We start from the raw sequence: 41,294 nt of genomic DNA, 5'->3' as shown, positions 1-41,294 counted from the left end.
ACCGCAAACACGAAAGCAATAACGAAAAACGCTATCCAAATGTAGTTTAACACCATAATTGGTTGCAAAGTTAAGGCAAATAGATTAAGTTTTTTTTTATGAGCAGTTAAATAATGTTGTAGGGGTTAGGTTGTGAGGGTGGGGAGTTGGGAAGATGAAGGGTTAGCTTAGAGGGGGTATGGGGCGGCAAAGCCGCCCATAGGCAATGGTCCATCCGACTGGTCAGACCAGTCTGACTAGTCCGACCGGTCCGACAATAATGGCGGCCATGTGGCCACCTCATACCTTCTAAGCTAACCCTTCATCTTCCCAACTCCTCACCCTTACACCGCGGCTCTGCCGCCCTCCTCTCCTCAACTCCCCACCCCCACAACTTCAAAGCGGCCCTTTCATCGGGTGAAAGGGCCGCTTTGACAACACCAAAGAGCCGCTTTGGGCGGCTCAAAAGGCAGCTTTGAAAATGCAAGATTGGAGAGACGCGACTATGAATAGTTTGTTATAATTTATTACTCTTCATTTAAAGGGAGTAAATTCTACATCTAACAAGAGTAAAATCTACATTTAATAAGACTAAACTCTACATCTAACAAGACTAAACTCTACATCTAACAAGACTAAACTCTTCCCTTAAAAGGAGTAAACTTTCATCCCTCCAACCTCACAACTTCTTTACTTAAAAATTCAGTTTCACGGCAGCTCCGGCGACGATCCACGCACGGGGCTGGGGAACATTGCCCACATCCACATACTTGCGGGCGGTAAGGTTGTTGCCCTCAAGGTAGACATTCCAGCGGTCGGCAGCCCAATTGAGCTTGGCGTCGAGCAGACCGTAGGTGCCGTAGCGATGGCTTTGGCCCTCCAAATCGGTGTAACTGCCCATGCGATGTTGCAGGCGGTAATTGACGTTCAGCTCCAAACGGCGCCACAACTGAAGCCGGGCATGGGCCACAAACTTATTCTTCAGATACTCCAAAGCGTAAAGGCTCTGTATGCCGGAAGGCTCATTGTGGTCCTGATCGATGAAACAATAGCTCACCCCAAGCTCCTTAACGAGGCGCTGCGAGGGCACGAGGCGCAACATGTCGAGCTTCAGGCGGGTTTCAAAACCCAAAGCCCTGATATGGCCGAAGTTGACCGACTTCCATACCAAAGCGCCCGTGTCGTCCTTCTCCCCGTCGCTTATCCAGTCGATAAGGTTCGTATGATAGTTGTGGAAAACGGACGCCGAGGCCGTCACCGCGTCCGAAGTATAGCGCACGCCGGCCTCCAAGGCTTGCAACTCCTCGGCCTTCAGGTTGGGATCGGCCATGTGACCGTCTTTCTTCAGGTACAGTTCGGTGACCGAAGGAATGCGCAGCGACGTGTTGTAACTGGCAAAAACTTTCAGTCCGTCGCCTATTCTGTAGCTGGCGTCAAGGCTCGGATAAACCTTCATCGGCCGCTCACCCCAACTGTTTTTCACGGCGATGATACCACCGGAGAGGGTCAGCCGGTTCAAGAGAACGTTGTGTTCGAGGACGAACTGCGTGTTCGTGCGGTTCAATCCCTTGGCATAAACCCGGTCGGTGCCGTGTATCGACCGTGCCTTATGGAGCTTTTCACCGAGATTAGTGCTCACAAGATCCTCGTTACGAAGCTCCGCCGCCACGGCGGTGCGGCCCAATGACCAGTCGACATAGGCGTTCAGGTTGACTCCCATCACGTCGGTGCGGTGGTAATTGAACGGAATCTTACCCGTCCGGGCGTCGTCGCCACGCAGCAACTCAAAGCGATCGTACTGATGGTGCCAGTACACCGATGGGCGGAAATGTACCCGTCCGCGGCGTGTCTCGGCCTGAATGGCGGTATAGGTCTTGAAAGTATGCTCGAATTGATTGTCAAACTTCGGGCTGTAAAAGGTGCTCGAGCCAAAGTCTTTCAGGCTCATGCCCGCATGCCACCTTACGAGTAAGTCCTCGTTAACGTAACTTCCCTGATAAAAAGTCTTCACGCGACGGTAATCGGTATTGAGCTTTCCCTTGGCGCTACGGGTGTAACCATCGCTCCGGGCATAGCCCGCGGAGAGTCGGTTGCGCCATGGCCCGCCGGCCACATTGGCTCCCACACCGGCGCTCAGGTAGCCATAGCTGCCGCCTTCCACGTGAGCCGTCAGGCCGGAATGGGCCTCCGATTTCGTAACAATGTTGATGGCGCCGAGCAACGACGACGTTCCATAGACCCGTCCGGCCGGTCCTTCCAACACTTCGATACGCTCTATCTCACTGATGTCTACGGGGAAATCGGCCGCGTTGTGGCCCGTTTGCGGGTCGCCGATATTGATTCCGTTGAGCAGAATCGTGACCTGTTCGTAGTTACCGCCCCTTACGCTCACGTCGGTCTGGGCCCCTATGGCCCCTCGTTGCCTGACGTCGACGCCCGCGGCGTACTTTAACAGATCGTTTACACTTTGTACCGGCGCCGCCTGAATGTCCTCGCGGCTCAGTACAGTTACCATTCTCGCTTGCTGGCTCTGCGTCAGCGGCGCCCTCGAGCCGGTGATGTTCACCTCCTCGAGCGTCTTTTGCCAGCGGTAGGTAGAGTCGGTTGTCACCTTGGTTACATCGGTGCTGACGCTGCCGGCCTTAGCGTAGGTCAGCGTGGCGACACTCAATGTGCCGATGAGAACCTCTCTTCCCAAGCATGCAAAGAGGGAGTAGCCATGGTTTGAGAAATGCTTAAACCGCAGCGTCCCGCGCTTGTTGAAAATTGATTTGTACATAAAAATTTAAATAAAGGCCAATGGGCCACTATTCATAATCGGCCGCAAAGGTAGTAAAATATTTTTAAACGCCCGGCCGAAGCAGGCCTTTCATCGCCCCAAAGGGCTGCTATGACCCGCCCGAAGCTGCCTTTTGAGGCGATGAAAGGGCAGCTTTGGTTTTTCCCTTAAAGTTTAATAAAAAAGCGACATTTGTTTTGCCACACGGGAATTAAAGCGTAACTTTGCAGCCGAAATAGTGTCGCAACCGTTTGATTGTGACGTAATTATAACTTCGGAAGGTCTTTAAGCCCAAATAATTATGGCTGGGAGGGCTGCTGTCCTTCCAGCTTTTATTGTATAAAAAATTTGAAGACATTTGAAGAATTGGGCGTCAGCGAGAGCATTCGCCGCGCCATCGAAGAACTTGGATTTGAGCAACCCATGCCCGTCCAAGAAGAAGTTATCCCTTATTTGCTTGGTAATAAAAACGACGTTATCGCACTGGCACAGACCGGTACGGGCAAAACGGCGGCTTACGGATTGCCCGTGTTGCAGAAGACCGCGGCCGACGACCGTACCACACAAGCCGTTATCCTTAGTCCTACACGTGAGCTTTGTCTGCAAATATGCGACGACCTCAACGCGTTTTCCAAATACATGGATGGCATTCACGTGACCGCCGTGTATGGAGGAACCGACATCGGCAGTCAGATTCGCACCCTGCGCCATGGCGTGCAGATTATCGTGGCCACGCCGGGACGCTTGGTTGACCTCATCAACCGAGGCGTGGCACAGCTTGACAACGTGAACAACATCGTGCTCGACGAGGCCGATGAAATGCTCAACATGGGATTCTCGGAGAGTATCAACGCCATTTTCGAGCAGTTGCCCGACGACCACAACACGCTTCTTTTCTCGGCCACAATGAGCAAAGAGGTGGAACGTATCGCCAAGAACTACCTCCACGACTACAAGGAAATTGTCGTTGGATCGCGCAACGAGGGCGCCGAGCACGTCAATCACATCTATTACATGGTGCACTCCAAGGACAAATATTTAGCCCTGAAGCGCATTGTGGATTTCTATCCCCATATCTTCGCCATCATCTTTTGCCGCACGAAGATAGAGACACAAGAGATAGCTGACAAGCTGATCAAGGACGGTTACAACGCCGAGGCGCTCCATGGAGACCTCAGCCAGCAGCAACGTGACCTGACGATGCAGAAGTTCCGCCAGCACACCGTGCAGTTCCTCGTGGCCACCGACGTGGCGGCAAGAGGATTGGACGTGGACGATTTGACCCACGTCATCAACTACGGACTGCCCGATGACATCGAAAGCTACACCCACCGGTCGGGTCGTACCGGCCGGGCAGGCAAGAAAGGCACCTCCATTTCTATCATCCACACCAAGGAGAAGTTCAAAGTGCGCCAGATAGAGAAGCAAATCGGCAAGGATTTTGTCGACGGTGAACTGCCCAAACCTGAAGAGATTTGCAAGAAACAGCTCTATAAAGTGATGGACGACATCATGAAAACCGACGTCGATGAGGAGCAGATAGCCCCTTACACGGTGGAAATCATGCGTCAGTTTGAGTATATCGACAAGGAAGATATTATCAAGAAGATGGTCACGGTGACCTTTGGTAAGTTCCTTAACTACTATAAGAACGCGCCCGTTATAGAGAAACCGGTGAGCGGTCGCAAAGCCGAGCGGGGCGAAGGACGCAAGGACAGCCGTAAGGATGGCCAGCGCCGCAAGCACAATACCGAGGCGGGTTACAAGCGTCTCTTTATCAATTTGGGTAAAACCGATGGCTTCTATCCCGGCGAAATCATGCAGTTCCTCAATAAGAACATGCACTCTCGTCAGGAAGTGGGTCACATAGACCTGCTTCAAAAGTTCGCTTACATCGAGGTACCCGAGCAAGATGCCACCAAAGTTATGAAGGCTTTGAACGGCGCGGAGTACAAAGGACGCGAGGTAAGATGTAACGACGCCGACGAGGGAGGCCGTGGTCGCTCTGCCGGCACGGGCCGCGGAGAAGGTCGCGGTGGTCGTCAGGCCGACCGCGGACGCAGCCGTGGCAACGATAACCGTGGCCGCCGAGAGACCCCGAGAGGCAATCGCCGCTCACGTGAGTTTGAAGAACAAACCGATTGGCGGGCCCTTATGAGTGGTCAGCCCCTGAAACTGAAAGGCGCCGAGCCCGACTTCAGCGAGGAAGGATGGGCACGCCGCAAACCTAAGAAGAAGTAAGAGCGGGCCCGATAGGCCCGGTTGTAAGGGTGAGAAGTTGAGAGGATGAAGGGGCAAAGCCCCCTTGTACTGCGGCAAAGCCGCAGATGGAAGGCGTCAGCCATCAAACTAGTCCGACCGGTCTGACTTGTCCGACTAGTCTGATTTCTACCAATTAGCTCCTCACTATCTACCAACAACAAACCAAAACATTAGCAAAATGAACATAGGTGTATTTTGTTCGGCCAACAATCAGATTGATTCGGCCTTCTTCGACGCCGCCGAAGCCCTTGGGCAATGGATGGCCCAACACCATCACACGCTCGTTTACGGCGGCTGCAACTTAGGCTTGATGGAAATCATAGGCCAAGCCGTACACGCCGGAGGCGGCACTACCATCGGCGTGGTGCCCCGCCTTGTGGAGCAGACAGGCCGTGTGAGCGACGCCGTGAGCGTAACAATCAGTTGCGAGGACCTCACCGACCGCAAGCAAATCATGATGGATCGCAGCGATGTTTTCGTGGCCTTGCCCGGTGGTATCGGCACGCTTGACGAGATATTCACCGTGGCTGCCATGCACACCATAGGCTATCATGCCAAGAAAGTCTATCTTTTGAATCTCAAAGGGTTCTACAATCCGTTGGCCGCCATGCTCGAAGAACTCGACAAGGATGGCATGATAAGAGGACATTGGCAAACCTATATAGAAACCGTCGACACGCTTGACGAACTCTTAAAGAAGCTGGCTTAGGCCGGCTTCTTTGCGTTTAAGGGGATGGGGCGGCAGGGCCGCCGGTGTAGGGTTGGGGAGTTGGGAGGATGAATGGTTTGCTTAAAGGGGGTAAAGGCGGCAGGGCCGCCGGTGGGCAATGGCCCATCAGACTTATCGGACTTGTCGGACCGGTCTGACTAGTCCGACAAAAACTACAAAGCATTTAGCCCTTTACTCCCAAATTCCTTCGACACATAGTTGTAAATATCCTTACAACACTCTGCTGAAAAGAGCTGTCCGGTGGCGATGCAGCCGTCCCATTGCTCCTCCGAAAGCCCACCGACAAGCTGCTGACGGGTAATTCCGTGCTTGATAAGGCCATAGATGAAGCCGGCGTTAAAGTTGTCGCCGGCGCCTATGGTGCTCACAACTTCGCCATCGCGGGCCACCTCGTAGGCTTTGCGAAAGCCATTCTCGGCCCTCACGACGATAGGATTGGGACCATCGGTGCAAATCATTTTCTTGCAGTAAAAGCTGATTTCGGCCGTATAAACACGGTCGGCCTCGCCCATTCGATAAAGAATGGCGAAGTCATCGCTGCTTCCCCGCACGACATCGGCGAACTCCAAGTTCTCAATAAGGTTGGGAGTAATCTTCAACAGCTCATCTTTGTGCGACGAACGATAGTTAACATCGTAGTAAAGAATGGCCCCTCGGTCACGCGCATACTCCAAAAAACCGGCCACCTGCGGCCTTACCACGGGATTGACAGCGAAGAACGACCCGAAAACAACGATGTCATCGGGATTTACCTCGGGATAAACGAACTCCAACTGATCGTGGGGATGGTCCTTGTAAAACAAGTAATCAGCGTTGTTATGCTCATCGAGGAACGCCAATGAAATGGGCGATTTGCTGTCGGGAAACACGTTTACATGGTCAGCGTTGACGCCATTGTCCTTCAAGAAGTCAATGACATAGCGGCCCACCCGGTCGTTGCCGGCCTCTGAAATGAATGTGGTATTGACGCCGGCGCGGCCCAATGAAACAATGGCATTGAAGGCCGAACCGCCCGGAACAGCGCTGACGGGCTGCCCATTTTTGAAGATGATGTCGAGAACAGTCTCGCCTATTCCGATTACTTTACGCATAGTTTAAGTCTGAAAGGATGATTACCCGGCGGCCAAAGAGCCGCCATCATGCGCAAAATTAGCGCAAATATTTCGATTACATGCAAGCCAAAAGCATATATTTCGGCCATGAAGCGAAAGAAATATTGGCAAAATGGATTAACTTTGCACGCACTATGGCATATCAAACGTTCACGCTCGACAACGGACTGCGTATCATTTACCGGCCCGATAGCTCACCCATCGTCTACTGCGGCTACCAAATCAACGCCGGCACACGTGACGAGGCACCCGGCGAGGAGGGGCTGGCCCACTTCTGCGAACACACTACTTTCAAGGGCACTGCCCGCCGACGGGCATGGCATGTGCTCAATAGCTTGGAGAGCGTGGGCGGCGATCTCAACGCCTTCACCACCAAAGAAGACACCGTTTACTACGCTGCCATCCTGAAAGAACACACTTCCCGGGCCATCGACGTGCTGACCGACATCGTCTTTCACTCGGTTTATCCGCAGCACGAGATAGATAAGGAGGTGGAAGTTATCTGTGATGAGATTGAAAGTTACAACGATAGTCCGGCCGAACTCATATTTGACGAGTTTGAGAACATGATATTCCACGGCCATCCTTTGGGCCACAACATCCTCGGAACGGCAACCAACGTACGGCGATTTACCACGGCCGACGCCCTGCGCTTCACCCATCGACACTATCGGCCGGCCAATTCCATCTTCTTCATCGAGGGCGATATAGATATAAATAAGGTGGTACGACAGCTTCAACGGGCCGATTGGCCTGCCTTTGACACAGTTTCTGACACCACGCCCGAGAGCGTTCCGCCCACCGATAGCGACCGTCCGACTTCCTCATCGCCCATCATCATTGACCGCAACACCCATCAGGCCCACGTCATGATGGGCACTCGGGCTTACGACATTCACGACGAACGCCGCATGAGCCTTTATCTTCTCAACAACATCTTGGGTGGACCGGGCATGAGCTCACGGCTCAATCTGGCCCTGCGCGAGCGCCACGGACTTGTCTACACCGTGGAAAGCACGATGGTAAGTTACAGCGATACGGGGCTATGGGCTATCTACTTCGGCTGCGACCCGCACGATGTCAACCGCTGCCTGCGCCTCATCCGACGCGAACTTGATAAGCTCATGCAATCGCCCTTGACCGTTTCGCAATTGGAAAAAGCCAAGAAACAACTCAAAGGACAGATAGGAGTGGCCTGCGACAACCGTGAGAACTTCGCCCTCGATTTCGGCAAAAGTTTTCTTCATTACGGCTGGGAGAAGGACATCACCAGCCTCTTTAAAAACATCGACGCCATCACTTCGGAAGGCATTCAGCAAGTGGCCAATGAACTGATGGGGCCTGACAAAATCACCACATTGATTTATCAATAGCCCCATTTTGGCTCACCCATGCCCCGCCTTGCTCACTCCAAATTATACGTATGCACGCTGGTGCCCTGCGCCGACGGCAGATAATTGATTCCCCACCAGCACATTTGCAGCAAAACAAAGTTGATGAGAAGTATCCACAAGGCCACCTTGGCGGTGGATTGGCGGTTTAGCCGGTAGTGGATATACACCAAATAGGCCAGCCAAGTGGCCGCTGCCCATGTTTCCTTTGGGTCCCATGCCCAATAAGTTCCCCACGCCTCTTTGGCCCACAGTGCGCCAAAGAGCATGCCGATGGTAAGGAACGCCCATCCCACATATACAAGGTTATCGCAAATATCAAGCTCTTCCTCGCCTTGTTTTTTCTTGAAGAAGAGCAGATAAACGGCCATTACGAAGGCCGCACCCAGCAAAGCATAGGCGAACATGTAGACGATTACGTGGGGCGCGAACCATGGACTTTGCAGCGCCGGCATGAGAGTTTTGTTGTGAATCTCGGGCTTAAAGAGGTTGATACAGATGAAAACAGCCGATAGAATGGTGGAAAAAGAGAGTATCCACTTGTATTTCCAGCGACTATAAACGATGATTCCCGCCAGCGGAAGGAAGAAACTGTACCACAAACGGGTCTCACCCATGGTGCGCAAGGGCGGCCGCTCGAGCGACATCCATAGCAAGACAATGAACGCGAAGAACACCATCAGTCCGCCACCGGTGGCCGCGAAGGCTGTGATTTTCTTGTTTTTCCACGCCGCCCATGCGCCGATAACCCATAGAAGCAGCGATATGATGGCAAAAAAGATAAAATAATTCCAATTCATAGGTTTAGTTTTGTTTGTGGGTGGCGGCCTGAATAAACATGAGGATGGCACCTATCAATATCATATAGATACCGAAATAAATGGCGGGAATCCACGGGTCGCGCACCAACTCAAAGATACTGAGGTTGCTCCACTTACCCATCTGCTCGTTATAACTCAACTGATAAATCTTCCAACCGGCTATCGTGAACGGCTTGTTTACCTCAATGGTGGCGTCAACGCTTTGCCCATCTTGCGTGAAAACGGTCACATCGGAGGCGAAACGCTCCGGTTCGCGGTTGGGCATGACCAATGTATGGCGTTCATCGAGCGCCAATCCCTGATAAGGAAATTGATAACTGCCACATGTAACCCATCCTTCAACCTTCTTACCGGCCTTCGTGGCCCGCACCAATAGGGCACACTGGGCGCCCTTACCGTCGAAAGGAATGTAGCCACCCTTGTTCAACGCCTGCCCCAAAGAGTCCATCCGCATGCGTCCTACCATCTCACTCGGCATGTTGCCCATCATCTTTGCCATCATTTCGGGCACGGCATTGTCGATGCGTTTCACGATGGCGATGTCCCAATCGAGCAGTTTTCCACCTTTAAAATCCTTGTCTATCAGCACGTGCGCCGGCTTCTTGACGGGTTGGGGAAGCCCTTTGTCATCAATCATCATGAGCTTCGGCGGGTATTCATCTATGGTAAAGCGGTTCAACTGGATAGCCAACGGCAGTTCCTTTACGTCTTGTCGCTCGTCGAGCACACGCCATTCGGGCTTTCCTTGCTCACAATACATCTTCGTACGCTGCATGTCGGCCGAGCCGAGGGTGGCCGTCGTGAGCACGAGAAACAACCCCGCATGGCTTATAAGCGACGGAACAGCCCGCTTATTTAAGTGAATCAGCTGGTGAAGCATGACCTCCCCCACGATGACAGTCATCCAAACATAGACCAAAATGAACGGCCAGAAGTTGAGCATTTTGGTCAATCCGAACACGTCGACAGCCGGTTTGCCTTCAGCCACCTGCTTTGTCAGGCCCATGATGACGGTCAATAGGGCCGCGGCTGCCAAGGCCGGAACGGCCGCCTGCACGCTTGTCATGAACCGAAAGGCATACACCCGCTTGCGCAAAGCGTAGGCCATGACAACGAATAGCACAAAAACAGCCAGCACAATGATATTGGCCGGCCACATAAATATCTTCCATTCAAGAGGCCCCACACTATATTGCAGCATGAGACCCACTATCGTGAGTCCCACGGCAATAGCTGTTCCCTCTTTATAATTCCAAGGTTTTGTCCACATGATTGGGTGAGGTTGATAGGTTGTAGAGGTGGGGAGGTGGGAGGATGAATGGTTTCTTACCTTATTATAATTATATTTTAAAGAAATGATATTCCATTTTCAGCGAAACGAAGAGCCATCTTCTATCAAATGATAATCAGTCTTCAACGAAATTAAAAATCGTCTTTTGCTAGATGATAATCACTCTTCAGCCAAATGATAACCTATCTTTAAAACAAACTATTCATCCTCTCAACTCCCCACCCCCACAACTCTTTACATAGGTTTTGTTATAAATCGTTTGTTCTTTCGGGCTTGTTCTATCCACTTAGGCACGACAGTATCAACGAATTGTTGCTTTTGTTGCTTCATCTTAACGGGGTCAAGACCGATATAGCGCTGTGCTTTCTCCTTGGTAGAAACGTCGGGTAAGGGGATAACCTTGGTCCATCCGTGGCCGGCCACTACACGAGTACACTCTAACTGCGCGTCTTTGGCGAACTCCATGGCGTCGGCCAAGAGCCTCATCACTTCTTGTGGAGCGTGGAAAGCGGCACCATGGCTGGCCAAAGCATAGTCCCAACGCCACTGGCTCTTGCGTATATCCATCAGTGCTTTCTGCATTTCGGCCTCGGTAGCACCGTGCTTCCACGCGAATTCCGCATAGAGGTGGGCCTTTCCCAATTCGGCTTCCATTCTCATGGCGAGGTCATATACCTTCTTCTGACGCTCATAAACGTTCTCTCGAAGGGTCTCCGCGTCCTGACGATGGCAGGTTTGGCAGGTGCGATCGATGTTGGCCAAGGGGCTCATAATGTGGTGATCGGTGAATTTAACGCCACCTTCCTGCTTGTAAGGCATGTGACAATCGGCGCACGAAAGGCCGCGCTGACCGTGAATACCCTGCTTAAACATCTCGTAACCCGGGTGTTGCGCCTTCAGAATCTTGGCGTGCGACAGCGGGTGAACATAGTCATAGAAGCCCAGACTGTCGTAATATTCCTCGGCAGCCTCGCAGGTAAGACCCTTGTCTTGTGGGAATTTCAGGTACTGATGGTTCTCTTTCTCAAAGTAATACTCGGTGTGACACTGGGCGCAAACCAGCGAACGCATCTCCTGATGGCCGGCTTTATTGACGTCCTTTCCTGCCCTTGCCCACGCCTCATACAAGGCCGGACGAGCCGGACGCAGGTCCATCGTGCGGGCGTCGTGGCAGTCTGAGCAGCCCACGGAGTTCATCACCTCCGCTCCCCAGTCACTCCATTTGGCGCCATAGTAGGCATTGAGGCCTTTCTCACGCATCAACCGGGGCACATCAGGGCCCTTACAAGTCCAACAAGTACCGGGCTGCATGTCGTCAGCACCATCGATTCCGGGATTTCCCGTGCGCAGAATCTTCTGCAAATCCTCGATACAATGACGATGACCTCGGGGCGTATTATACTCCCGGGAGAAAGCGTAGCCGGCCCAATTGATGACGATATACGGATTCATAGCCAGCACATCCTTATCGCTGGAGCCATTGTAGCGGCTCTGAAAAGTCGTGTCCTCCGTCATGGCCCACGTCTGATACTCACGCGGATAGTCCTGCGCGAACTTCTCGTTTTGCGAAACGATGGAGTCGGTAAACATCGTCCGCTTGTTGTTAAACACGCTTACGACCTCTGCCCGGCGCTCGAGCAGTGAGGAACAGAGCAGTCCCAGTACAAAAACAATGACCATGACACCTCCGAAGAGCAGCCATCCTTGCCATTTCTTTAATTGCTTTGCCATATTTTTAGATATTAAGTTTTAAAGGGAATAGGTAATCAATCAGAGATAAACATTAACTGTCGCCAAGCATTTTACGCAGCCATTGGGGCACCGGCGATGGCGGAATGGGCACCTGCGACTCGGCGTTGGGCGTGCTCGTCAGGGCGTTCATGCCGCCGTGGGGCACGTTGCGATGGCAATCCCAGCAAGCCATTCCCTCGCCACGCTTGGCCATCATGTAGTCCATACGGCCCGTTTTGACAAACTCGGTGTTCAGTTGTTTATGACAACGAATGCAGTTATCCATGATGACTTCGGAGCTTGCGGTCTCCGCTTTGATAGCCTGATGTTCGGAATGGGTCACAAAGTAGGCCACATGTTTCATTCCGTCAATGCCCTTGAAGCCGTAATGAGCCGCTATGTTGTCGTTGGGCACGTGACAATCGTTGCACGTAGCGTCGCGCCCATGTGACGAATGAGACCACGTGGCGTAGTAAGGCGTCATGATATGACAGTTGACACAAGCGGCAGGATCGTCGCCGACGATATATGTGTGCATTCTCAGGAGGTAGAGAAAAAGGAATGTCAAACCGACAATTACACCACCCGCAACCAGCAGAAAAACCTTCTGTCGATAACTGAAAATGTCCTTCCATGTGGTCAGTTTATGCCAATTCATAGATTAATAGGTTGATTCTATTTCACAAATATATGAAATTAAGAGATAAGTATTTGTAAAGAAAACAGAAAAAAATCCTCATTTATGAGGATAAAAGCCATGTTTTAATCCTAATAAATGAGGATAGTCGTAAATTGTAAACTACCAGATAGCAAAATGGAGGAGTAGGAAGGGCGCCATCACCGCCCACTCCTCATCCTCCTTCATAAACCAATCCTCCTTTCATTCAGCGTCGGACCAGTCGGACTAGTCGGACTGGTCCGACCTTAACAAAGCCTCCTACTGCTTTCCCCACACCTCGTTGGCCACAGACTGAACCAAGTCTATCTTGGCCCACTGCTCTTCCTCGGTGAGCTTATTGCCAATTTCGCAGGAAGCGAAGCCGCACTGCGGGCTGAGGTAAAGCCTGTCGAGCGACACGTATTTCTCGGCCTCAAAGATGCGCTTGATAAGCTCCTCGCGGCTCTCTAATGCCGAACGCTTGGTCGTAATGAGGCCCAACACCACCTTCTTGTCCTTCGGAATGAAGCGCAAAGGCTCGAAACCACCCGACCGCTCGTCGTCAAACTCCAAGTAAAAGGCGTCCACATTCTCGCCGGCAAACAAGTAAGGACCCACCGGCTCATAGCTTCCCTGACAAGCATAGGTAGAATGATAGTTGCCACGACACACGTGCGTGTTGACCACCAAGCCCTCGGGCTTACCTTCAATGGCCAGATTGTTGATGTCGAGGTACTTCTGCGCCTCACCCTCCACGGTGAAATCGCTGCCGGCCATCAGCTTCCAAAAGTCCTTATCGACGATCATTCCCCACGTGCAATCATCGAACTGCACCGTCCTACAGCCAGCCTCGTAGAGGTCGCGGAGCACCTGCCGATAAGCCTCGGCTATGTCTTCGATGAGCTGTTTGCGGTCGGGGTAAACGCTGTCGGTCGTCTTTCCGTTGTCGCCCCGGTAGAGCTCGGCCAAGAACTGGGCCGGAGCGGGAATGGTTTGCTTGGCCACTATGCCCGGCTCCTCAAACTGATGAACGAAGCGATAGTCCTCCACGAACGGGTGATTATGGCCCGATATGCGCCCCGTGAGCCGCAACGAGCCCTTCGTCGTCTCCTCGCCGTGGAACTGATAGCCGTGCTCCAGCTCTATATGCTCCACGCCTTGGAAGCCCCACATGAAATCGAGGTGCCAATAGCTGCGGCGAAACTCGCCATCGGTAATAACCTTCAGGCCGTGGGCTTTTTGGCGGGCCACCAGCTCGGTGATGAGCCTATCCTCAATGGCTCGCAGTTCGGCGGCGCTGATTTTGCCTGCCTCGAAGCGGGCACGGGCCTCTTTCAATTCTGCCGGGCGCAAGAAGCTGCCCACGATGTCGGCCCTGAATGGGGCGTGAATGCTGTTGTTGCTCATAATTTTCTCTCCTATAAAATAATTTGTTTGTTAATTTTCTGAGCGCAAAGGTAGGGATTCCGAAAAAGAGAAACAAATTTTTCCGCTATTTCAGCAAATTATACTAATTTAGCCGAAAATTAGCTATTATAGCAGAATATTATTCTGTCAAAACCACAAAACAACGTTATGAATACTACCGAAACGCTGGATGATATTGATATAAAGATACTCCGCTTGCTCCAAAAGGAATCGCGCCTGACGGTCAAAGAGCTGGCCGCCCGTGTCAACCTCTCACCCTCGCCCGTCTTTGAGCGTCAGAAGCGCCTCGAGCGCGAGGGCTACATAGAACGCTACATGGCCGTGGTCAACGCCAAAAAGGTGGGATACGGAATCATCGTCCTATGCAACATACGCCTCAAACAGCACACCCACAAACTCATTCAGGAGTTTATGGACGCCGTGCAAAACATCAGCGAAATTACCGAATGCTTCAACACCAGCGGCGATTTCGACTTTCTCATCAAGGTCTATGCCCGTGACATGAAGGATTATCAGGACTTCATGCTCAACACCTTGGGTAACATAGAGTGCGTAGGCAGCCTCCACAGCATTTTCGTCATCGGCGAGGTGAAGAGCACCCGTGGCGTGCCCGTCAAGCGGTAACGCCATTTTTCGTCCCCCGCCCTTCCTTGCCCCCGGCGCCATCCCCACACGTTGGTCCTACCAAAGCAGCCCTTTCATCCGCTCAAAGGCCTGCTTTGGTCGGCTCATTACGGCCCTTTCATCGGCTCAAAGGGCAGTTTCTGAAACCGCCCCGCCATCCTTTCACCCCACAAAGGGAAATATTGAGCAAGACAAAGCAAAATATTTAGAAGAATAGAAAAATAAATACAAAGCTAAGAAAGTATGTATTTTCAAAAGTATAAAAATAGCTATGAAAGTACAAAAGTAAAGTTTTTGAGAACGCGCCGATAACATGCCAAGGCTACATAACCGAGACATCACAAGCCCATAAGTCATAAAACAAAAAACGACCAACCGAAGTTGATCGTTTTTTTGTTATCTGAAAATGCGTTGTGGGCAATGTTTTGCCCACAACGGAGAATAGCTCCCGCGCATCAATAGCTAGGCTGAACGGTATCTACCCAATATCCTCGGTGCAGCGCCTCATTAGCCTCGTCAAGCCAAGAGAAGATACCCCAAATCATATTACCGTCGTTCTTAATGATTTCAACGGTCACGGGCTGGTTAGAATAGTTATCGTTGTTATAGTTGAAATCGAGTATTCCATCGGTCTTCTTTCCAACCGAACGACCACCGGAGAAGTTGATTTTAAGGTAATACCAATTGTAATAATCGAAGCCATAACGTACCTTTCCAACACCCAAATCTTCATTCAGATAGTCGTAATAATCACGACCGTAGTTGCTTGCATCAAACGCATAGGTTCGTTCCTTGATGTTTTTGATAGCCTCTAAGTTCTCTGCCGTGAAAGCCTCTTTCGACGATTTAACCGTAACTTTCACCTGCGCCTGCAGGCCGGTGATGTCCTTCACGGTAAGCGTAGCAGTGAAATCTTTAATGCGTGAACGGGCAGTGATGACGAGCTGGCTGGTCTCTTCGTTCACTTCACCTGACACTCTATCATTATCGGACTCAACTGTGTAACCGCCGTTACCCTTTACTTCGAGCCTTTCCCTACCTTCTTGGCCCAAAGGAGTGAGCATTTCAAAGGATTCTTTGCTAATGGTCATCACGTCGGTGGTGTACACACTGACGCAGACACGGCGATAACGGCTGTTCTTATCGCTGACAACGAGGTTGGTCATTCCATTCTTGAAGCCCTCAACCATCAGCTTATCGCCCTCTTGGGAGACTTTAGCCACGGTGGTATCGAGGACGAAAGCCCGGTATTCACCGCCGCCCGAAGTAATGTCAAGCGTAGCTTTGTTCTCGGCACCGACCTTTACTCTGACGGTATCTCCCTTGAGAGTCAACGCCGGATATTCAATCTTTGCCTCCGGCTCCACGGGCTGCGGATCATCATTGTTGTCGCAAGCGATGAAGCTCATCGGCAGCAACATGGCACCCATTGCGTATAAAATATTCTTTATTTTCATGATTCTTGATTTTTTAATCGGTTATTTTACCCAATCTTTCTGATAGAATCGGCCGTCCTTGTTCTTCGTTACGACCAGCTCATCCTGATAAAACACGCGGGCCATTGCCTGCATAGACTGCAACTGACGATAGTAGTTGCTGCGGTTGGGGTCCATGGCGAAGATCATGTGAGCACGTGAACCTTGGTCTACAAGGCTTTGCAACGCCCCTGCATTAGAGAAGTAACGGCCGGTGTACTCTTGCGAGTAAAGTCCTAAGTGGCTAAAAGGCATGCCGGGATAGTCGCCCGTCACGTCCCAAGAATTGCCGTAGTCATGGAGCACATAGTCGATAAACTCACCTGCGGGAACGCCGTCCACGGTCTGTCCGGAGGGCGTACTGCCATACTGATAGACTATCATGTCACGGTCGGGCATAATGCGTTTGATCTCGTAATAGAGCCTTGCGATAGCCGCATTGCTCCGATTGACGAAACCGGGCACGCCGTAAGCCTCGCCATAGTTGGAGTATTCATCGTCAAGCATTACGCCATCGAGGTCGTAAGCGTCGCAAGTGGCCTTGATTTCACGGGCAAAGTCCTGCGCCGTTTCCTTGCTTAGGTTGGCCACTCCGGAGCGGTCGTGGTTGCCAAGTACCGAGAGATACACCTTCATGCCACGGTCTTTCAACGGCTTGAGATACTTCATGCGGTTGCTGAAGATGGCGGTATTGTTCTCATTGTGGGAGAGGTAAACACGTCCGGTCTTATCATTGTAGTTGATGTTGGACGAGAAGAGGATGACGCCATCAATGAGCGGAGCGCCCGTTTTCTTCAATGTAAAGCAGAGGTTGTTGAGCGGGTTGGTGTCGTTTACCTCCATACAACTGAATACTTTTACGGGTTCGGTGGCCTTACCTTCCTTGTCGTAGGTCACTTTATCCTTAACTGAAGGCAGCGCCGTGAGGTCTTTTACGAAGACAATCTTGGTCTGGTCAATTGTTGGAAGTGAGCCCTTACCCGATGTAACCTTCATTCTCAAAGGAATGGCGTAGGTAGATTCATGGCTCTGTTGGCCGTTCGACTTGAGCTTAATGCTCAAAGGCGCCGACACGGTTTGGCCCTTGGCGAGGGTCATCGTGCCGTCAAGAGTCAGCTCACTCTCGGGAAGCGCCTCGAACTTGTTGCCCGTTGACTTGTTGTAAGCCTCGAGCACGCTGGCGTCATAGGTAGCCGTAACGACTGCGTCGGCCGTAGCGGCAAGGCTACTGTGTACATTGAACACGACGGTTGCCGTGTCACGGAACTCTACTTTGGAGAAAACACGACGGCCTTGGTTGTCAAGAATAGAACCGATGACGCCCTCTTCACCTATACTATATCTGCTTTCGTCGATCATACCCACGTTGACATCGTTGTCGCTGCAGGCAGTGGCAAGCATGCCCAGTGCGATGAAAGCGCATGTTTTGAATATATTTTTCATCTTCATTGTTAACTATGGTTTAACATTATTTCTTTTCCGGCAGGCTCACCGTCTTCCATGTGGGAGCGCTGGCGGCCGCAAGATCGTTGCCATTGCCGGTGTGGTCGGCGATAACAGAGCCTGCGCCCTCGTCGAATTTCCAATAAGCGACGAGGTCTTCGCTCTTCGGATCGACACCGTAGAAGTGGTTTTTGGCGTTGATTTCCTCAGGAGTAAGGATCTTCTTCCATATACGTGCCTCGCAAATCTGGCCTTCCAACCAGCGGTTATTGTCGTAAGAACGGCCCACATAGAAGTCATCATTGCCCCAGTTTACGCTGCCGCTGTAGCGACTTTTCTGTGTACCGCCCTTGTGAACGCCATTGATGAATACGTCGGTAGCGCCATTCTCATTGTTGAAAGTTACGGCTATGTGTACCCATTCGTTCGTGGGCACGGTCCAAGCGGGGTCGGTTACGTTGCCATTACTTGTGGCCAACTGTATCTGATTGTCGGGAACATTCGCGTCACCGATACGAATCAGGAACCTGCCCTCTATGCCCATGATAGTGCTGATGAGCTTCTCAAACTTGCTGACGTTGACCAAGCACTCTACCGTTATTTGGTGCAGGCCGTTCATATTGAGTCCTCCGGACTTCAACGCCAAGTAGTTTTTCGTGATGTCGGCTGTGCTGTTGACCAGCGCGCCGCCCTTGAATACGAAGTAAGCGGTGTTGGCGCTGCGCAGCACATCAAAGGTACTGCTCTTCACAACGACCGGTAACACGTAGACAAGGTCACGGTCGAGATTGCTCAAACCTTTGAAGTGAACCGTTACGTCGCTACCTTTCAGGGCACCGGCGGCTATCTTCGAGGTGGGCTCCTCAAGGGTATAAAGCGTGTCGGGCAGGGCAACGGCCGTGGCACCGTACTCTTCATTGTACTGCTTTACCTTGCTCATATCGACTGCGTAGGTAATTGTGATGTCCTGCTGTTCGGGCTTCGCGATGGCGGTCTTGATAAGTCCATCGGCCGTATCGGTAGTACCTTTCACCAAAATGGTGTTCACCTTCTCGGTGGTGACAAACGCCTTATTGTCGTAAGTGGCTGTGTCGTCGTCTGAACAAGCCGTGAAGCCGGCGCAGAGGGGCACTGCCAACAGCAGCAATGTGGCCTTTTTAATATCTTTAAGTTTCATAATTGTCGAAAATTAAATAAGTTTTAAATTTCTGCTTCGTGTTATCTTACACTGGGATTGACGCTCTGAATGAGCATTCTAAGGTGGTGATAAACGTCCGTGGGGTAGAAATAATCGTCCTGAACGTTGAGCACGCCCACTGCCGACATGGTGATACCGGAGTGTGGGGCGGGTGCCCATTCTGCCAAACCCTCGACTGCCAAGCGACCGTCGGCCAAGTAGCCAATGCTCTTGTTGGGGTCTTTCAGGCTGAAGTTGTTCACGATCATACCGTATTTCTCGGCAGGTACGCCCTCTGCTATTGACTGTGCGAGGATGAACGACAGGCGATCGGTGTCCTTGGCGTCAACACCTGACAAGAAGATGGCACGGCAGTCTTTCGTCAACGCCGGGTCGATGAGGTTCTCGGGATTGCCTAAGAACAACATCATCTTGTCGGCATGACGGCTCTTCCAGTCGGCCATCAGGTTGATGAAGATACGTTCATTAGCGGTATATTCCTTGAGTTCCTTGGGCAACATGTGGCGACGGCTCTTGCCGGTATAGGCTATGCAGAGGCCGTCGTAGCCATATTTGTCAACAAAACTTACCGCCTTTTCGAGCGAATCGACCAAGAAGCCCTCGAAATCAATGCTCACCGGTTCTTCCTCCGTGGCCAATTCGAGCTTTGCGTTGTAAGCGGCTTTGATGGCGTCGAAGTCAATCGTGTAGATTACTTTGGTGCCTTTCTCCTCACGTACCTTATTAATATCGGCGCGTTCCCAGTCGGCTAATCCGTCGGGAAGGTTGAGACTGACGACATCAACGCTGTCGGGAAGGTCGGTAATGTGGTTGGCACGACCGGTCGGAACCTTGTTACTGTTGTCAAACGTTACGTACACCAACTTGTGTGCGCTTTGCTTGTATTGACGCAGATTGGCCAGATATTGCTGATAGAGCTCGGGATTCTGCGCCTCGATGGAGGCTTCGTTAATCCCCAGAGGCTCGGTGTCGGTGTCGCAAGCCGTAAGACCTAACGACAAAGTCAGCGCGGTCAGGGCTGCGATGCTGTATTTTGATATAATATTTTTCATTCTATGAAAGTCTTAAAATATGAAGGTCTGCATGTAAATTACTTCTTTTTAGCCCACCATAAGTCAGTAGCCATGTTGTCAGGACCTGCCAAATATTCACTGACAGCCTGCTGAACGTTGGCTGCGTTGCTGGTGTATTCGTCGAGCGGATAAGGCAAACGACGGGGTCCGCGCTGCGAATCTACGATACCACCGCTGGCATTTCCATCGCCCGTTGCGGGCAACAGCACCGGGAATCCCGTGCGACGAATCTCTGCCCAAGCCTCGTTGGCGTTCTGCCAATTGGCTATCCACTTCTGAACCATGATGCGTTCGAGCTTCTCATCGGGTGTAGCGCCCTCGTCCCATTTCACGGGTATCAGCTTAATAGCACCATTAAAGGTATTGATGTTGGCAGGATCTTTGTAAGTAATGGTACCCGGCAAGGCGTCAGCACCTTGTGCCATGTACTCTTGTGCGCCATCTACGCCATACTGCTCGAACGAGAGTTTGATTCCATCTTCATAGAACTTCTTGGCGTCACCACCCATTTCAAACCCGTGGATAGCCGCACCCTCGGCACGCAGGAAAGCCACCTCGGCGGCATTCATCCATTGCAATGGGTCGGACGGAGCTACGTTGATACCGGAGTATTTACGGGTTACAGAGTTAGCGGGAATGACGATTCCATGACGCAATCCCACGTAAGTCTGCGGGCCGGAAGTAGCCCATTCAGAGGGAACAAAGTACTTGCTACGACGTGCGTCGTTGTATCCGTTCATGTAACAGATAAGGTCTGCCGCGGCATGAGAGTCACCTCCGGTCTTGCAGTCAGCAGCCTGATTGTAGCGACTGGCCACATAGAGGGGGTTCTGAGTGGCTCCGAAGTAGTTCCACTGTGCGTTTTGGCTGTTGTTCTCGATAAGACCTCCGTTGGCGGGAGCTACCGCTTCCTCGGCGAATTTCTTGGCTTTATCGGGCGCAACATTACTAATACGCATGGCAAGACGCAACTTCAACGAGTTACCAAAGCGTATCCACTTGCTGATGTCGCCACTATATACGTAGTCGGCGCTGGCAGTCAGGGCCGCACCGGGGTGCTGGCGCATGAACGTGGTGGCCCAAGTAAGCTCCTCGAAGAACTTATCGTACACGGCCTCTTGGCTGTCGTAAGGGATTGAAATCTTACCATCCTTGCCTATCTTTGTGTAAGGTATGGGGCCGTAAGCGTCGGTCACGCGGCTCATCGTGGCCACCTTAATGACTGTAGCCACAGCCAAGGGGATAGAATCGTGGGTATCTTTCACCACGTCTTGCACGATGGCGAGGTTGCTATAGAGCACGGGGATGATGCGATCGCTACGGAGTAACACGTTACCCCAGTCGTCACGGGGAATGAAACGGCTCAAGGCGCGGTCGTTGAAACCCTCGTTCGAGTCAGCGTAATAGCCGCAGAAAGGACCTGCCATGAGGCATTCGGTGAACTGGGTCGTATTAACATCGGGTGAAACAACGCAGCCTGCCATGTTATTCATGACCGAACCTACCACATAATCGTCGGCAGTAAGGTCGCCGGGCTGGTAAGGATTGGAGTTTATCTCTCCGTAATTATCAGTACAAGCGGCTGCTCCAATGGCAACAGCGCCGGCAATCAGATAGTTAACTATTTTTGTTTTCATTATCGTAAGAATCTCTATTGGTTAAAATTTTACGTTCACGCTGAAACCGAGATTTCGTAAAGAAGGCATGATAAAGTAGTCAATGCCCTGATAGAAGTTCTCCGTAGAGGCTACCGACTCGGGGTCGAAAGGAGCCTTACTGTAGAGCATGAACAAGTTGCGGCCCACGAGTGACAAGCGAACGTCGCACACATTGCCGAGCCATCTGCGGGGAACGGTGTAGCCTAAGCTCACTTCCTGCAGGCGAACATTGGTGGCACTGTAGGTATAGTACTGCGCTACGGCCGTACCACCGCCTATTACATTGTACCATGTTTCGGGGTCTATGCGGTCATTTCCATTGATAGAGGCGTAACCCATGTCACGTGTCAAGGCTGAAGATTCCGACACTCCGTAGTAGTCGAGCATGGCTTGCGTACGTGAGAAGACCACGCCGCCCAAGCGAGCGGTTATCATGAAGCCCATATCGAGCTGACCATAACGCAGGCTGTTGCGCCAAGCCATGTTGCCTTTAGGCAGCACACTGCCCAACTTAACGTACTCTGCGGGGTTTGCAATGGACGTTGCGGTAATCTGACCTTTCTCATCCACGTAGATCTTACCATTGCTGTCACGCTTCAAGTCGGAGAGAGAATAGAGGTCACCCATGGTTCCGCCCTTCTTCAAAAGGAAGCGGGTGTTACCCAGACCACCCATGTTGAGCACGTCGATGGAGAACTTCTCGCCCGTAACGGGGTTGGTGGCGTTGTCTGCCAGCTCAAGAATCTTGTTGCGGTTCATGGAATAGGTGAAGCCGGTTTCCCAAGAGAACTTGCCCCATGTGTTGTTGTAACCCAACGAAAGCTCAAGACCTTGGTTGCGCACGGCACCGGTCTGGATGTACAAAGCCGAGTAACCTGACACGGCAAGACGAGGATTGAATGTCTGGTTCTTGGTCTTCGCGTTATAATAAGTAATGTCGAAGTTAAAATGTTTCAGGAAACGTGCGCTGATACCGGCCTCGAACGACTCTGTGCGCTCGGGCTTCAGGTTGTACACGGGATACTGGGTTGAGGTAGACCAAGACTGCGTTGAGCTGTTCCACTCATAGCGAGGATTGGCCAAGTAGCGGCTGAAGGGGTTACCCACAGAGGCATAAGACCCGCGAACCTTCAAATAAGAAAGGTGGTTCTTGTTAAGATTTGGAATCAATTCAGATACAAGTACCGACATACCTACCGAGGGATAGAAGAACGACTTGCTCTTAGAATTGGGACCGGCCAACTGTGACGGCCAGTCGTTACGCCCGGTCAGAGTAAGGTAATAAATGCTCTTGTAACCTACTTCGGCCGACCCGTAGAGCGATGTTGTGCGCTCACGCCATCCTGCCTGCATACGAGAGGAGCGGCTGGCGCTGAGGTTCTGAATGGCGAAATAGTTGGTAAGGCCCACCGGTTCGCTGCCAAAGGTGGCGCTGCCGTCGGCAATCGGACCGCCCACTGACATCTGGTCCATGCGTGTGTCGGTGAAACTACCACCCACGTTGGCCTGCAATGACCAGTCGTCACCAAAGCGCTTGTTCATGTTAAGCAGGAAATCGGCGTAGAGTTGCTTGTTCTTTGTATTGGCCACACTGAAGAAACCACGGTTTGAAGCGCCCGTAAGCTGGGTGTTGGTGGTGGCATGGAATTTCTCCGTATAGTCGTTAACGGAGTTATCCAAACGCACTCTGGCCGAGGCGGTGAGCCAAGACAACACGTCATAACTGAGGCTCGCGCCCAACATGTAGCGGTCTTTCTTGTTCTGACGAACGTTGCGATGGTTAATCCAATAGGGGTTCTGCATGGTCATACCGGCGTCGCCCACGGGCCAATACTGCGTATTGATCTTACGCGCGGCGTCGTAACGCTCGTACATCAAGATGTCTTCCCAGTCGTTGCCACGGGGGAACAGATAAGCGCCCAGCAAGGGGTTGTTGTACTGACCCTGATTAATCATGTTGCGGTCGTGCTGCCTTATGTAGCTGGCATTTACGTCGAGGGTCATCTTATCGTTAAGCATGGACGTGGTGTTACGCACGTTGAAGTTGTAACGATCGTATTTATTATTAGGTGTAATGCCACTTGAGTTGACGCTGGCCACCGACGCGTAGGTTTGGTTTTTCTGCGAACCGGTCGACATCGACACGTTGTTCATTTCCACCAAACCGGTCTTGAAGTAGTCGTCTTTGGGATTATAGCCGTAATTGTTGCTATCAACCAACTTGCGTCCCCAGCTCATCGCCATGTTATCGGGCTGCAAGCGGCTGCCTGTGCCATAGCGATTTTGGAACTCGGGCATGACGAGTGGCGTAGAGAACTCGGTGCTGTTAGAGTAGCTCAACTGCACTCTGCCTTCCTTACCACGCTTGGTCGTGATGACGATGGCACCGTTAGCGGCCTCTGAACCATAGAGGGCAGCGGCGGCGGCACCGGTCAATACCGACATGGACTCAATGTCCTCGGGGTTTATATCGGCTATAGGTTCCGTGGCACCCTGCGATCCAAACTCGGTAGCGCCGGTGTTGTTGCCGGTGTACATGGGCACTCCGTCAATCACGTAAAGGGCGTTGCTCGACTGCATGATACTCTTCGTACCACGCATAACCACCTTTGAGATACTACCGGTACCACCTGACGAGGCGTTGATATTCACACCGGCAACCTTTCCCGAGAGGCCGTTGATGAAGTTGGCGTCCTTGTTTCCCACCAGCTCATCGCCCTTTATCTGCTGCACATTGTAGCTGAGGGCTTTCTCCTCACGCTTAATGCCGAGGGCCGTAACGACCACCTCGTTAAGTTCTTTGGCGGTGCCGGCCGTCATGGTGATGTTGTATCGGCCGTTGGGCGTCACGCGAATGTTCCTTGTCTCGTAACCGATATAGGATATTTCAAGCTCCGATCCCTCGTCGGCCATGAGCGTATAGCGGCCGTCAAGGTCGGTGATGGTACCGCCTTGTGTGCCTTTCTGACGGATGGTGGCACCGATGATAGGTTCGCCCTGCTCGTCCCTGATGACGCCGGTAACCTTTCTTTTCGCGCCTGCTTGCTGCGTGCGGGTTGTGTTTTGTGATGTAGATTTGGAAACGATGATGTTCTTTCCCTTGATTTCATAGGACACATTTTGCCCCTGAAGAATCTGGGCAATGGCTTGCTTGACATTCTTCGCGTTAACGTTGACTACCTTCTGCATGTTCAGGTCGTCAGCTTCAAACACAAAAGAATAGCCGCTCTTTTGTCTGAGTTCGGTCATGGCTTTCTGCACGGTGACATTTTTCATGTTCATAGAGACACTCTGTGCCGCCATGTTCAAATTCAGACATAACAGGAATGCGGTCACGAGTAGACCTTTTCTCTTGCTATTCATTCATTTAAAGATTAAAAGTTAGTGATTGTTTTTCTTGTTGTCCGGGCTTTTCTTTTGGGCCGCGGGCAGTTTGGTTTAGGTACGGCGGCGATGTTCTTACGCTGCCGAGGGGTTTTGTCAGGTTTTAATTCAAGTTACTTTTTCTGTTTTCATCGGCTGTCATAAATTTAAAGTTATAATTGATTTTATGGTTGATTCTATGGTCAAAGGTATGGGAATGGGCTGCGCCAAGCAGCCCGCTGGGCGGCAGGGGGACTAATAGATAGCCACCAACCTGTCGGAAAGGCGCTTGTAACTGATGTTACCCGTGGCCGCGAGGGCGTCGAGCACATCGGTCAGATTTTGCTCACGACGAGCAAAAGTGCCGTAGAAATGGAGGTCTTCCACCTTCGGATTGCGAATGTCGACGGCCACATTGTAGCAGCGCGACAGCTCGGCGGCGATTTCCTTCATCGACTTTCCGTTGAGCATAAGCTCACCATCGGTCCACTGACGGGCGTTCACGGCCATGCAATTCTCGATAGACATGCTCTTCGACGCCTTCGAGAAGACGCCCCGTTGGTTGGGACGGAGGCGGTAATTGCGGTCGGCTGCCTCGTCGGCCACATGGAGCTGCACGCTGCCTTCGGCCAAGTCGACCACCGCTTGCTCATCGGAGGCGTAGTCGCGGAAGTTGAATTTCGTGCCGAGCACACGCACGCTGAGTGTCGACGACGACACGATGAAGGGCAACTGCTCATTTTTCTGCACCTCAAAATAGCCTTCGCCCGTGAGCGTCACGTCACGATTGTCGACGCCAAAGCCCTGCGAATAGCTTACCACCGAACCGGCATTGAGCCACACACGGGTGCCATCGGGCAGGCTCATCTTCGTTGTCGACCCCATCGGAGCCTCAACGGTGATGTCGGCAAACTCGCTCATCACGCCCTGCTTGCCGCTATTATAAGATAGGTAAGAGAAGAGTCCTACCGCCAAAAGGCCCGCGGCGGCATATTTGAGCCTGCTCCATCGGCCACGGCCGCTTATCGGTCGGCGTGTCTCGGCGGCGGCCTTACGCTTCAGGAAGCCGGCATAAGCCTCGTCCTTATGGTATTTACGGTTGCCCTCGGCTACCGATACCGATAGCCATATATCCTCCAACCGGGCGAAATAAGCTCGGTTATCGGGGCTGGCGGCTTTCCACCTACTCAGTTCCAACTGCTCGTCGGCCGTGAGGTCTTCGGTGAAAAAACGCACGATTAAATCGTCGATATGGGTTGATTGTTGTGTCATTTCTTTGGGTTAGCTATCAATAAGACGATTCAAAAAGCAAAAGGGGTAGTGAGAAAGGAAAGATTTTTGGTTGTGGGGGTGAGGAGTTGAGGGGATGAATGATTAGTTTTTGAGTTGTGGGGTTGTAAGGTTGAGTGGATGAATGGTTACTTTTGAGGTGGTGTGGGCGGCAAAGCCGCCGGTGTGGCGTTAGCCCTCCGACCGGTCAGACTGGTCAGACAAGTCGGACCGGTCCGACTAAAATAGCGGCCCCATAGGGCCCTTAACCCAATCATCTCCCCACCCTTTCATCTTAAAGAGTAATCATTCATCCACTCACCCCCCCAACCTTACAACTAAAATTTCTCCCAGCAGGCCAAAGAGGCCGCCAAAAAGGCGTAATATTTGCCTAAAGACTGCTGTAAAAGGCGCAGCGCATGCTTCATGTGATACTTCACTGTATTGACCGAAATGCCAAGCGCTTGGGCTATCTCAGCGTTTTTCTTGCCCTCGAAACGGCTCATCTTGAACACCTGTCGACAGTCTTCGGGCAACTGATCTATGGCCGCATGGATAACCGTTTCGAGCTCATTCTCGAGCAAATGGCCCAGCGGGTGGTGCTCGTCCATGGCTTTCTCCTCCACCACCCCATCGCCCTGAAGGCCCGACAAGACCTGCTCATGGCGCACGTGGCCCGACTTCAGATGGTCCAAACAGCGGTTGCGCACGCTGCGCACGAGATATTGACGCAGCGAGGTGTTGATAACGATACGGTCACGGGTCTCCCACAAGTGGAAAATAACGTCACCCACGACGCTCTCGGCTAAGAAATCATCACGCAGATAGCGGGCCGCTATGGCGCACAAGGCGTCATAATGGGCGTCGAAAAGATACTTATAGGCCTTTTCGTTGCCCTCTTTAAGCTCTTGCACTATCAAAATTTCGGATAATTCCATGCGACAAACGACTTGGTTGTTCTCAAAGAATGTAAAGGTAAATAATTAAACGGAAAGAGCGAAAAACTTGCTTATTTTTTTGCGATGATGTAAAAACGGCAGGCCTATTTTTAACAATTCAGTGGTTAATCTGTCCGGTCAGCCTAATCGGACCGGTCTGACTAATCCGATGGCAGCGCCACACTTGCTTTCTCAAAGCAGCCCTTTCAGTCGCTCAAAGACCCTCTTTCGGCCGCTCATTGCTGCCCTTTTGCATCGTAAAAGGGCAGCAATGGTGTTGGGAGGTTGGGGAGTTGGGAGGATGAGAGCGGCAGAGCCGCGATGTGGCGTCAGCCTTCCGACCGGTCGGACCGATCCGACTGGTCTGACTAGTCCGACCCGTCCGACCAAAACAAGCCCCCTAACTGCCCCTTCCTTACAAATAAAGCACGGCCTCGTTGCCCTCATTGAAGAGCAAGTCGAGAATGCTCAAATTGGGCTGGAAGCCCCATTTCTGTCGGTACACCTGATAATAGGGGCGGGGCGTAAACGTGCTGTCGGGCCGTGGGTGCTTGGGGCGGATGGCGTCACGGTAGTCATTGGCCGCCTCGGCGGAACTGAGGTCAGTGGCCGGCCGATAATCTTCCGTTATCCGCAGGCGGGGCGCAATGTCGAGCAACTCACACATTTTCTCGGTCAGGGCCATATTGAAATCGAAGAGAAAGTCCCACCGCCGCTCAAAGAAAGGAGCGAGGTCGTCACGGTAATAGTCGAAAAAAGGGCTCTCGCCATAGGCCGAACAGAGGGCGTTCCAATGCAGATGGCGCCAATGGCCGTGGTCACTGATGCGCACGTCGCGTATCGGTGTCCTCGAAAGAGAGCTGCCGTCGGTGGTCACGGGGATGGAAAGCGACTGCAAACCGCCCGTCGTGGCGATGACCATACGATTGCGATAGGTCTGCTTTTGGTAGTGCTCACAACCTTCCATGAAGCATTCGTCGGCCCGGTTGAGCTTCTGATACCACTGCACGGGGCCGAAATAAGTAGTCGAGAGATAAGTCATGCTATTTTGAAAGAACAAGAAAGGGAAAGCCATGGTCCGCGAACGGCTTACTTCACGGCGTAGGCTTTACCCACAATCAGGTGCTGATGGACCAGCAGGCGCTGGCGCCCGGTGTTGACAAGGATGTACCGGCAGTCGGGACAACCACACCTTTGGCAGCACCGCCACGGTATGCGGAAACGGTGACCACGGTGGATGATGGTGTCGCCGGGCATGCCCTCAATACGCGACAGGTAGTAATGAACGCTGTCGGTATATACCAAAAAATCGCCCCTTTGCAACTTCTTGTGCGCAATTTTGCTCACCATTACCCTATCTCCGGTGATAAACAGCGGCTTGAAATCATCGCTTGTCACGGTAAAGAAGGTAATGACAAAGGTGTGGAGCAACACTATCACGGCCATGCCCACACCCAAGGGCAATATCCATTTAAAGCGGTTAATAGGCAAAAACGGGCGCCTGAAGACGGGCCGCAGGCTATTTTATGTTATCGACAAAGCGGAACAGTCGGTTCCAACGTATGGCCTTGAAGCCTTTGCGGTCGGGATCGCTGCTGTACCAGATGAAGATTGGCTTGCCCACAAGGTGGTCCTCGGGCACGAATCCCCAATAACGGGAGTCGGCGGAGTTATGTCTGTTGTCGCCCATCATCCAGTAATAGTCCATCTTAAAGGTATATTGGTCGGTCTGTTTGCCGTTGATATAGATGCGACCGTCACGTATTTGCAGGTCGTTACCCTCATAAGCACGGATGGGTCGCTCGTAAACGGCGATGTTATCCATGGTCAGCTTGAGGGTGGCACCCCGCTTCGGAATCCATACGGGGCCGTAGTTATCACGGGTCCAGCCGGTATATACGTTGAGCGGATAGGTCTCGCCGGTGTATGAGTCGGTATTGATGCGAATGCTCTTCACGATGTCCGGGCGCTTCTTCAGCACCTCGTAGGCGTGCTTTGTCAGTGGCATGTAGCCGTTTTGGTTAAGACTTGTGAGGTCTTCCAAGGAGATTCCGAGCTCGTACATCAGCTCCTCGGGTATCTCGCCGCGGCGGTCTACATAGTAGGTATATTGCACGTTATCGGGCTCTTTGTTGGCTTTGCCGTCGAGATAGACAATGCGGTTCTTTATCTGAAGCGTCTGTCCGGGCAGTCCCACGCAGCGCTTGACGTAGTTCTCGCGGCGGTCCGTGGGCCTCGTTATGACGTCGCCATACTCGTTGGGGTTCTGTTTTACGTAGCGTTTGCCCAGCTCGTAGATCATCGCTTGGTGGTCCATCTGCTGTTGGCGGCCCAATGTTTGCAGGTCGAAAGGCATTCCGTTCTGCTGCTCATATATCTGTTGACCCAACTGATAGCACATGCTGTAGAAGTCGGCGCCCTGATAACGGTCGGCATTGACAAGCGTGTCGCCGGCCGGATAGTTGAAAACAACGATGTCGTTGAGCTTCACGTCGCCCAAGCCTTTCACCCGTCGATAATCCCAATGGGGCCAGTCGATGTAGCTTTTCACGCCGAAGAGGGGCATGGTATGCTGCGTCAGGGGCAGCGTGAGCGGTGTCTGCGGGATGCGGGGGCCATAGCTTACCTTGCTCACGAAGAGGTAGTCGCCCGTCAGAAGGCTCTTCTCGAGTGAGCTGGAAGGTATGACGAAGTTCTGAAAGAAGAAGAGGTTAATGAAGTAAACGGCCACCAAGGCAAACACCAAGGCGTCGACCCACGACATGATGAAGCGTACCGGACCCTCCGAATCTTTCCACCACTGCCACCGAATCTTCTTTGTGATGTAGACATCATAGATAAATGGCACGACGATAAGCCCCAGCCAGCTCTTCAACCAATAAAGGAAGAGCAGGTAGAGCACCAATACCACAATGAACTTTGTCCATTGCACACGCATATTCAGCTTAGCTTTACTCTTGTCAATCATAGCTCGTTAAAATTTAAACAGGTCGCTCATCGTGAGCAGTCCATGGTGGTCTACAGTGTATTCGGCCGCCAGCACGGCGCCCAAGGCAAATCCCTTGCGCGAGTGGGCCTCGTGTTCTATGGTGATCATGTCGGCCTCCGAGTCGTACATCACGGCGTGCACGCCCGGCACCTCGCCGTCTCTTACGCAGTTGATGATAAGGTCCTTGTCGCCTATCGGGTCGCCGGCGTCCTCATGTCCGTCATTGGTCCAGAGGGTGACACCGCGCTTCCAGTCGGTCTTTCGGTCGATATTGCCCACGATGTCCTCGGCTAACGTGATGGCAGTGCCCGACGGTGCGTCGACCTTATGCACGTGATGAGTTTCTTGTAGGAACACGTTGTACTCGGGAAAACGGTTCATGATTTGGGCCAAATAGCGGTTCACGGCCCCGAAGATGGCCACGCCCACCGAGAAATTGCTGGCCCAAAAGAGCGTATGACCGGCCTCGCAAAGACGCTTAACGTCATCGCCGTGATCCTTCATCCAGCCCGTCGAGCCCGAAACTACTTTCACATTATGCTTGAATGCCTTGAGATAATTATCGTAAGCGGCCGTAGGATTGGTGAACTCAATGGCCACATCAGCCGACGAGAAGGCGGGAGAGTCAAAGTCATGAGCGTTATCCACGTCAATACGACATACGATTTCATGTCCTCGCCGCAAAGCGATTTCCTCTATCATACGCCCCATTTTACCATAGCCTATCAATGCTATCTTCATCTTATTTATAAGAAATTTGATGGTTTACAAATGATTACAACGGGCAAAGATAGCGCTTCTTTTCCAAAAGCAGTGCAATTACGGGCTAAAAGGGGGCTAATTTTCGATTTGTTAAGATGTACCCGCCATTATTTCAACTCTCAAAGATAAAACCAACGAAAAACCATTATTTCGTGTCTTTTACGGAAAAATAGCCTCCCGGGCGATGGTCCTTTCAAATATAATATTTATTTTTGTGCCATTCCTTATACGCTTTCTGCCCATGGAACAGCTTTTACACTACGTATGGAAACACAAACTTTGGCCGCCCCAAGGACTTGTCACGACCGACGGACGGGGCGTGGAAATCATTGACCCGGGGCTTCACAACACCGACGCGGGCCCCGATTTCTTCAATGCCAAGGTAAAAATAGCCGACACATTGTGGGTGGGCAACGTGGAGATTCACGACCGGGCAAGCGATTGGTATCGGCATGGGCACGACCGAGACCCGCGCTACAACAATGTCATCCTCCACGTTTGTGGCACCATAGACGATGAGATTAACGACGAGAAAGGGCGGCTCCTGCCCCAAATGCGGCTCGAAGTGCCCCCGCAGGTGGCCTGCCATTACCGGGAACTTCTCGGCTCCGACCGCTATCCACCCTGCCATCTTATCATCCCATCGCTGCCCCGCATCATGCTCCACGCATGGATGACAGCCCTTCAGACCGAGCGGCTGGAGCAGAAAACCCAAGCCATCGAGGAACGGGTACGCCGTTGCGACGGCTCTTGGGAAGCCGCTTACTTCGTAACATTGGCCCGCAACTACGGTTTCGGAATCAACGGTGAGGCCTTTGAGAATTGGGCCCTCGGCATACCGCTCCACAGCGTTGCCCACCATGCCGACGACCTCCTGCAGATAGAAGCCTTCTTCTTGGGGCAGGCGGGACTGCTCAATCCCGAGGCCATCGCTGAGCGCCATCGGGCCGAAGCCACCGCCGACACCTTCTTCCAACAGCTCCGCCGGGAGTATCTTTACCTGCAACATAAGTTTTCTCTTGAGCCGATGGACTACCGGCAATGGAAGTTCCTGCGGCTCAGACCACAGAACTTTCCCCACATACGCATAGCCCAATTGGCCCAACTGTTCTACCAACGGCGCACCGGACTGAGCCTCCTGCTCGATTGCAAGGACGTAAAGGCCGCCGAAACGCTGCTTTGCGGCACCGTCACTCCTTACTGGGAATCTCATTATTCCTTCGGACAAATCTCATCCCAACGGGCCAAGCACCTGTCGGCAGCGTCGCTCCACCTGCTCACGATCAACACCGTGGTGCCCATGCTCTTCGCCTATGGCCGCCACAAAAACGACGAGCGGCTCTGCGAACGGGCCTTCCTCTTCTTGGAACAGCTCAAGGCCGAGGACAACCATATCGTACGGATGTGGCGCCAATGCGGGCTGACCGTAGACAACGCGGGCGACTCCCAAGCGCTCATACAGCTCAAGACACGCTATTGCGATCGCAAAGACTGCCTGCGATGTCGTATCGGCTACGAGTTTATGAAACGAGAATGAATCGCCCGAAGACGAAAAAAGAAAGCCTCAAATAGGGGTATCCCATCTTTCTGCGTATCATAATTAAGACAGGATACCTCAATTATTACCTTTTAAACGAACAAAGAACAATGACAACCAACAAACTTTCACAAGACCAACCAACAGCCACCAATACGGCTACGGACAAGCCTTATATCTACGAGACACGCATGGAAGTGCGCGACTATGAGTGCGATATTGAGGGCATTGTCAACAACGCGAACTATCTTCACTACACGGAGCACACCCGACATCGCTTCCTGAAGCACGCCGGACTTAGCTTCGCGAAGATGCACGAGAAAGGTGTTGACGCCGTGGTGGCCCGCATGAATCTGGCCTTCAAGACACCCCTGCGCTGCGACGATGAGTTTATCTCACGTCTGAATTTAGAGAAAAAAGGCGTGCGATACGTCTTCACGCACGATTTATACCGTGCTTCCGACGAACGACTTGCCTTCCACGCCACGGTGGAATTGGTGTGTCTCGTCAACGGGCGCTTAGCCCAAAGCGAGGATTACGACCGCGCTTTCGCTCCATATCTTCAATCAAAGTAACATGCCCGACGCCCAAGAACTCTTCCATACGCTCGTGCTGGCCCGCTTAGGGTTCTGGCATATCGACAAGATGCAGCTGCTCTATCGTGAGATAGGCAGTGCCTCGGCCATCATGGAACACAGCCGTGACATACGGGCGCTGCTCCCCAAGGCCACGCCACGCATGGTTCAACTATTCCAAAACACGGCGGAGATTAGCAGAAGAGTCGAAGATGAACTGCGTTGGGCCGAACAACAACACATTGACATCCTTACACCTAAAGACCCACGCTACCCCCTGCGCCTCGCCGAATGCGTGGACGCGCCGTTGGCACTCTACTTTAAAGGAACGGCAGACCTCAACGCCCGGCGCGTCATCTGCGTCGTCGGCACCCGCCATTCCACCGCCTACGGCCACGACCTCATCACCCGTTTCACGGCCGATCTCAAAGCCTTGTGCCCCGACGTGCTCATCGTGAGTGGACTGGCCTACGGCGTCGACATCCACGCTCACCGTGAAGCGCTCCGCAACGGGCTGCCAACGGTGGGCATATTGGCCCACGGGCTCGACACGCTTTATCCACCGGCCCATCGTGAAACGGCCACCGCCATGACCCGACAAGGCGGTTTGCTCACCGAATACACCACCCATACCAACGCCGACAAGGCCAACTTCGTACGTCGCAACCGTATTGTGGCGGGCATGAGTGACGCCTGCGTGCTCGTGGAAAGCGCCGCCCGGGGTGGCGGACTCATCACGGCTTCAATGGCACAAGCCTACAACCGCGACGTGTTCGCTTTTCCCGGAGCCGTAGGAGCTACCTACAGCGAGGGCTGCAACCAACTTATCAGAACCAACGGGGCCGGCCTCATCACCTCGGCCGAGGACTTAATCGACGCCTTGGGCTGGCGTAACGAGCAACTGTTGCAGCGGGCCCGCCGCGAAGGCATTGAGCGGCAGCTCTTCTCAACTCTCACTCCCGACGAACAGCGGGTGGCCGACATTCTCGCCACCACTAACGACCTGACCATCAACCAGCTGGCCGTGAAGACCGAAATGGCCATGGCCGACCTCTCATCACTGCTGTTCCGGCTCGAAATGCAGGGCCACATCAGGGCCCTACCGGGCGGCATTTATCACCTAATTCGTTGAGGGTGAGCCACTCATTAAGCCCTTATGGGGTGACTTTTCATGTAAAAAATTTTGACAGCTGCGAAATAATTAGTTATTTTGCAGCTGTTTTTTAATCGATTAAAATTAAACAAGACAAAAATCAAGAGTTTATGAAAAAGTTATTCTTAGCCATCGTGGCCATGATCATGGCTGCTCCCTCATTCGCTCAATACTCGAGCGGCGGTTTCACATTCAACGAAGAAAGCGTTTACTATGGTGCCCGTATCGGTCTTACAGTGGCCGGAATCGGTGGCGACCGCGACCTCGGTTCCAAAGCCGGAATGACCCTCGGAGGTGTTGTTGGCGTACGTTGTTCCAACAGCGTGCCGGTCTTTGTGGAGAGCGGTCTGTACTACACGGAGCGCGGCGGCAAGAAAGGCAGCGTAAAGACAAGTCTCAACTATTTGGAAATTCCCGTGCTCATCAAGTATGGTTTCAAAGCAACTGAAGGCATAGCCATCCTTCCTTTCATCGGTCCTTACTTCTCTTATGCCATCGGTGGTAAGACAACCATAGAGGCAGACGGCGTAAAGCAGAAGATCAGCTCTTTCCGTGACGGCCAGTATAAGCATGCCGACATGGGCTTCAAGCTGGGCTGTGGCGCCGAGTACAACAACCTTTACTTGGAGTTGGGCTATCAGTTTGGCGTGACCAACATCAGCAAGAACGACCAATTAGACGCCCGCGGACACGCTTTCGTGGCCAATTTCGGTGTCAACTTCTAAGGCATGAGCACCGAGGGATACCCCGTAAAGGAATACCGGCAGCCCGTGAAGCGCTACTGCCAAACGCTCGACCTCAAGGCCGACCCGGAGCTGATTGCGCAATACCGCAAGGCCCACAGCCAACCACAGATGTGGCGTGAAATCATGGAAGGCATTCGCCAAGTAGGTATTCTTGAAATGGAAATCTACATACTCGACAGCCGTCTCTTCATGATCGTGGAAACGCCGCTCGACTTCGATTGGGACACGGCCATGTCACAGCTGGCCACCCTGCCCCGACAAGCCGAATGGGAAGCCTACACATCACGCTTTCAGGCGGTCTTGGCAGGCCAGACTTCTGACCAAAAATGGCAACTCATGGAACGCATGTTCTACCTTTATGAGGGGTAAGAGTGGGGAGTTGAGAGGATGAAAGGCCCTATGGGGCCGATGATTGGGTCAGACCAGTCGGACCAGTCGGACGAGTCCGACCCGTCAGAAGGCTTACCGGGCATTGGCGGCTCCGCCGCCCCACCAACCTCTTAGCAAACTATTCATCCTCCCACCTTTACACCCCCTCACCCCTAAAGCGGCCCTTTCACCCGATGAAAGGGCCGCTTTTGCATTATCAAAGGACTGCTTTGACGGGGTCAAAAGGCAGCTTTGAGTTTGTCAGGTTGCGAGAGTTGGTCGTTTAAAATATTATGCTTATCTTTGCCAAAGATAATAAACAAGCAATGTCAGACGAATTTGATATAAGAGAAGAACGGTTTACATCGGCCGAAAAAGACTTTGAGAACGCCCTGCGCCCGCTGCGCTTTGTCGACTTCAACGGGCAACCCAAGGTGGTAGAGAATCTTGAAGTGTTCGTGGAAGCGGCCAAATACCGACGCGAGCCGCTCGACCATACCCTGCTCTATGGGCCACCCGGATTGGGAAAAACAACGCTGAGCAACATCATCGCCAATGAGTTGGGCGTGGGATTCAAGATTACCAGCGGCCCCGTGCTCGACAAACCGGGCGACTTGGCCGGCATTCTGACGTCGCTGGAGCCCAATGACGTGCTCTTCATCGATGAAATCCACCGCCTCTCACCCGTAGTGGAGGAGTATCTGTATTCGGCCATGGAGGACTATCGTATCGACATCATGATAGACAAAGGGCCCTCGGCACGCTCCATACAGATAGACCTCAACCCCTTCACCCTCGTGGGTGCCACCACCCGTAGCGGCATGCTCACGGCGCCCCTGCGGGCCCGCTTCGGTATCAACATGCACTTGGAATACTACGACCCCGACACTTTGAAGCGCATCATACGCCGCTCGGCCGGCCTGCTCAAGGTGCCTATCGAGGACGAAGCGGCCACCGAGATAAGCCGTCGCAGCCGTGGCACGCCCCGTATCGCCAACTCGCTGCTGCGCCGTGTACGCGATTTCGCGCAGGTGAAAGGCAACGGCACCATCACGGCGTCCATCGCCCAGATGGCCCTCATGGCCCTTAACATCGACCGCTACGGCTTAGACGAGATTGACAACAAGATACTCCTGACCATCATTGACAAGTTCCGAGGCGGTCCGGTAGGCGTCAGCACCATCGCAACCGCCATCGGCGAGGACTCCGGAACGGTGGAGGATGTTTACGAGCCCTTCCTTATCATGGAGGGATTCATCAAGCGCACGCCCCGCGGACGCATGGCCACACAATTGGCCTACGACCATTTGGGCCGCAACTTCCACAGCGGTAACCCCTTGCAAGGCGACTTGTTTGTGTGATGGGCGGCAAAGCCGCCCATAAAAATTGCGCCATCTGACGGGTCGGACTAGTCGGATTGGTCCGCCCCATCAGGCCCAATTAGCGGCCCCATTGGGCCTTTAATCCTATCATTGCCCCAACCCACCACCCCTCAAAACTATCCCTTCATCCCCCCAACTCCCCACCCTCACAACCTACCATCAGCTCATCAGGAAATGAGCCGATGACAAGTTAACTAAACAAAAATATTTGTTGATCTCATAATTATTGCGTAACTTGCGTTGCGTAAATTACGCAATAGCTTTTTCTATGAGTAAACTTAACAATCCATTTGTCATTTACGGCTACAAGGGAGCCGAATATTTCTGCGATCGAGAGGAAGACACGAACAAACTCATTGCCGCACTCCACAACGAGCGCAACATAACACTCATCGCCCCGAGGCGTGTCGGCAAGACGGGACTTATCAAGCATGTATTCAACCGAATAGAGCAACTTGACCCGAAAACCAAATGCTTCTACCTTGATATTTTCTCAACAAAGAACCTCGAACAGATGGTGCAGCTCATGGCACGAACCATCCTTGGGCGGCTCGACTCCACCCCGCAAGCGGCCCTGCGGCGCATACAAGAATTCTTCGGAAGCCTCAGACCCACGGTAAGTTTTGATCCGCTAACGGGCCTTCCGTCCGTTTCGCTCGACATTCGGCCCACAGAAGAGGAGCAAACGCTCAAGCGTATCTTTGAATACATGCGCCAATCGGGCTACCGGTGCTACGTAGCCATCGATGAATTTCAACAAATCCTCGCCTACAGCAATAAGGGTATCGAGGCTACACTGCGTTCTTACATACAGTTTCTGCCCAACGTTTACTTTATCTTCGCGGGCAGCATGCAACATCTTATGGAGGAAATGTTTACCTCGGCTAACCGCCCTTTCTTCCAAAGTTCACAAATCATGTTGCTCAACAATGTGGATCAAGCAAAATACCACGCCTTTGCCAATCGCTTCTTTCAGCCGCAAGGCCGTACGATTTCCGAAGAAAACTTTGCCTATCTCTATCATCACGTAGACGGAATCACATGGTATATCCAGTCTATCCTGAACCGTATTTACCAATATACCGACCATCCCATTGACCCGCACTTTATCGACCAAATCATCAGAGAGCTGGTCAATGAGCAAGAACCCGTCTTTCAGAACTATTATGCCTCGCTCACCGAGATACAGGCAAGCCTCCTCACGGCCATCGCTAAAGAAAAAATCGTTACGTCGCCGCTCTCCCATCAGTTTATCTCTACCTACCAACTGAAGGCCACCAGCTCCGTGCGTACCGCCCTAAAGGCCCTCATCGACCGCCAAATGGTCTATGCCAAGCCCGAAGGTTATGTCGTTTACGACCGCTTCTTCGCCCTTTGGCTGACCCGACTATAGCCTTTCGGCCTTGCTGCGGCAGGCAAAAAAAAGCATATTATCGGGCCAAAAGAGTTGTCATTATTATAATTTATCACTACTTTTGCACACATGAGAACAGCCATTTTCGTAGGTAGTTTCGACCCGTTCACCGTGGGTCACGACTCCATCGTGCGCCGGGCATTGCCACTCTTCGACCGACTCGTCATCGGGGTGGGCGTCAACAGCCATAAAAAATGCCTATGGAGCGCCGAGGAAAGGGTGGAAGCCATCCGCCGCCTCTACGCCCACGAGCCGGCCATCGAGGTAAAGGCGTTTGACGACCTCACCATCGACTTCGCCCGAAGGGAGCAAGCCGCTTTCGTGGTAAAGGGCGTACGAAGCGCCAAGGACTTTGAATATGAGCGCGAGCAGGCCGAGGCCAACCGTGCGCTCGGGGGCTTGGAGACGATTCTGCTCTATGCCGAGCCGTCATTGGCCTACGTCAGTTCATCGCTCGTAAGAGAGCTGCGGGCCTTCGGCAGGGACATTACGGCACTGCTACCACAGCCTTCAAAAGAAGAAAACATCCGATAATTATGATTACATACAATGTAGACGGCGTGAAAATGCCGAAGATTAAGAAGCGTGAGACCACCGCTTGGATAAAACGGGTAGCGGCCAGTCACGGCAGGAAAGTGGGCGAAATAGGCTATATGTTCGTGGATGACAAGAAGATACTCGAGGTTAACAACGACTACTTGGGCCACGATTACTACACCGACATCATCACTTTTGACTACGACGAGGGCGACACCATCAACGGCGACCTCGTGATTTCACTCGACACCGTGCGCTCCAACGCCGAGAAATTCGGCAAGGACTACGACGAGGAACTCCATCGGGTTATCATCCACGGCATACTTCATCTGTGCGGAATCAACGACAAAGGGCCGGGCGAACGTGAGATCATGGAAGATAACGAGAACAAGGCGCTGGCCCTGAGAGCCTTGTAACAACCAACGACCCTTCCCCCCTATCATCATGAAAACCGCGAATGAAATGGACGCTTGCGCACGAAAGGTACTCAAGCGCATGGCCGTTTTCGGACTGGTCTACGTGTTACTCATCCTCTTAGGCGTGCTACTGCTCGTCGGCAGCTACCTTTGGGCCACACGGTGGGGCTGGTACATCCTGCTGGCCACTATCAGTCAAATCCATTCGGGCGCCATTATCGCCATTGTCCTCGGCCTTTACGTGGGCGTCATTCTCCTTTCCTTGGCGTTCGGACTCTACCTTATCAAATATATTTTTGCCCGCCATAGGGACGACGATACCGACCGAATAGAGGTGACGGAGGCCGATTGTCCCCGGCTGTTCCGGCTCATCAACGAAACGGCCGACGCCGTAGGAGCGGCTCGCCCCTACAAGGTTTACCTCACGCCGCAGGTAAACGCCAGCGCATTTTTCAACACTTCTATCTGGTCCATGCTCTTTCCCGTGAAGAAGAACCTCAACTTCGGGCTCGGCCTTTTGGTCGGCATGAACACCGAGGAGGTAAGGTCTATATTGGCACATGAGTTCGGCCACTTCTCACAAGACAGCATGCGTGTGGGCGAAACGGTCTACGCAGGCAACATCATCATGCGAAATATGGCCTTTGAGCGCGACTATTGGGACCGCTGGGTGGACTGGTGGGCCGACGAATCGTGGTGGTTCGTGGCCATCTATGGCAAAATGACCCGCTGGTTGGCCAACAAGGTGTGCGCCCTATTGCAGCGGTTGTACCACGACATCAACATACCTTACATGGAACTGTCGCGCCGGCAGGAGTACGACGCCGACCGACAATCGGACCGCTTGGCCGGCAGGATGGCCACGGAATCGGCCATGCTCAAGACCGATATTACCGGTGAGGTGTACGGAATGATGGTGGAAAGCCTCAACCGGTTGGCCGCCGACCAACGCAAGGCTTCGCCCTACGCCCTCATGGAAGCCCTTACCGTGATAGAAGGGGCAAGGCGACAAGTAACGATAGACGCAATGTTGCCCTTGCGGGAGGCCGACCTGCCAAAACCACTCGTCATCCGCCGATTCACCTACGACGAGCTGTGGAACTCCCACCCCACCATGCACGACCGCATAGCCCACCTGAAAGATACCTCAACCGGCTTCCTCCAACCGGCCGAAAAGGCATGGACCCTCGTGCCCGAGGCGCTCAAAGAACGGGTGGAGAAACGGATTCTCGACGATTATGACGAGGAAGCGGCCCAATGGCCATGGCTCCAAGGCGAGGAACTCAGCGCATGGGTGAAGAATTATATCCACACGGATTGGCTCGAACCTATCTACTGCGACTTTTTCACAAAGCACAGCTGTCTGGACTTTTTCAATCCCGCCACCGACCGCTACGACGGTCCCAACGACAATCCTTTCAACGAAGAAAACCGTAAACTGGTACTTACCTATGTCTATGGAGTCACCGACATCGGCGAAATTAATGAGGTAATAAACGGTGAAAAAGAAGTAGGCACGGCCTATTATGACGGCAAGCCCTGCCCCATCGACAGTCTTTCGACCGATGAATTATACAAAGAAATAGACGAACTAAGGCCCCGAATGGCGCGGCTCTATGGTCATATCCACGCCTATCTCTCCACCCGGGAGGAGGCACAGCCCTTGTACAGCAACTTCTTCCGTATCGACCAACTCAGTACTACCTGCGACGATGACTTATCGGAGCAAGGCAACGACATCCTCAACACATGGTACCAAAGCAAAAAGAAAAACGCTGACGCAGTGAGAATGGGCAGCCAAGTGGCCGATTTCAGCCTCGAGATAGCCAAGCTCATCGACCAACTGACCGAGGAAGACCGCCGTCAATGCTATCAGAAAGACCTGCTGCAAGAAGTTCTCGACTTTGCTTCTTGGCGCCACAAAGCCACCGAAAAGGAAATCAATGATCTCGAAAGAATGCCCCAAACCTATGAAATAAAAAACTCGCTGTCCGGTGTTTTGAGCGACATATCGGGCTCTTACAAGATGGAAATAGCCATGCTGGCCCAGCGAATGGGGCGGGAAGCGCCGACCGAAACGGCCTAATGAGGCGCTAAAACCTGCTGTTTTGTGCGGCAAAAAGCCCCTAAATAGCACGTCATAGAGGGCCTTTCACCTATAAAAACATGGCGGGCCTGCTCCAAAGAGGAG

Annotated in this window: 33 protein-coding genes; 14 read left to right on the top strand and 19 right to left on the bottom strand. The window is 52.5% G+C overall.

What is annotated here, in order from left to right; all coding sequences use genetic code 11:
- Positions 1-673: 673 nt before the first annotated feature.
- Positions 674-2,758 carry a TonB-dependent receptor gene (locus tag VIR50_RS03000; protein WP_331933666.1) on the bottom strand — a complete coding sequence of 695 codons (2,085 nt, stop codon included), beginning with the start codon at positions 2,756-2,758 and terminating at the stop codon, positions 674-676.
- Between the two features lie 348 nt (positions 2,759-3,106).
- Here VIR50_RS03000 and VIR50_RS02995 point away from each other — a divergent pair, with 348 nt between their 5' ends.
- Entirely contained in the window at positions 3,107-4,999 is a 1,893-nt protein-coding gene (locus VIR50_RS02995) for a DEAD/DEAH box helicase (protein ID WP_331933665.1), read from the top strand.
- A gap of 199 nt (positions 5,000-5,198) precedes the next feature.
- Positions 5,199-5,729 (top strand): LOG family protein, encoded by a 531-nt coding sequence (locus tag VIR50_RS02990; RefSeq protein WP_331933664.1) that lies wholly within the window; start codon positions 5,199-5,201, stop codon positions 5,727-5,729.
- 173 nt (positions 5,730-5,902) lie between these two features.
- On the opposite strand, the gene VIR50_RS02985 is transcribed toward VIR50_RS02990, so the two are convergent.
- Positions 5,903-6,841 (bottom strand): carbohydrate kinase family protein, encoded by a 939-nt coding sequence (locus tag VIR50_RS02985; RefSeq protein ID WP_331933663.1) that lies wholly within the window; start codon positions 6,839-6,841, stop codon positions 5,903-5,905.
- A gap of 155 nt (positions 6,842-6,996) precedes the next feature.
- On the opposite strand from VIR50_RS02985, the gene VIR50_RS02980 reads away from it, so the two are divergent.
- Positions 6,997-8,235 carry a M16 family metallopeptidase gene (locus VIR50_RS02980; protein WP_331933662.1) on the top strand — a complete coding sequence of 413 codons (1,239 nt, stop codon included), beginning with the start codon at positions 6,997-6,999 and terminating at the stop codon, positions 8,233-8,235.
- Positions 8,236-8,267: 32 nt separating this feature from the next.
- Here VIR50_RS02980 and ccsA read toward each other — a convergent pair whose 3' ends face one another.
- The 5 genes from ccsA to VIR50_RS02955 form a co-directional block, all read right to left on the bottom strand.
- On the bottom strand, positions 8,268-9,053 hold the full coding sequence (gene ccsA / locus VIR50_RS02975; protein WP_331933661.1) for a cytochrome c biogenesis protein CcsA: 786 nt from the start codon (positions 9,051-9,053) through the stop codon (positions 8,268-8,270).
- A gap of 4 nt (positions 9,054-9,057) precedes the next feature.
- Positions 9,058-10,344, bottom strand: coding sequence for a cytochrome c biogenesis protein ResB (locus VIR50_RS02970; protein WP_331933660.1), 1,287 nt, complete (start codon positions 10,342-10,344; stop codon positions 9,058-9,060).
- Positions 10,345-10,599: 255 nt separating this feature from the next.
- Positions 10,600-12,096 (bottom strand): ammonia-forming cytochrome c nitrite reductase, encoded by a 1,497-nt coding sequence (gene nrfA / locus VIR50_RS02965; protein ID WP_331933659.1) that lies wholly within the window; start codon positions 12,094-12,096, stop codon positions 10,600-10,602.
- Between the two features lie 52 nt (positions 12,097-12,148).
- Positions 12,149-12,754 carry a cytochrome c nitrite reductase small subunit gene (gene nrfH, locus VIR50_RS02960; RefSeq protein ID WP_331933658.1) on the bottom strand — a complete coding sequence of 202 codons (606 nt, stop codon included), beginning with the start codon at positions 12,752-12,754 and terminating at the stop codon, positions 12,149-12,151.
- 279 nt (positions 12,755-13,033) lie between these two features.
- A complete protein-coding gene (locus VIR50_RS02955; protein WP_331933657.1) occupies positions 13,034-14,161 on the bottom strand; it encodes a 5-methyltetrahydropteroyltriglutamate--homocysteine S-methyltransferase in 1,128 nt (375 codons plus the stop codon).
- 168 nt (positions 14,162-14,329) lie between these two features.
- On the opposite strand from VIR50_RS02955, the gene VIR50_RS02950 reads away from it, so the two are divergent.
- Positions 14,330-14,806: an Lrp/AsnC family transcriptional regulator gene (locus VIR50_RS02950; protein ID WP_331933656.1), complete on the top strand. Its 477-nt coding sequence runs from the start codon at positions 14,330-14,332 to the stop codon at positions 14,804-14,806.
- Positions 14,807-15,261: 455 nt separating this feature from the next.
- Here VIR50_RS02950 and VIR50_RS02945 read toward each other — a convergent pair whose 3' ends face one another.
- From VIR50_RS02945 to dapB, 12 genes are all read right to left on the bottom strand, one after another.
- On the bottom strand, positions 15,262-16,263 hold the full coding sequence (locus VIR50_RS02945) for a hypothetical protein (RefSeq protein WP_331933655.1): 1,002 nt from the start codon (positions 16,261-16,263) through the stop codon (positions 15,262-15,264).
- Positions 16,264-16,284: 21 nt separating this feature from the next.
- Positions 16,285-17,724 carry a BT_3987 domain-containing protein gene (locus tag VIR50_RS02940; protein WP_331933654.1) on the bottom strand — a complete coding sequence of 480 codons (1,440 nt, stop codon included), beginning with the start codon at positions 17,722-17,724 and terminating at the stop codon, positions 16,285-16,287.
- A gap of 25 nt (positions 17,725-17,749) precedes the next feature.
- Positions 17,750-18,901 (bottom strand): DUF1735 and LamG domain-containing protein, encoded by a 1,152-nt coding sequence (locus VIR50_RS02935; protein ID WP_331933653.1) that lies wholly within the window; start codon positions 18,899-18,901, stop codon positions 17,750-17,752.
- A gap of 41 nt (positions 18,902-18,942) precedes the next feature.
- Entirely contained in the window at positions 18,943-19,974 is a 1,032-nt protein-coding gene (locus VIR50_RS02930) for a glycoside hydrolase family 18 (protein ID WP_331933652.1), read from the bottom strand.
- 38 nt (positions 19,975-20,012) lie between these two features.
- A complete protein-coding gene (locus VIR50_RS02925; protein ID WP_331933651.1) occupies positions 20,013-21,632 on the bottom strand; it encodes a SusD/RagB family nutrient-binding outer membrane lipoprotein in 1,620 nt (539 codons plus the stop codon).
- A 21-nt stretch (positions 21,633-21,653) separates the two neighbouring features.
- Entirely contained in the window at positions 21,654-25,016 is a 3,363-nt protein-coding gene (locus tag VIR50_RS02920) for a TonB-dependent receptor (protein WP_414703521.1), read from the bottom strand.
- Positions 25,017-25,271: 255 nt separating this feature from the next.
- On the bottom strand, positions 25,272-26,288 hold the full coding sequence (locus tag VIR50_RS02915) for a FecR family protein (RefSeq protein WP_331933649.1): 1,017 nt from the start codon (positions 26,286-26,288) through the stop codon (positions 25,272-25,274).
- 335 nt (positions 26,289-26,623) lie between these two features.
- Positions 26,624-27,223, bottom strand: a complete 600-nt coding sequence (locus VIR50_RS02910) for an RNA polymerase sigma-70 factor (RefSeq protein WP_331933648.1) — start codon at positions 27,221-27,223, stop codon at positions 26,624-26,626.
- A gap of 415 nt (positions 27,224-27,638) precedes the next feature.
- Positions 27,639-28,265, bottom strand: coding sequence for a WbqC family protein (locus tag VIR50_RS02905; protein WP_331933647.1), 627 nt, complete (start codon positions 28,263-28,265; stop codon positions 27,639-27,641).
- Positions 28,266-28,312: 47 nt separating this feature from the next.
- A complete protein-coding gene (lepB, locus tag VIR50_RS02900) occupies positions 28,313-28,714 on the bottom strand; it encodes a signal peptidase I (RefSeq protein WP_331933646.1) in 402 nt (133 codons plus the stop codon).
- 28 nt (positions 28,715-28,742) lie between these two features.
- Positions 28,743-30,191: a signal peptidase I gene (gene lepB, locus VIR50_RS02895; RefSeq protein WP_331933645.1), complete on the bottom strand. Its 1,449-nt coding sequence runs from the start codon at positions 30,189-30,191 to the stop codon at positions 28,743-28,745.
- A 6-nt stretch (positions 30,192-30,197) separates the two neighbouring features.
- Positions 30,198-30,953 carry a 4-hydroxy-tetrahydrodipicolinate reductase gene (dapB, locus tag VIR50_RS02890; protein ID WP_331933644.1) on the bottom strand — a complete coding sequence of 252 codons (756 nt, stop codon included), beginning with the start codon at positions 30,951-30,953 and terminating at the stop codon, positions 30,198-30,200.
- Between the two features lie 262 nt (positions 30,954-31,215).
- Here dapB and VIR50_RS02885 point away from each other — a divergent pair, with 262 nt between their 5' ends.
- From VIR50_RS02885 to VIR50_RS02840, 10 genes are all read left to right on the top strand, one after another.
- Positions 31,216-32,511, top strand: coding sequence for a DUF2851 family protein (locus VIR50_RS02885; RefSeq protein ID WP_331933643.1), 1,296 nt, complete (start codon positions 31,216-31,218; stop codon positions 32,509-32,511).
- Positions 32,512-32,702: 191 nt separating this feature from the next.
- Positions 32,703-33,086 (top strand): acyl-CoA thioesterase, encoded by a 384-nt coding sequence (locus VIR50_RS02880; protein ID WP_331933667.1) that lies wholly within the window; start codon positions 32,703-32,705, stop codon positions 33,084-33,086.
- A gap of 1 nt (position 33,087) precedes the next feature.
- A complete protein-coding gene (gene dprA / locus VIR50_RS02875) occupies positions 33,088-34,218 on the top strand; it encodes a DNA-processing protein DprA (protein ID WP_331933642.1) in 1,131 nt (376 codons plus the stop codon).
- Positions 34,219-34,349: 131 nt separating this feature from the next.
- Positions 34,350-34,964 carry a porin family protein gene (locus VIR50_RS02870; protein WP_331933641.1) on the top strand — a complete coding sequence of 205 codons (615 nt, stop codon included), beginning with the start codon at positions 34,350-34,352 and terminating at the stop codon, positions 34,962-34,964.
- A gap of 3 nt (positions 34,965-34,967) precedes the next feature.
- Positions 34,968-35,354, top strand: a complete 387-nt coding sequence (locus VIR50_RS02865) for an L-rhamnose mutarotase (protein ID WP_331933640.1) — start codon at positions 34,968-34,970, stop codon at positions 35,352-35,354.
- A 326-nt stretch (positions 35,355-35,680) separates the two neighbouring features.
- Entirely contained in the window at positions 35,681-36,715 is a 1,035-nt protein-coding gene (gene ruvB, locus VIR50_RS02860; RefSeq protein ID WP_331933639.1) for a Holliday junction branch migration DNA helicase RuvB, read from the top strand.
- Positions 36,716-37,004: 289 nt separating this feature from the next.
- Positions 37,005-38,129 carry an AAA family ATPase gene (locus tag VIR50_RS02855; protein WP_331933638.1) on the top strand — a complete coding sequence of 375 codons (1,125 nt, stop codon included), beginning with the start codon at positions 37,005-37,007 and terminating at the stop codon, positions 38,127-38,129.
- Positions 38,130-38,219: 90 nt separating this feature from the next.
- Positions 38,220-38,684, top strand: coding sequence for a pantetheine-phosphate adenylyltransferase (gene coaD / locus VIR50_RS02850; protein WP_331933637.1), 465 nt, complete (start codon positions 38,220-38,222; stop codon positions 38,682-38,684).
- A gap of 2 nt (positions 38,685-38,686) precedes the next feature.
- Positions 38,687-39,103 (top strand): rRNA maturation RNase YbeY, encoded by a 417-nt coding sequence (ybeY, locus tag VIR50_RS02845; RefSeq protein ID WP_331933636.1) that lies wholly within the window; start codon positions 38,687-38,689, stop codon positions 39,101-39,103.
- Positions 39,104-39,131: 28 nt separating this feature from the next.
- Positions 39,132-41,189, top strand: a complete 2,058-nt coding sequence (locus tag VIR50_RS02840) for a M48 family metallopeptidase (protein ID WP_331933635.1) — start codon at positions 39,132-39,134, stop codon at positions 41,187-41,189.
- Positions 41,190-41,294 lie beyond the last annotated feature (105 nt).

This window comes from Prevotella sp. (assembly GCF_036570325.1).
Lineage (GTDB): Bacteria > Bacteroidota > Bacteroidia > Bacteroidales > Bacteroidaceae > Prevotella.
Note: the sequence above shows the minus strand (reverse complement) of the source record. Positions and strands in the feature narration are given on the sequence as shown.

Coding starts and splice junctions, on each gene's coding strand:
- lepB (WP_331933645.1), bottom strand. CDS start 30,191: ATGATTGACAAGAGTAAAGCTAAGCTGAATATGCGTGTGCAATGGACA.
- nrfA (WP_331933659.1), bottom strand. CDS start 12,096: ATGGCAAAGCAATTAAAGAAATGGCAAGGATGGCTGCTCTTCGGAGGT.
- VIR50_RS02925 (WP_331933651.1), bottom strand. CDS start 21,632: ATGAAAACAAAAATAGTTAACTATCTGATTGCCGGCGCTGTTGCCATT.
- VIR50_RS02940 (WP_331933654.1), bottom strand. CDS start 17,724: ATGAAAAATATATTCAAAACATGCGCTTTCATCGCACTGGGCATGCTT.
- dprA (WP_331933642.1), top strand. CDS start 33,088: ATGCCCGACGCCCAAGAACTCTTCCATACGCTCGTGCTGGCCCGCTTA.
- VIR50_RS02870 (WP_331933641.1), top strand. CDS start 34,350: ATGAAAAAGTTATTCTTAGCCATCGTGGCCATGATCATGGCTGCTCCC.
- VIR50_RS02910 (WP_331933648.1), bottom strand. CDS start 27,223: ATGGAATTATCCGAAATTTTGATAGTGCAAGAGCTTAAAGAGGGCAAC.
- VIR50_RS02885 (WP_331933643.1), top strand. CDS start 31,216: ATGGAACAGCTTTTACACTACGTATGGAAACACAAACTTTGGCCGCCC.
- VIR50_RS02915 (WP_331933649.1), bottom strand. CDS start 26,288: ATGACACAACAATCAACCCATATCGACGATTTAATCGTGCGTTTTTTC.
- VIR50_RS02945 (WP_331933655.1), bottom strand. CDS start 16,263: ATGAAAATAAAGAATATTTTATACGCAATGGGTGCCATGTTGCTGCCG.
- VIR50_RS02840 (WP_331933635.1), top strand. CDS start 39,132: ATGAAAACCGCGAATGAAATGGACGCTTGCGCACGAAAGGTACTCAAG.
- ybeY (WP_331933636.1), top strand. CDS start 38,687: ATGATTACATACAATGTAGACGGCGTGAAAATGCCGAAGATTAAGAAG.
- nrfH (WP_331933658.1), bottom strand. CDS start 12,754: ATGAATTGGCATAAACTGACCACATGGAAGGACATTTTCAGTTATCGA.
- VIR50_RS02855 (WP_331933638.1), top strand. CDS start 37,005: ATGAGTAAACTTAACAATCCATTTGTCATTTACGGCTACAAGGGAGCC.
- VIR50_RS02950 (WP_331933656.1), top strand. CDS start 14,330: ATGAATACTACCGAAACGCTGGATGATATTGATATAAAGATACTCCGC.
- VIR50_RS02920 (WP_414703521.1), bottom strand. CDS start 25,016: ATGAATAGCAAGAGAAAAGGTCTACTCGTGACCGCATTCCTGTTATGT.
- VIR50_RS02990 (WP_331933664.1), top strand. CDS start 5,199: ATGAACATAGGTGTATTTTGTTCGGCCAACAATCAGATTGATTCGGCC.
- VIR50_RS02905 (WP_331933647.1), bottom strand. CDS start 28,265: ATGACTTATCTCTCGACTACTTATTTCGGCCCCGTGCAGTGGTATCAG.
- ruvB (WP_331933639.1), top strand. CDS start 35,681: ATGTCAGACGAATTTGATATAAGAGAAGAACGGTTTACATCGGCCGAA.
- coaD (WP_331933637.1), top strand. CDS start 38,220: ATGAGAACAGCCATTTTCGTAGGTAGTTTCGACCCGTTCACCGTGGGT.
- VIR50_RS02955 (WP_331933657.1), bottom strand. CDS start 14,161: ATGAGCAACAACAGCATTCACGCCCCATTCAGGGCCGACATCGTGGGC.
- VIR50_RS02970 (WP_331933660.1), bottom strand. CDS start 10,344: ATGTGGACAAAACCTTGGAATTATAAAGAGGGAACAGCTATTGCCGTG.
- ccsA (WP_331933661.1), bottom strand. CDS start 9,053: ATGAATTGGAATTATTTTATCTTTTTTGCCATCATATCGCTGCTTCTA.
- VIR50_RS02935 (WP_331933653.1), bottom strand. CDS start 18,901: ATGAAACTTAAAGATATTAAAAAGGCCACATTGCTGCTGTTGGCAGTG.
- VIR50_RS02880 (WP_331933667.1), top strand. CDS start 32,703: ATGGAAGTGCGCGACTATGAGTGCGATATTGAGGGCATTGTCAACAAC.
- VIR50_RS02980 (WP_331933662.1), top strand. CDS start 6,997: ATGGCATATCAAACGTTCACGCTCGACAACGGACTGCGTATCATTTAC.
- VIR50_RS02865 (WP_331933640.1), top strand. CDS start 34,968: ATGAGCACCGAGGGATACCCCGTAAAGGAATACCGGCAGCCCGTGAAG.
- VIR50_RS03000 (WP_331933666.1), bottom strand. CDS start 2,758: ATGTACAAATCAATTTTCAACAAGCGCGGGACGCTGCGGTTTAAGCAT.
- VIR50_RS02985 (WP_331933663.1), bottom strand. CDS start 6,841: ATGCGTAAAGTAATCGGAATAGGCGAGACTGTTCTCGACATCATCTTC.
- VIR50_RS02930 (WP_331933652.1), bottom strand. CDS start 19,974: ATGAAAAATATTATATCAAAATACAGCATCGCAGCCCTGACCGCGCTG.
- dapB (WP_331933644.1), bottom strand. CDS start 30,953: ATGAAGATAGCATTGATAGGCTATGGTAAAATGGGGCGTATGATAGAG.